At 71.6% G+C, this 56,988-nt stretch carries 53 protein-coding genes (1 of these 53 only partly in view); 41 read left to right on the top strand and 12 right to left on the bottom strand.

The features are described from left to right. The 16 genes from rsmH to AB0D99_RS20050 all read left to right on the top strand — a co-directional run. A protein-coding gene (gene rsmH, locus AB0D99_RS20125; protein WP_362363527.1) for a 16S rRNA (cytosine(1402)-N(4))-methyltransferase RsmH crosses the window boundary here: on the top strand, nucleotides 1–694 show its 3' portion. The gene continues 266 nt to the left of window position 1, outside the view; 694 of the gene's 960 nt are visible here — the last part of the coding sequence; its start codon lies beyond the left edge, outside the window; its stop codon occupies nucleotides 692–694. Between the two features lie 163 nt (nucleotides 695–857). Further along, complete coding sequence (locus AB0D99_RS20120) at nucleotides 858–1,403, top strand: hypothetical protein (RefSeq protein ID WP_362363524.1); 546 nt, start codon at nucleotides 858–860, stop codon at nucleotides 1,401–1,403. 5 nt (nucleotides 1,404–1,408) lie between these two features. Then, a complete protein-coding gene (locus tag AB0D99_RS20115; protein ID WP_362363734.1) occupies nucleotides 1,409–3,397 on the top strand; it encodes a penicillin-binding protein 2 in 1,989 nt (662 codons plus the stop codon). Nucleotides 3,398–3,413: 16 nt separating this feature from the next. Continuing rightward, complete coding sequence (locus AB0D99_RS20110; protein WP_362363521.1) at nucleotides 3,414–5,096, top strand: UDP-N-acetylmuramoyl-L-alanyl-D-glutamate--2,6-diaminopimelate ligase; 1,683 nt, start codon at nucleotides 3,414–3,416, stop codon at nucleotides 5,094–5,096. 4 nt (nucleotides 5,097–5,100) lie between these two features. Further along, complete coding sequence (murF, locus tag AB0D99_RS20105) at nucleotides 5,101–6,525, top strand: UDP-N-acetylmuramoyl-tripeptide--D-alanyl-D-alanine ligase (RefSeq protein WP_362363518.1); 1,425 nt, start codon at nucleotides 5,101–5,103, stop codon at nucleotides 6,523–6,525. Continuing rightward, complete coding sequence (gene mraY / locus AB0D99_RS20100; protein WP_189802264.1) at nucleotides 6,522–7,592, top strand: phospho-N-acetylmuramoyl-pentapeptide-transferase; 1,071 nt, start codon at nucleotides 6,522–6,524, stop codon at nucleotides 7,590–7,592. Before murF ends, mraY begins: the two co-directional genes overlap by 4 nt. Further along, on the top strand, nucleotides 7,574–9,001 hold the full coding sequence (gene murD / locus AB0D99_RS20095; RefSeq protein ID WP_362363514.1) for a UDP-N-acetylmuramoyl-L-alanine--D-glutamate ligase: 1,428 nt from the start codon (nucleotides 7,574–7,576) through the stop codon (nucleotides 8,999–9,001). Before mraY ends, murD begins: the two co-directional genes overlap by 19 nt. Nucleotides 9,002–9,056: 55 nt before the next feature. Next, nucleotides 9,057–10,394: a putative lipid II flippase FtsW gene (gene ftsW, locus AB0D99_RS20090; protein ID WP_362363511.1), complete on the top strand. Its 1,338-nt coding sequence runs from the start codon at nucleotides 9,057–9,059 to the stop codon at nucleotides 10,392–10,394. Between the two features lie 6 nt (nucleotides 10,395–10,400). Beyond that, complete coding sequence (gene murG / locus AB0D99_RS20085) at nucleotides 10,401–11,495, top strand: undecaprenyldiphospho-muramoylpentapeptide beta-N-acetylglucosaminyltransferase (RefSeq protein WP_362363508.1); 1,095 nt, start codon at nucleotides 10,401–10,403, stop codon at nucleotides 11,493–11,495. A 71-nt stretch (nucleotides 11,496–11,566) separates the two neighbouring features. After that, nucleotides 11,567–12,367 carry an FtsQ-type POTRA domain-containing protein gene (locus tag AB0D99_RS20080; RefSeq protein ID WP_362363505.1) on the top strand — a complete coding sequence of 267 codons (801 nt, stop codon included), beginning with the start codon at nucleotides 11,567–11,569 and terminating at the stop codon, nucleotides 12,365–12,367. A 280-nt stretch (nucleotides 12,368–12,647) separates the two neighbouring features. Continuing rightward, a complete protein-coding gene (gene ftsZ, locus AB0D99_RS20075; protein ID WP_362363502.1) occupies nucleotides 12,648–13,865 on the top strand; it encodes a cell division protein FtsZ in 1,218 nt (405 codons plus the stop codon). Then, entirely contained in the window at nucleotides 13,862–14,590 is a 729-nt protein-coding gene (pgeF, locus tag AB0D99_RS20070) for a peptidoglycan editing factor PgeF (RefSeq protein ID WP_362363499.1), read from the top strand. Before ftsZ ends, pgeF begins: the two co-directional genes overlap by 4 nt. A gap of 1 nt (nucleotide 14,591) precedes the next feature. Beyond that, a complete protein-coding gene (locus AB0D99_RS20065) occupies nucleotides 14,592–15,311 on the top strand; it encodes a YggS family pyridoxal phosphate-dependent enzyme (RefSeq protein WP_362363496.1) in 720 nt (239 codons plus the stop codon). Nucleotides 15,312–15,435: 124 nt separating this feature from the next. Continuing rightward, a complete protein-coding gene (gene sepF, locus AB0D99_RS20060) occupies nucleotides 15,436–16,056 on the top strand; it encodes a cell division protein SepF (RefSeq protein WP_362363494.1) in 621 nt (206 codons plus the stop codon). Between the two features lie 78 nt (nucleotides 16,057–16,134). Beyond that, nucleotides 16,135–16,425, top strand: coding sequence for a YggT family protein (locus tag AB0D99_RS20055; RefSeq protein ID WP_019885526.1), 291 nt, complete (start codon nucleotides 16,135–16,137; stop codon nucleotides 16,423–16,425). Nucleotides 16,426–16,480: 55 nt separating this feature from the next. Continuing rightward, nucleotides 16,481–17,575 (top strand): DivIVA domain-containing protein, encoded by a 1,095-nt coding sequence (locus tag AB0D99_RS20050; RefSeq protein WP_362363491.1) that lies wholly within the window; start codon nucleotides 16,481–16,483, stop codon nucleotides 17,573–17,575. A gap of 433 nt (nucleotides 17,576–18,008) precedes the next feature. On the opposite strand, the gene ileS is transcribed toward AB0D99_RS20050, so the two are convergent. Next, nucleotides 18,009–21,140, bottom strand: coding sequence for an isoleucine--tRNA ligase (gene ileS / locus AB0D99_RS20045; protein ID WP_362363488.1), 3,132 nt, complete (start codon nucleotides 21,138–21,140; stop codon nucleotides 18,009–18,011). A 554-nt stretch (nucleotides 21,141–21,694) separates the two neighbouring features. Between ileS and AB0D99_RS20040 the strand changes: the two genes are divergently transcribed. From AB0D99_RS20040 to AB0D99_RS20015, 6 genes are all read left to right on the top strand, one after another. Next, entirely contained in the window at nucleotides 21,695–22,576 is an 882-nt protein-coding gene (locus AB0D99_RS20040; RefSeq protein WP_362363485.1) for a TraR/DksA family transcriptional regulator, read from the top strand. Between the two features lie 84 nt (nucleotides 22,577–22,660). After that, complete coding sequence (gene lspA / locus AB0D99_RS20035; RefSeq protein ID WP_362363482.1) at nucleotides 22,661–23,239, top strand: signal peptidase II; 579 nt, start codon at nucleotides 22,661–22,663, stop codon at nucleotides 23,237–23,239. 17 nt (nucleotides 23,240–23,256) lie between these two features. After that, nucleotides 23,257–24,198, top strand: coding sequence for an RluA family pseudouridine synthase (locus AB0D99_RS20030; RefSeq protein ID WP_361433021.1), 942 nt, complete (start codon nucleotides 23,257–23,259; stop codon nucleotides 24,196–24,198). Next, on the top strand, nucleotides 24,195–24,662 hold the full coding sequence (locus AB0D99_RS20025) for a GNAT family N-acetyltransferase (protein ID WP_362363478.1): 468 nt from the start codon (nucleotides 24,195–24,197) through the stop codon (nucleotides 24,660–24,662). Before AB0D99_RS20030 ends, AB0D99_RS20025 begins: the two co-directional genes overlap by 4 nt. 187 nt (nucleotides 24,663–24,849) lie before the next feature. Further along, a complete protein-coding gene (locus tag AB0D99_RS20020) occupies nucleotides 24,850–26,436 on the top strand; it encodes a Na+/H+ antiporter (RefSeq protein WP_362363475.1) in 1,587 nt (528 codons plus the stop codon). Between the two features lie 17 nt (nucleotides 26,437–26,453). Beyond that, nucleotides 26,454–27,032 (top strand): dienelactone hydrolase family protein, encoded by a 579-nt coding sequence (locus tag AB0D99_RS20015; RefSeq protein ID WP_362363472.1) that lies wholly within the window; start codon nucleotides 26,454–26,456, stop codon nucleotides 27,030–27,032. Between the two features lie 58 nt (nucleotides 27,033–27,090). On the opposite strand, the gene AB0D99_RS20010 is transcribed toward AB0D99_RS20015, so the two are convergent. The 5 genes from AB0D99_RS20010 to AB0D99_RS19990 all read right to left on the bottom strand — a co-directional run bounded on the left by AB0D99_RS20010 (nucleotide 27,091) and on the right by AB0D99_RS19990 (nucleotide 33,143). Continuing rightward, entirely contained in the window at nucleotides 27,091–28,056 is a 966-nt protein-coding gene (locus AB0D99_RS20010) for a zinc metalloprotease (RefSeq protein WP_362363469.1), read from the bottom strand. Between the two features lie 348 nt (nucleotides 28,057–28,404). Then, nucleotides 28,405–30,054 carry an alkaline phosphatase D family protein gene (locus AB0D99_RS20005; protein ID WP_362363466.1) on the bottom strand — a complete coding sequence of 550 codons (1,650 nt, stop codon included), beginning with the start codon at nucleotides 30,052–30,054 and terminating at the stop codon, nucleotides 28,405–28,407. A 158-nt stretch (nucleotides 30,055–30,212) separates the two neighbouring features. After that, a complete protein-coding gene (locus AB0D99_RS20000; RefSeq protein ID WP_362363463.1) occupies nucleotides 30,213–31,025 on the bottom strand; it encodes a DsbA family protein in 813 nt (270 codons plus the stop codon). Nucleotides 31,026–31,068: 43 nt separating this feature from the next. After that, nucleotides 31,069–31,755 carry a hypothetical protein gene (locus tag AB0D99_RS19995; RefSeq protein ID WP_362363460.1) on the bottom strand — a complete coding sequence of 229 codons (687 nt, stop codon included), beginning with the start codon at nucleotides 31,753–31,755 and terminating at the stop codon, nucleotides 31,069–31,071. Nucleotides 31,756–31,817: 62 nt separating this feature from the next. Further along, nucleotides 31,818–33,143: a DUF2252 domain-containing protein gene (locus tag AB0D99_RS19990; protein ID WP_362363457.1), complete on the bottom strand. Its 1,326-nt coding sequence runs from the start codon at nucleotides 33,141–33,143 to the stop codon at nucleotides 31,818–31,820. Between the two features lie 179 nt (nucleotides 33,144–33,322). On the opposite strand from AB0D99_RS19990, the gene dnaE reads away from it, so the two are divergent. Next, nucleotides 33,323–36,862, top strand: a complete 3,540-nt coding sequence (gene dnaE, locus AB0D99_RS19985) for a DNA polymerase III subunit alpha (protein ID WP_362363454.1) — start codon at nucleotides 33,323–33,325, stop codon at nucleotides 36,860–36,862. A gap of 94 nt (nucleotides 36,863–36,956) precedes the next feature. On the opposite strand, the gene AB0D99_RS19980 is transcribed toward dnaE, so the two are convergent. Continuing rightward, nucleotides 36,957–37,127, bottom strand: a complete 171-nt coding sequence (locus AB0D99_RS19980) for a hypothetical protein (RefSeq protein WP_362363451.1) — start codon at nucleotides 37,125–37,127, stop codon at nucleotides 36,957–36,959. A 215-nt stretch (nucleotides 37,128–37,342) separates the two neighbouring features. On the opposite strand from AB0D99_RS19980, the gene AB0D99_RS19975 reads away from it, so the two are divergent. The 4 genes from AB0D99_RS19975 to AB0D99_RS19960 are packed head-to-tail and all read left to right on the top strand — an operon-like array spanning nucleotide 37,343 to nucleotide 41,143. Further along, nucleotides 37,343–38,617: an NYN domain-containing protein gene (locus AB0D99_RS19975; RefSeq protein ID WP_362363448.1), complete on the top strand. Its 1,275-nt coding sequence runs from the start codon at nucleotides 37,343–37,345 to the stop codon at nucleotides 38,615–38,617. 28 nt (nucleotides 38,618–38,645) lie between these two features. Then, complete coding sequence (locus tag AB0D99_RS19970; protein WP_362363445.1) at nucleotides 38,646–39,635, top strand: ABC transporter ATP-binding protein; 990 nt, start codon at nucleotides 38,646–38,648, stop codon at nucleotides 39,633–39,635. Nucleotides 39,636–39,654: 19 nt separating this feature from the next. Further along, nucleotides 39,655–40,467, top strand: a complete 813-nt coding sequence (locus AB0D99_RS19965; protein ID WP_362363731.1) for an ABC transporter permease — start codon at nucleotides 39,655–39,657, stop codon at nucleotides 40,465–40,467. Nucleotides 40,468–40,501: 34 nt separating this feature from the next. Beyond that, nucleotides 40,502–41,143: a DUF2567 domain-containing protein gene (locus tag AB0D99_RS19960; protein ID WP_362363442.1), complete on the top strand. Its 642-nt coding sequence runs from the start codon at nucleotides 40,502–40,504 to the stop codon at nucleotides 41,141–41,143. Nucleotides 41,144–41,195: 52 nt separating this feature from the next. On the opposite strand, the gene ybaK is transcribed toward AB0D99_RS19960, so the two are convergent. The 4 genes from ybaK to AB0D99_RS19940 all read right to left on the bottom strand — a co-directional run bounded on the left by ybaK (nucleotide 41,196) and on the right by AB0D99_RS19940 (nucleotide 45,227). After that, on the bottom strand, nucleotides 41,196–41,693 hold the full coding sequence (gene ybaK / locus AB0D99_RS19955; RefSeq protein WP_362363439.1) for a Cys-tRNA(Pro) deacylase: 498 nt from the start codon (nucleotides 41,691–41,693) through the stop codon (nucleotides 41,196–41,198). A gap of 13 nt (nucleotides 41,694–41,706) precedes the next feature. Continuing rightward, nucleotides 41,707–42,444, bottom strand: coding sequence for an LON peptidase substrate-binding domain-containing protein (locus tag AB0D99_RS19950; protein ID WP_362363436.1), 738 nt, complete (start codon nucleotides 42,442–42,444; stop codon nucleotides 41,707–41,709). A 5-nt stretch (nucleotides 42,445–42,449) separates the two neighbouring features. After that, nucleotides 42,450–43,487 (bottom strand): hypothetical protein, encoded by a 1,038-nt coding sequence (locus AB0D99_RS19945; protein ID WP_362363433.1) that lies wholly within the window; start codon nucleotides 43,485–43,487, stop codon nucleotides 42,450–42,452. A gap of 138 nt (nucleotides 43,488–43,625) precedes the next feature. Then, nucleotides 43,626–45,227 (bottom strand): oxidoreductase, encoded by a 1,602-nt coding sequence (locus tag AB0D99_RS19940; protein ID WP_362363430.1) that lies wholly within the window; start codon nucleotides 45,225–45,227, stop codon nucleotides 43,626–43,628. Between the two features lie 174 nt (nucleotides 45,228–45,401). Between AB0D99_RS19940 and hisD the strand changes: the two genes are divergently transcribed. The 10 genes from hisD (at nucleotide 45,402) to AB0D99_RS19890 (ending at nucleotide 53,105) form a co-directional block, all read left to right on the top strand. Then, the gene (gene hisD, locus AB0D99_RS19935; protein WP_362363427.1) at nucleotides 45,402–46,727 is read left to right on the top strand and encodes a histidinol dehydrogenase; all 1,326 of its coding nucleotides are present in this window, start codon (nucleotides 45,402–45,404) and stop codon (nucleotides 46,725–46,727) included. After that, complete coding sequence (locus AB0D99_RS19930) at nucleotides 46,724–47,854, top strand: histidinol-phosphate transaminase (RefSeq protein ID WP_362363424.1); 1,131 nt, start codon at nucleotides 46,724–46,726, stop codon at nucleotides 47,852–47,854. Before hisD ends, AB0D99_RS19930 begins: the two co-directional genes overlap by 4 nt. After that, nucleotides 47,851–48,444: an imidazoleglycerol-phosphate dehydratase HisB gene (hisB, locus tag AB0D99_RS19925; protein ID WP_158986436.1), complete on the top strand. Its 594-nt coding sequence runs from the start codon at nucleotides 47,851–47,853 to the stop codon at nucleotides 48,442–48,444. The genes AB0D99_RS19930 and hisB overlap by 4 nt, the downstream gene beginning before the upstream one ends. 4 nt (nucleotides 48,445–48,448) lie before the next feature. Further along, nucleotides 48,449–48,616, top strand: a complete 168-nt coding sequence (locus AB0D99_RS19920) for a hypothetical protein (protein ID WP_362363420.1) — start codon at nucleotides 48,449–48,451, stop codon at nucleotides 48,614–48,616. 5 nt (nucleotides 48,617–48,621) lie between these two features. Next, on the top strand, nucleotides 48,622–49,272 hold the full coding sequence (hisH, locus tag AB0D99_RS19915; protein ID WP_362363417.1) for an imidazole glycerol phosphate synthase subunit HisH: 651 nt from the start codon (nucleotides 48,622–48,624) through the stop codon (nucleotides 49,270–49,272). A gap of 2 nt (nucleotides 49,273–49,274) precedes the next feature. After that, nucleotides 49,275–50,006, top strand: coding sequence for a bifunctional 1-(5-phosphoribosyl)-5-((5-phosphoribosylamino)methylideneamino)imidazole-4-carboxamide isomerase/phosphoribosylanthranilate isomerase PriA (gene priA, locus AB0D99_RS19910; protein ID WP_362363414.1), 732 nt, complete (start codon nucleotides 49,275–49,277; stop codon nucleotides 50,004–50,006). Next, entirely contained in the window at nucleotides 50,003–50,401 is a 399-nt protein-coding gene (locus AB0D99_RS19905) for a RidA family protein (RefSeq protein ID WP_362363411.1), read from the top strand. Before priA ends, AB0D99_RS19905 begins: the two co-directional genes overlap by 4 nt. Then, on the top strand, nucleotides 50,398–51,153 hold the full coding sequence (hisF, locus tag AB0D99_RS19900) for an imidazole glycerol phosphate synthase subunit HisF (protein WP_362363408.1): 756 nt from the start codon (nucleotides 50,398–50,400) through the stop codon (nucleotides 51,151–51,153). Before AB0D99_RS19905 ends, hisF begins: the two co-directional genes overlap by 4 nt. A 111-nt stretch (nucleotides 51,154–51,264) precedes the next feature. Continuing rightward, nucleotides 51,265–51,852 (top strand): helix-turn-helix domain-containing protein, encoded by a 588-nt coding sequence (locus AB0D99_RS19895; protein ID WP_362363405.1) that lies wholly within the window; start codon nucleotides 51,265–51,267, stop codon nucleotides 51,850–51,852. Then, nucleotides 51,849–53,105, top strand: coding sequence for an MFS transporter (locus AB0D99_RS19890; RefSeq protein WP_362363402.1), 1,257 nt, complete (start codon nucleotides 51,849–51,851; stop codon nucleotides 53,103–53,105). Before AB0D99_RS19895 ends, AB0D99_RS19890 begins: the two co-directional genes overlap by 4 nt. A 61-nt stretch (nucleotides 53,106–53,166) precedes the next feature. Here the strand turns inward: AB0D99_RS19890 and AB0D99_RS19885 are convergent, their stop codons facing one another. Beyond that, on the bottom strand, nucleotides 53,167–53,802 hold the full coding sequence (locus AB0D99_RS19885; protein ID WP_362363399.1) for a TIGR03085 family metal-binding protein: 636 nt from the start codon (nucleotides 53,800–53,802) through the stop codon (nucleotides 53,167–53,169). Nucleotides 53,803–53,885: 83 nt separating this feature from the next. Here AB0D99_RS19885 and hisI point away from each other — a divergent pair, with 83 nt between their 5' ends. The 4 genes from hisI to AB0D99_RS19865 all read left to right on the top strand — a co-directional run bounded on the left by hisI (nucleotide 53,886) and on the right by AB0D99_RS19865 (nucleotide 56,853). Beyond that, nucleotides 53,886–54,236: a phosphoribosyl-AMP cyclohydrolase gene (gene hisI / locus AB0D99_RS19880; protein WP_329121673.1), complete on the top strand. Its 351-nt coding sequence runs from the start codon at nucleotides 53,886–53,888 to the stop codon at nucleotides 54,234–54,236. 11 nt (nucleotides 54,237–54,247) lie between these two features. Continuing rightward, nucleotides 54,248–55,738 (top strand): anthranilate synthase component I, encoded by a 1,491-nt coding sequence (locus AB0D99_RS19875; RefSeq protein WP_362363395.1) that lies wholly within the window; start codon nucleotides 54,248–54,250, stop codon nucleotides 55,736–55,738. Between the two features lie 14 nt (nucleotides 55,739–55,752). Then, entirely contained in the window at nucleotides 55,753–56,430 is a 678-nt protein-coding gene (locus AB0D99_RS19870) for a TIGR02234 family membrane protein (RefSeq protein ID WP_362363392.1), read from the top strand. Between the two features lie 174 nt (nucleotides 56,431–56,604). Continuing rightward, entirely contained in the window at nucleotides 56,605–56,853 is a 249-nt protein-coding gene (locus AB0D99_RS19865; RefSeq protein ID WP_362363389.1) for an HGxxPAAW family protein, read from the top strand. Nucleotides 56,854–56,988 lie beyond the last annotated feature (135 nt).

Genomic DNA, 56,988 nt, shown 5'->3' with positions numbered 1-56,988 from the left:
CCTCGACCGGCTCGGCACCCCGAAGGTGGACGGCGTCCTCTTCGACCTGGGCGTCTCGTCCATGCAGCTCGACGAGGCGGACCGGGGCTTCGCGTACGCGCAGGACGCCCCGCTCGACATGCGCATGGACCAGACGACCGGGATCAGCGCGGCGGAGGTCCTCAACACCTACCCGGCCGGCGAACTCGTCCGCATCCTCCGCGCGTACGGGGAGGAGAAGCAGGCCAAGCGGATCGTCTCCGCGATCGTGCGCGAGCGCGAGAAGGAGCCCTTCACCAACAGCGCCCGCCTCGTCGAGCTGATCCGCGACTCCCTGCCGCAGGCGGCCAAGCGCACCGGCGGCAACCCCGCCAAGCGCACCTTCCAGGCCCTGCGCATCGAGGTCAACGGCGAGCTCACCGTCCTGGAGCGGGCCATCCCGGCGGCGGTCAAGGCGATCGCGGTGGGCGGCCGGATCGCGGTCCTGTCGTACCACTCGCTGGAGGACCGGCTCGTGAAGCAGGTCTTCGCGGCCGGCGCGGCGAACACCGCCCCGCCCGGCCTGCCGGTCGTCCCCGAGCAGTACCAGCCCCGTCTGAAGCTGCTCACCCGTGGCGCCGAACTGCCCACGGAGGAGGAGATCGCCGAGAACCGCCGGGCGGCCCCCGCCCGCCTCCGCGGAGCGCAGCGCATCCGGGAGGACGAGAAGCCGTGAGCACACGCCCCACCGCCCGCCTGCGCGAAGCGCCGTGCGCCGTCCCTCCCCACCGCGCGGGCACCGGGCCGCGGACGGCGATGTCCGCACCTCCGTGGCGCACGGCCACGGACGGGGGCGCCGCCCGGGCGGAAGCCCCCGGGAAGAACGAGAGCGCAGGGGCATGACGACGAAGGAGCCGCTCAAAGGGCGGGCGGCGCGGCTGGGGAAGCTCATGCCCTCGGGGCCGAGCACCGCCGCCCGTACCCCGTTCGTCCTCCTCGTCGTGGTCCTCCTCGGCGGGGGGCTCATCACCCTGCTGCTGCTGAACTCCGCCCTCAACCAGGGCTCCTTCAAGCTGCGCGACCTCAAGAACCGGACCACGGAACTCACCGACGAGGAGCAGGCGCTCCAGCGGGACGTGGACGACCGCTCCGCGCCCGACGCGCTGGAGCGCCGGGCCCGGGAGCTCGGCATGGTCCCCGGCGGCAGCCCCGCCTTCCTCTCCCCGGACGGCAAGGTCCTCGGCGAGCCCTCCAAGGCGGCCGCGCCCGAGCCGACCCGCACCCCGGCCGCGCCGCGGACCGCGCCCCCGGCCGCCACGGGAGCCCCGGCCGGTCAGCCGCCCGCGACTCCCGGAAAGACCGCGACCCCGGGAACCACCGCGACCCCCGGAAAGACCGAGACGCCGCGGACGACCCCGCCCGCCCCGACGAACTCCGGCAGGTGACCTCAGTGCCCCCCAAGGAGCCCCCGCGCCGCCGGGTGCCCGGCCCCGCCCGGCCCGCACGCACCCGGCACCCCGAGGGCAGGCAGGCACGCCCCGCCCCGCGCCCGGCCGCCCGCTCGGGCCCGGCGCGCAGGCCCGCCCCGAGGCCACCGGCGAGACCGCGCACCATCCGGCTCGGCAGCCCCAAGCCCCGGCTGCGGCTGGTCTCCCTCGGGCTGACCCTCGTGATGCTGGCCTTCGTCGTCCGCCTGCTCCAGGTGCAGGCCGTCGACGCCGGCACGCTGGCAGCCAAGGCCGAGGCGCACCGCTACCAGGAGTACACGCTCTCCGCGGACCGCGGTGAGATCACCGACCGCTCCGGCATCGCCCTGGCCGCCAGCGTCGACGCGTACGACATCATCGCCGACCCGCTCCTCTTCACCCCCGAGGAGAGCAAGGTCCAGGACGCCCCCGAGCAGGCCGCCGCACTCCTCGCGCCGCTCCTGGGCAAGCAGCCCGCGGACCTCGCCAAGAAGCTCCGCACACCCAAGTCGCGCTACACCCTGCTCGCCCGCAAGCAGACCCCGCAGGTCTGGAACCAGATCAAGGACCTCAAGAAGGTCTACGCGAAGAAGTCCGCGCGCTCCGAGGGCGGCAACGGCGTCAATCTCCTCGCGGGCATCGTCAGCGAGCCCAGCACCAAGCGCGTGTACCCCAACGGGGAGCTCGCCGCCGGGATACTGGGGTACGTCAACGCCGAGGGCCGCGGCGCCGGCGGCCTGGAGTCGATGCTCGACAAGGAGCTCGCGGGCCAGGACGGCAAGATCAGGTTCGCCGAGTCCGGGGGACGCCAGGTGCCGACCGCCGGCTCCCGCGGCACCCCGGCCGTACCGGGCTCCGACATCGAGCTGACCATCGACCGGGACATCCAGTGGGCCGCCCAGCGGGCCATCACCGAGCAGGTGAAGAAGTCCAAGGCGGACCGCGGCTACGTCATAGTGCAGAACACGAGGACCGGTGAGGTGCTGGCCATGGCCAACGCTCCCGGCTTCGACCCCAACGACCTGTCCGCGGCCAACTCCGCCGCGATGGGCAACGCCGCCCTCCAGGACGCCTACGAGCCGGGCTCCACCAGCAAGGTCATGTCCATGGCCGCCGTCCTGGAAGAGGGCGTCGCCACCCCCGACACCCATGTCGTCGTGCCCAACCGGCTGCACCGCGGGGACCGGCTCTTCAAGGACGACATCGACCACCCCACCTGGTACCTGACGCTCAACGGCGTCCTCGCCAAGTCGAGCAACATCGGCACCATCCTCGCCACCGGCCAGCTCGGGAAGACCCAGGCCGAGTCCAACCGGGTCCTCCACGACTACCTGCGCAAGTTCGGCATCGGCCGCCCCACCGGGCTCGGCTACCCCGGCGAGACCCCCGGCATCCTCGCCAGGCCGGGGGACTGGTCGACCTCGCAGCAGTACACGATCCCGTTCGGCCAGGGCCTGTCGATCAACGCCATGCAGGCCGCCTCGGTCTACTCGACCATCGCCAACGGAGGCGTACGGATCGAGCCGACGCTCGTCCGCGGCACCAGGGGGCCCGACGGCCGGTTCACCCCGGGGCCCGCCCCGGAGCAGACCCGCGTCGTGAGCGAGAAGACCGCCAAGACCCTCGCCCGGATGATGGAGTCCGTGGTCGGTGACGAGGAGGGCACCGGCACCAAGGCCCGCATCCCCGGCTACCGCGTCGCCGGCAAGACCGGAACCGCCAACCGCGTCGACCCCGAACTCGGCCGCTACAAGGGGTACACCGCCTCCTTCGCCGGCTTCGCCCCCGCGGACGACCCGCAGATCACGGTCTACTGCGCCATCCAGAACCCCACCAAGGGCAACTACTTCGGCGGCCAGATCTGCGGCCCCATCTACAAGAAGGTCATGGAGTTCGCCCTCAAGACCCTCCACGTGGCTCCGACGGGCAGCGCGCCCGCCCGTCTGCCCGTGACGTTCAAGGACAGCGAGTGACACCCCGGGAGCACCAGTGACCACGATCACCCCCGATTCCGGGAACCGGAAATCGAACTCCGGCGAGGCCCGGGCCTCTTTTGGCCCCCCGGCGGGTGGGCCCGGTACGCTCACCGCCGTGCCACACGCTGATCAGTACCGAACCACCCCGCCCCGCCCGGAGCAGGCCCGCCCGACACCCCTGGGCGACCTTGCCGCCCGGCTCGGTGTCGAGACGCCCGCCGGAACGGACACCGCCGTCACGGGCATCACCCACGACTCACGGGCCGTACGCCCCGGGGACATCTACGCCGCCCTGCCGGGCGCCCGGCTGCACGGCGCCGACTTCGCCGACCAGGCCGCCGGGCTCGGAGCCGCGGCGATCCTCACGGACCCGTCCGGCGCCGACCGCGCCGCCGCGACCGGCCTGCCGGTCCTGGTCGTCGCGAACCCGCGCGGACGCATGGGCGAGCTCGCCGCCGAGATCTACGGCCGACCGGGCACGGACCTGCTCCAGATCGGCATCACCGGCACCTCCGGCAAGACCACCACGGCGTACCTGGTCGAGGGCGGGCTGCGCGCCGCCCGGCGACAGACCGGCCTCATCGGCACGGTCGAGATGCGGATCGGCGACGAGCGCATCAAGTCGGAACGGACGACCCCGGAAGCCACCGACCTCCAGGCGCTGTTCGCGGTCATGCGCGAGCGCGGTGTCGAGGCGGTCGCCATGGAGGTCTCCAGCCACGCCCTCGTGCTCGGCCGGGTCGACGGCTGCGTCTTCGACGTCGCCGTCTTCAACAACCTCAGCCCCGAGCACATGGAGTTCCACTCCGACATGGAGGACTACTTCGGGGCCAAGGCGCGGCTGTTCACGCCCGAACGCAGCAAACGCGGCGTCGTGAACCTCGACGACACCTACGGCCGCAGGCTCACCAAGGAGGCGTCCGTACCGGTCGTCACCTTCTCTGCCGAGGGCGACCCCGACGCCGACTGGCGCGCCGAGGACGTCACGCTGGGCGCGGTCGGCTCGACCTTCACCGTCATCGGCCCGCAGGGCGAGCGGATCGCCGCCACGGCGCCGCTGCCCGGCCCGTTCAACGTCGCCAACACGCTCGCCGCGATCGTCACCCTCGCCGTCGCGGGCATCGACCCGCAGACCGCCGCCGACGGCGTCGCCGCCGTGCCCGGTGTCCCCGGCCGCCTGGAGCGCGTCGACGCCGGCCAGCCGTACCTCGCGGTCGTCGACTACGCCCACAAGACGGACGCCGTCGAATCGGTCCTGCGCTCGCTGCGCAAGGTCACCGAGGGCAAGCTGCACATCGTTCTCGGGTGTGGCGGTGACCGGGACACCACCAAGCGCGGACCGATGGGCGCCGCCGCGGCGCGCCTCGCCGACACCGCCGTACTGACCTCCGACAACCCCCGGTCCGAGGACCCCCTCGCGATCCTCGCCACGATGCTCGCCGGTGCCGCCGAGGTGCCCGCCCACGAGCGCGGCGACGTCCTGGTCGACGCCGACCGGGCCGCCGCCATCGCCGCGGTCGTGGCCCGCGCCCGGCCCGGCGACACCGTGCTCGTCGCCGGCAAGGGCCACGAGCAGGGCCAGGACATCGCCGGAGTGGTCCGCCCCTTCGACGACCGTCTGGTCCTGCGCGAAGCGCTCCTGGCGCATCGTGCCGATCAGCCGGACGCAGCCAGCCACGAGAACAGTCAGGGATGAAGCAGTGATCGCCCTCTCCCTCGCCGAGATCGCCGCAATCGTCGGCGGGCAGTCGCACGACATACCGGATCCGGCCGTCCAGGTCACCGGGCCGGTCGTCATCGACTCCCGTGAGGTGAAGCCCGGCAGCCTGTTCGCCGCCTTCGCCGGCGAACAGGTCGACGGCCACGACTACGCGACGCGTGCCGTCGAGGCGGGCGCGGTGGCCGTGCTGGCCACCCGCCCCGTCGGCGTGCCCGCCGTCGTCGTGGACGACGTCCAGGCGGCGCTCGGCGCCCTCGCCCGGGCCGTCGTCGAACGCCTCGGCACCGATGTCGTCGCGCTCACCGGCTCCGCCGGCAAGACCTCCACCAAGGACCTGATCGCCCAGGTCCTGCAGCGCCACGCGCCCACCGTCTGGACGCCCGGCTCGCTCAACAACGAGATCGGGCTGCCGCTGACGGCACTGCGCGCGAGCGACGAGACCCAGCACCTGGTCCTGGAGATGGGTGCCCGCGGCATCGGTCACATCCGCTACCTCACCGGACTGACCCCGCCGCGCATCGGACTCGTCCTGAACGTCGGCACCGCCCACATCGGCGAGTTCGGCGGCCGCGAGCAGATCGCCCAGGCGAAGGGCGAACTCGTCGAGGCGCTCCCGCCGGCCGACAAGGGCGGCGTGGCGGTCCTCAACGCCGACGACCCGCTCGTCCGGGCCATGGCCGCCCGCACCCGGGCACGCGTGATCCTCTTCGGAGAAGCACGCGAATCCGACGTACGTGCCGAGAATGTCCGGCTCACAGAGAACGGACAGCCCTCTTTCAGTCTTCACACACCCACCGGGTGCAGTGACGTGACCTTGCGCCTGTACGGTGAGCACCACGTGTCGAACGCGCTCGCCGCGGCCGCCGTCGCCCATGAGCTGGGCATGGCCGCCGAGGAGATCGCCACCGCGCTCTCCGAGGCAGGCACCCTGTCGCGCTGGCGCATGGAGGTCACCGAGCGTCCGGACGGCGTGACGATCGTCAACGACGCCTACAACGCGAACCCCGAGTCCATGCGAGCCGCGCTGCGCGCGCTCGCGGCCATGGGCCGGGTCGCACAGGCCCAGGGGGGCCGCACGTGGGCGGTGCTCGGCAAGATGGCCGAGCTCGGAGACGCATCGCTCGCCGAGCACGACGCGGTCGGGCGGCTCGCCGTCCGACTCAACGTCAGCAAGCTCGTGGCGGTCGGGGACAGGGAAGCGTCCTGGTTGCAACTGGGCGCATATAACGAGGGTTCGTGGGGTGAGGAGTCGGTGCACGTGTCCGACGCGCAGGCGGCTGTCGACCTGTTGCGCAGAGAGCTGCGCCCGGGGGATGTCGTCCTTGTGAAGGCTTCCAGGTCTGTCGGTCTTGAGCAGGTCGCCCTGGCACTGCTCGACTCCGAGAGCGAGGTCACGGGCCGATGAGGCAGATCCTCTTCGCGGGCGCCATCGGGCTCTTCCTGACCCTGATCGGCACCCCGCTGCTCATCAAGCTCCTTGCCCGCAAGGGGTACGGACAGTTCATCCGCGACGACGGCCCGCGCGGCCACGCCGGCAAGAAGGGCACGCCCACCATGGGCGGCATCTCCTTCATCCTGGCCACGCTCATCGCGTACGCGCTCGCCAAGGTCATCACCGGTGAGGACCCCACGTACTCGGGTGTGCTGGTCCTCTTCCTGATGGCCGGCATGGGCCTCGTCGGCTTCCTCGACGACTACATCAAGATCGTCAAGCAGCGTTCGCTGGGTCTGCGCGCCAAGGCGAAGATGGCCGGCCAGCTGATCGTCGGCATCGCCTTCGCCGTGCTCTCCCTGCAGTTCGCGGACCTGCGCGGGCTCACCCCCGCCTCCACGAAGCTCTCCTTCATCACCGACTTCGGCTGGGCCATCGGGCCGGTGCTGTTCGTGGTCTGGGCGCTCTTCATGATCCTGGCCATGTCCAACGGCGTGAACCTGACGGACGGTCTGGACGGCCTCGCCACGGGCGCGTCGGTGATGGTCTTCGGCGCGTACACCTTCATCGGCCTGTGGCAGTTCCAGGAGTCCTGCGCCAACGCGGTCACGCTGACCAACCCCAACGCCTGCTTCGAGGTCCGCGACCCGCTCGACCTCGCGGTCGTCGCCTCCGCCCTCATGGGCGCCTGTTTCGGCTTCCTGTGGTGGAACACCTCGCCGGCCAAGATCTTCATGGGCGACACCGGCTCGCTGGCGCTCGGCGGCGCCCTCGCCGGCCTCGCCATCTGTTCCCGTACCGAGCTGCTGCTCGCGCTGCTCGGCGGACTCTTCGTGCTGATCACGATGTCCGTGGTCATCCAGGTCGGTTCGTTCAAGATGACGGGCAAGCGTGTCTTCCGGATGGCCCCGCTCCAGCACCACTTCGAGCTCAAGGGGTGGTCCGAGGTCCTCGTGGTGGTCCGGTTCTGGATCATCCAGGGCATGTGCGTGATCGTGGGTCTGGGCCTCTTCTACGCGGGATGGGCATCCGAAAAGTGAGCTGGAACGGCAAGAGGGTCACCGTCGCGGGCCTCGGGGTCTCCGGAATCCCGGCCGCCCGCGTCCTGCACGGCCTCGGCGCGGTCGTGACCGTCGTGAACGACGGCGACGACGAGCGCTCCCGGGCACAGGCCGCTGAGCTGGAGGCGGAGGGTATCACCGTCCGTCTCGGCGACGGCGCGACCCTGCCCGAGGGCACCGAGCTGGTCGTCACCACCCCGGGCTGGCGGCCCGACAAGCCGCTGTTCGCGGCCGCCGCGGAGGCGGGCGTGGAGGTCTGGGGCGACGTCGAGCTGGCCTGGCGGCTCCGTGGCCCGGACGCCGCCCCCTGGCTCGCCGTGACGGGCACCAACGGCAAGACCACGACCGTCCGGATGCTCGCCTCGATCCTGGAGGCCGCGGGCCTGCGGACCGCGGCCGTCGGGAACATCGGTGTCTCGCTCCTCGACGCCGTCCTCGGCGAGGAGACCTACGACGTGCTCGCCGTCGAACTCTCCAGCTACCAGCTGCACTGGGCGCCCTCGCTGCGCGCCCACTCGGCCGCGGTGCTCAACCTGGCGCCCGACCACCTCGACTGGCACGGCTCCATGGAGGCGTACGCCGCCGACAAGGGCCGCATCTACGAGGGCAACACCGTCGCCTGCGTCTACAACGTCGCCGACAAGGCCACCGAGGACCTGGTCCGGGAGGCCGACGTCGAGGAGGGCTGCCGCGCGATCGGCTTCACCCTCGGCACGCCCGGGCCGTCCCAGCTCGGAGTCGTCGAGGGCATCCTCGTCGACCGGGCCTTCGTGGAGAACCGGCAGAAGCAGGCCCAGGAACTGGCCGAGGTCGCGGACGTCAACCCGCCGGCCCCGCACAACGTCGCCAACGCGCTCGCCGCGGCGGCCCTGGCCCGCGCCTTCGGCGTCGAGCCGAGGGCCGTACGGGACGGACTGCGGGCCTTCCGGCCCGACCCGCACCGCATCGAGCTCGTCGAGGACGTCCAGGGCGTCGTCTACGTCGACGACTCCAAGGCGACCAACACCCACGCCGCAGAAGCCTCGTTGGCCGCCTACGACCCGATCGTCTGGATCGCCGGCGGCCTCGCCAAGGGGGCGACCTTCGACGAGCTGGTCGCGAAGTCCGCGGACCGGCTGCGCGGGGTCGTGCTGATCGGCGCCGACCGCGCCCTGATCCGCGAAGCCCTGGCGCGACACGCCCCCGAGGTACCGGTGGTCGACCTCGACCGGACCGACACTGGGGCGATGTCCGCGGCGGTCCAGGAGGCGGCCCGGCTCGCCCGGCCGGGCGACACGGTTCTGCTGGCCCCGGCCTGTGCCTCGATGGACATGTTCGCCAATTACAACAAGCGGGGCGAGGCGTTCGCGGACGCGGTCCGCACCCTTGCCGCCACCGGGCGCGTCTGACCTGACCAGCGAGAGGGTCCGGCAGCGCCGGGCACGACTGGAGGGGACAGCGACCATGCCGAGCAGAACCGCCGGGACTCGCCGGCCGTCCGCCGTACGCGGCGGGGGCCGGACCCCCACGCCGCCGCGCGCCTCGCGCGGCGGCGTACGGCGGATGCACGAGCGGGCCCGCCGCGCCTGGGACCGCCCGCTGACGGCGTACTACGTGATCCTCGGAGCCGCGCTGCTCATCACCACCCTCGGCCTGGTGATGGTCTACTCCGCCTCGATGATCACGGCGCTCCGGTACGACCTCGTGCCCTCGTACTTCTTCCGGAAGCAGTTCTTCGCCGCGGTCCTCGGCGCGGCACTGCTCCTGACGGCCTCCCGGATGCCCGTGAAGCTGCACCGGGCGCTGGCGTACCCGATCCTGGTCGGCGCCGTCTTCCTGATGGTGCTCGTCCAGATCCCGGGGATAGGGCGCGCGGTCGGGGGCAACCAGAACTGGATCTCCCTGGGCGGACCGTTCATGCTGCAGCCCAGCGAGTTCGGCAAGCTGGCCCTCATCCTGTGGGGCGCCGACCTGCTCGCCCGCAAACAGGACATGAAACTGCTGACGCAGTGGAAGCACATGCTCGTGCCCCTGGTCCCCGGCGCGTTCCTGCTGCTCGGGCTGATCATGCTCGGCGGCGACATGGGCACGGCCATCGTGCTCACCGCGATCCTCTTCGGACTGCTGTGGACGGCCGGCGCGCCCACCCGGCTCTTCGTCGGGGTGCTCACCGTGGCGGGGGCGATCGGCTTCCTCCTGATCAGGACCAGCGCCAACCGGATGAAGCGGTTCGCCTGCATCGGTGCCACCGATCCCGGGGGAGAGGGCGCCCCCTGCCTCCAGGCCGCGCACGGCATCTATGCTCTGGCCTCAGGCGGATGGTTCGGTTCCGGACTGGGCGCCAGTGTGGAAAAATGGGGCCAACTACCCGAAGCGCACACCGACTTCATCTTCGCCGTCACCGGGGAGGAACTGGGTCTGGCGGGGACGCTGTCGGTACTCGCCCTGTTCGCGGCTCTAGGCTATGCGGGTATCCGCGTGGCCGGACGCACGGAGGACCCCTTCGTGAGGTACGCCGCGGGAGGCGTGACCACCTGGATCACGGCGCAGGCCGTGATCAACATCGGTGCGGTGCTCGGTCTGCTGCCGATCGCCGGAGTCCCGCTCCCGCTGTTCTCCTACGGAGGGTCGGCCCTGCTGCCGACCATGTTCGCCGTCGGGCTCCTCATCGCCTTCGCGCGACAGGAACCCGCCGCGAAAGCGGCCCTGGCCATGCGGCGCCCCGGCTGGGGTAGGCGGGCCGGGGTGAGATGGAAGTCGATGCGACGGCGCGTCAAGAAGCGTCCGTCCGGAGAGCGGTGAATTTCGGTGCATGTCGTACTCGCCGGTGGGGGGACCGCCGGCCACATCGAGCCCGCGCTCGCCCTCGCGGACGCCCTGCGCAGGCAGGACCCGAGCGTGGGAATCACGGCGCTCGGCACGGAGAAGGGTCTGGAGACCCGGCTCGTGCCCGAGCGGGGCTACGAGCTGGCCCTGATCCCCGCGGTGCCGCTGCCGCGCAAGCCCACCCCTGAGCTGATCACGGTCCCCGGGCGGCTGCGCGGCACCATCAAGGCGGCCGAGCAGGTCCTGGAGCGTACCAAGGCCGACTGCGTCGTCGGCTTCGGCGGCTATGTGGCGCTGCCCGGCTATCTGGCGGCCAAGCGGCTCGGGGTGCCGATCGTGGTCCACGAGGCCAACGCCAGGCCCGGCCTGGCCAACAAGATCGGCTCGCGGTACGCGGCCGGGGTCGCCGTCGCCACCCCGGACTCCAAGCTCCGTAACGCCCGCTACATCGGCATCCCGCTGCGGCACACCATCGCCACCCTCGACCGGGCCCGGGTCCGCCCCGAGGCGCGCGCCGCCTTCGGTCTCGACCCCAACCTGCCGACGCTTCTGGTCTCCGGCGGCTCGCAGGGCGCACGCCGGCTCAACGAGGTCGTCCAGCAGATCGCGCCGGTGCTCCAGCGCTCCGGCATCCAGATCCTGCACGCGGTCGGTCCGAAGAACGAACTGCCGCGTGTCGACAACATGCCCGGGATGCCGCCGTACGTCCCGGTACCGTACGTGGACCGGATGGATCTCGCGTACGCCGCCGCCGACATGATGCTCTGCCGCGCGGGCGCGATGACCGTCGCCGAACTCTCCGCCGTCGGACTGCCCGCCGCCTACGTCCCGCTGCCGATCGGCAACGGCGAACAGCGGCTGAACGCCCAGCCGGTGGTCAAGGCGGGCGGCGGTCTGCTCGTCGACGACGCGGAGCTGTCGCCGCAGTGGGTGCAGGGCAACGTCCTGCCCGTACTCGCCGATCCGCACCGGTTGTACGAGATGTCCCGCGCCGCGGCCGAGTTCGGCCGCAGGGACGCCGACGACCTGCTCGTCGGCATGGTGTACGAGGCGATCGCCGCACGCCGCCAGGCGTAGCGGGCGGGGCGCAAGCGGAAGGGCGAGCGCCCCGACGGCGAGCCGAGCCGTAACGACGAAGGGGACGCCAGGTGGCTGGACCGACGACCGCCGAGAAGAACGGCACGAGCACGCCGAAGGGGTCGTCGGAACGGCCGTCCGGCACGGGCGCCCGGAGCAGTGGTTTCCGGGTGCCCGGCCCCCGCGTCCTGCTGATCGCCCTGGCCGCTCTCGTGATCGTGGCCGGCGGGATCTGGGCGCTCTACGGCTCCTCCTGGCTGCGCGTGGAGCGGGTGGACACCTCCGGCACCCGGGTTCTGACACCTCATGAAGTGGAATCGGCCGCCGCCGTACCGATCGGCTCCCCGCTGGTCTCCGTCGACATCGACGCGATCCAGGCACGGCTCATCCGGAAACTGCCCCGCATCGACACGGTCGAGGTCGTCCGGTCCTGGCCGCACGGAATCGGTCTGAAGGTGACGGAACGGCAGCCGGTTCTGCTGATGGAAAAGGACGGAAAGTTCACGGAAGTGGACTCCACCGGAACCCGTTTCGCGACCGTGGACAAAGCGCCCCCCGGCGTACCGAGACTCGTCCTCGACATCGCCTCCTCGGCGAGCCTGCGCCGCTTCGACGCGGACCGGCTCCTGCACGAGGCAGTGGGCGTGACGGGCGAACTCCCGGAAAAGATCGCCCGGGACACTCGTGTCGTCAAGGTCGTGTCGTACGACTCCATCACCCTGGAGCTCAGCGGCGGCCGCACGGTCCTCTGGGGCAGCGGCGAGGACGGCGCCGTGAAGGCACGCGTACTCATGGCGCTGATGAAAGCAACGCCCAAAGCGGGGCACTTCGATGTAAGCGCCCCGACGGCGCCCGCGGCGTCCGGGAGTTGACGTGCATCACCGCTGGCCAGCGCCCTGGTTGGCCAGCGCTATGGGTGATCACATAGGGTGAAAAGAAAAACGGGAGGTTCGGCGTGTTCGTTGAACGTGCGCCACTTGTCGACTTAGTGTCCTGTTCGGAAGAGTCCAGCGAACAGAGACACTGGTAACCCTAAACTTCAAGGTTAGGGTTCGGGTCGGCGTTTCGGACCGTCCCAATCGGCATCCGTCGTCGCGGCGCGACTACCACCGCGAAGCGGCGACACATAACTCGAGGCGAGAGGCCTTCGACGTGGCAGCACCGCAGAACTACCTCGCAGTCATCAAGGTCATCGGTGTCGGCGGCGGTGGTGTCAATGCCATCAACCGAATGATCGAGGTCGGTCTCAAGGGCGTCGAGTTCATCGCGATCAACACGGACGCGCAAGCGCTGTTGATGAGCGACGCCGACGTCAAGCTCGACGTCGGCCGTGAACTCACCCGCGGCCTCGGCGCCGGGGCCAACCCGGCCGTCGGTCGCAAGGCGGCAGAGGACCACCGTGAGGAGATCGAGGAGGTCCTCAAGGGGGCCGACATGGTCTTCGTCACCGCCGGCGAAGGTGGCGGCACCGGCACCGGCGGCGCACCCGTCGTGGCCAACATCGCGCGCTCGCTCGGCGCCCTGACGATCGGTGTGGTCACCCGGCCGTTCACCTTCGAGGGACGCCGTCGCGCCAACCAGGCGGAGGACGGCATCGCCGAGCTCCGCGAAGAGGTCGACACCCTCATCGTCATCCCGAACGACCGACTGCTCTCGATCTCGGACCGCCAGGTCTCCGTGCTCGACGCCTTCAAGTCGGCCGACCAGGTGCTGCTGAGCGGTGTGCAGGGCATCACCGACCTCATCACCACCCCCGGTCTGATCAACCTCGACTTCGCCGACGTCAAGTCGGTCATGTCCGAGGCCGGTTCCGCCCTGATGGGCATCGGCTCCGCCCGCGGCGACGACCGCGCGGTGGCGGCGGCCGAGATGGCGATCTCCTCGCCGCTCCTGGAGGCGTCCATCGACGGCGCCCGGGGCGTCCTGCTCTCCATCTCCGGCGGCTCCGACCTCGGCCTCTTCGAGATCAACGAGGCCGCACAGCTCGTGAGCGAGGCCGCGCACCCCGAGGCCAACATCATCTTCGGCGCCGTCATCGACGACGCGCTGGGCGACGAGGTCCGGGTCACGGTCATCGCGGCCGGCTTCGACGGCGGCCAGCCGCCGGCCCGCCGGGACAACATCCTCAGCTCCGCCTCGGCCAAGCGCGAGGAGCCGGCCCCGGCGCCGCGCGCCACCGAGCGCCCGCTCGGCGGCCTCGGCACCGTCGCCGCCCGGGAGGAGCCGGCCGCCCCGGCCGCTCCGGCCGAGCCCGCGCCGGCGGTCAGCGAGTCCACGCTGCCGCCGGTCACCCCGCCGGTGGTCCCGCCGGCCCGCCCGTACCCGGACACCCAGGCCGAAGAGCTGGACGTGCCGGACTTCCTGAAGTGATAGAGAAGCTCGAACCCGTGAGCGGCGCGCACTTCGCCTTCACCGACAGGTGGGGCGGGGTGAGCGCCGTTCCGTACGAGGAGCTCAACCTCGGCGGCGCGGTGGGGGACGACCCCGAAGCGGTACGCGCCAACCGGGAGCGGGTGGCGCGGGAGCTGGGGATCGACCCGTCGCAGGTGGTCTGGATGAACCAGGTCCACGGCGCGGACGTCGCGGTGGTCGACCGGCCGTGGGGGACGGACCCGATCCCGGCCGTCGACGCGATCGTCACCGCCCGGCGCGGACTCGCCCTCGCCGTCCTCACCGCCGACTGCACCCCGGTCCTCCTCGCCGACCCCGTCGCGGGGGTCGTGGCCGCGGCCCACGCGGGGCGGCCGGGGATGCTCGCCGGGGTCGTGCCGGCCGCCGTGCGGGCCATGATCGACTTGGGTGCCGACCCCGCCCGTATCGCCGCCCGTACCGGCCCCGCGGTCTGCGGGCGCTGCTACGAGGTGCCCGCCGCGATGCGGGAGGAGGTCGCGGCGGTCGAGCCGGCGGCCTTCGCGGAGACGAGCTGGGGCACCCCGGCCGTCGACGTCACCGCCGGAGTCCACGCCCAGCTGGAGCGGTCGGGGATCCGGGACCGGTGGGCCAGTGAGGTCTGCACCCGCGAGTCGGGCGACCACTTCTCGTACCGCCGCGATCGCACCACGGGGCGACTCGCGGGATATGTCTGGTTGGACTGATATGACGGACCGTAAGTCGGAACTCGCCGAAAATCTGGCACGGGTGGAGGAACGTATCTCTGCCGCCTGTGCGGCAGCCGGGCGGGAGCGCGCGGATGTGACCCTGATCGTGGTCACCAAGACCTACCCCGCGAGCGATGTGCGACTTCTGCACGAACTCGGTGTGCGGGACGTCGCGGAGAACCGGGACCAGGACGCCGCCCCCAAGGCCGCGGCCTGCGCGGATCTGGACCTGCGCTGGCATTTCGTCGGTCAGTTGCAGACCAACAAGGTCCGATCTGTGACGAGTTATGCGGATGTGGTGCAGTCCGTCGACCGTTTGAAGCTCGTCACCGCCCTGTCGGCGGCGGCGGAGAAGGGCGGGCGTGAACTCGGCTGCCTCGTCCAGGTCGCGCTCGACGCCGAGTCGGGCGCGCGGGGCGACCGGGGCGGCGTGTCGCCGGACGGCATCGAGGAGTTGGCCGCCGCGGTGGACGCCGCGCCGGGGCTGAGGCTCGACGGGCTGATGACCGTCGCGCCGCTCGCCGGCCCCTTCGCGGGGCGCCAACGTGCGGCGTTCGACCGCCTCATGGATTTGTCGACTGTCCTGCGCGCGAACCGTCCGGCTGCGAACATGGTGTCGGCGGGGATGAGTGCGGACCTCGAGGAGGCCGTGGCGGCCGGAGCGACACATGTGCGCATCGGTACGGCGGTACTGGGTGTCCGCCCCAGGCTCGGGTAACGTCGCGAAGCAAGTCGGACCACAGCAGAAAATATGGTCATTCCCGCTGATCGGCGGGCAGACCCCGTGGATCGCGGGCACTTGGTGACGATGCCGATCCACCACAGAGCGGAGGACTCAGAGAATGGCCGGCGCGATGCGCAAGATGGCGGTCTACCTCGGCCTCGTGGAGGACGATGGGTACGACGGCCGGGGCTTCGACCCCGACGACGACTTCGAACCCGAGCTGGAGCCCGAGCCCGAGCGCGAACGGCGTCACCAGCCCCCGCGGCAGATCGAGCGGGAGGAACCGGTGCGAGTGGTGCAGCCCCCCGCGCAGCGTGAACCGGTGTCCCATTCTGTCCCGGTACCCGCCGAGAGCGGACGTCCGGCCCGAATTGCCCCCGTGGCATCCATCACACCCGAACGTCCGAGCATGGAGAAGAACGCACCGGTGATCATGCCCAAGGTTGTGTCCGAGCGGGAGCCCTACCGCATCACGACGCTGCACCCCAGGACGTACAACGAGGCCCGTACCATCGGGGAACACTTCCGTGAGGGCACCCCTGTGATCATGAACCTCACGGAGATGGACGACACCGATGCGAAGCGACTTGTCGACTTTGCCGCCGGACTCGTCTTCGGGCTCCATGGCAGCATTGAGCGCGTGACGCAGAAGGTGTTCCTGTTGTCGCCTGCTAACGTCGATGTCACGGCGGAGGACAAGGCCCGGATCGCAGAGGGCGGATTCTTCAACCAGAGCTGAGAACTACGAGACCGGAACGGCCCGGCCGCGAGGCCGGACAAGCGAGAGCACGAGAGCCAGGGGAGAGGGAAGCGCGGGATGGGCGTCGCACTACAAGTGGTCTACATCGCTCTGATGTGCTTCCTCATCGTGCTGATCTTCCGATTGGTCATGGACTACGTCTTCCAGTTCGCCCGTTCATGGCAACCCGGTAAGGCGATGGTGGTCGTTCTCGAGGCCACCTACACTGTCACCGATCCACCGCTCAAGCTTCTGCGGCGGTTCATTCCGCCGCTGCGTCTCGGGGGCGTGGCACTCGACCTGTCCTTCTTCGTTCTGATGATCATCGTCTACATCCTGATCTCCATCGTGAGCAGCTTCGCGAGGTGAATGTGGACGATACGGTCTTGCCGACTGCCGACGACTACGTAGAGGTGAAGAAGAGATGCCGCTGACCCCCGAGGACGTGCGGAACAAGCAGTTCACGACCGTCCGCCTTCGAGAAGGCTATGACGAGGACGAGGTCGATGCCTTCCTCGACGAGGTCGAAGCCGAGCTGACCCGCCTGCTCCGCGAGAACGAGGACCTGCGCGCCAAGCTGGCCGCCGCGACGCGTGCCGCCGCGCAGAACCAGCAGCAGCAGGGCATGCGCAAGCCGCCGGAGCCGCAGGATCGTCCCGTCGGTCCCGGCGCCCCCGTGCCCGCCGCCATATCCGGACCGCCGGTCCAGCAGCAGCCCCCGCAGATGGGCCCGCCGCAGCTGCCGTCCGGTGCGCCGCAGCTCCCCGCCGGTCCCGGTGGCCACGGCCCCGGCCCGATGCAGGGCGGCCCGATGGGTCCCGGCCCCGGCCAGATGCAGGGCGGCCCCATGGGTCAGCCGATGGGCGGCCCCATGGGTCACCCGCAGCAGCAGATGCAGCAGCCGATGCAGCAGCAGGGCCCTGGTGGCGACAGCGCCGCGCGTGTCCTCTCGCTGGCCCAGCAGACGGCCGACCAGGCGATCGCGGAGGCCCGTTCCGAGGCCAACAAGATCGTCGGCGAGGCGCGCTCGCGCGCCGAGGGCCTGGAGCGGGACGCCCGCGCCAAGGCGGACGCGCTGGAGCGGGACGCGCAGGAGAAGCACCGCGTCGCGATGGGCTCGCTGGAGTCCGCCCGCGCCACGCTGGAGCGCAAGGTCGAGGACCTGCGCGGCTTCGAGCGCGAGTACCGCACGCGTCTGAAGTCCTACCTCGAGTCGCAGCTGCGTCAGCTGGACTCCCAGGCGGACGACTCGCTGGCCCCGCCGCGGACGCCGGCCACGGCTTCGCTGCCGCCGGCCCCGTCGATGGCCTCGGCGGGCGCGAGCGCCCCGTCGTACGGCGGCAACGGCACGATGGGCGGCGCGCCGTCCATGGGTGGCGCCCCGTCCTACGGCGGTCAGCAGCAGATGTCGCCCGCGATGACGCAGCCGATGGCTCCGGTCCGCCCGCAGGCGCCGCAGCCGATGCAGCAGGCGCCGGCGCCGATGCGCGGCTTCCTGATCGACGAGGACGACAACTGACGGCCGGCACTCGCGCGATGAGCGCGTAGCCGTCGGCAGGCTGAAGGCCGGGCCCCTGGGAAACCAGGGGCCCGGCCTTTTGCCGTGGACAGGTGCCGTGGACAGGTGCCGTGGGCGGGGGCCGGGGGCGTACGGCGTGGGCGGGCGCCCGGGGGTGCGGGTCGGGGCTGGGGAGCCCGCGGGCCGCCCCGGGGCTCTGCCCCGAGCCCCGGGGCGTGCCGCCGGGGGCTCCGCCTCGCGTCCCGGGGCGTGCCGCCGAGGGGCTCCGCCCCGCGTCTCGGCGCCGGGCTCCGCCCCGCGTCCCGGTGCCGGGCTCCGCCCCGCGTCTCGGCGCCGGGCTCCGCCCCGCGTCCCGGCGCCCGGGCGGCTCCGCTCGTGGGGAACGAAAAGGCCCGGCGCCCCGTGGGGGAGCCGGGCCTCTTTCGCGCCGGGGTCAGACCTTGCGGAGCCGGAACGTCAGGGACAGGCCCTCGTCCGTGAACGGGCTGCCGAAGGTGTCGTCCGCCTCGCCCGTCGCGTAGTCCGTCGCGAGGACCTCGTCCGCGATCAGGGTCGCATGCGCCGACAGGGCGTCCGTCGTCTCCGGGTCCGTCGACGTCCAGCGCAGGGCGATCCGGTCCGCCACGTCCAGGCCGCTGTTCTTGCGGGCCTCCTGGATCAGGCGGATCGCGTCACGCGCCAGGCCCGCCTTGCGGAGCTCCGGAGTGATCTCCAGGTCCAGCGCCACCGTCGCGCCCGCGTCCGAGGCGACCGACCAGCCCTCGCGCGGGGTCTCCGTGATGATGATCTCGTCCGGTCCGACCGTGATCGTCTCGCCGTTGACCTCCAGCGTCGCCTCGCCGCTCCGCAGCGCCAGCGACAGCGCCGCCGCGTCCGTCGCCGCGACCGCCTTCGCCACGTCCTGGACGCCCTTCCCGAAACGCTTGCCCAGCGCCCGGAAGTTCGCCTTCGCCGTCGTGTCGACCAGCGAACCGCCGACCTCGGAGAGGGACGCCACGGAGGTGACGTTCAGCTCCTCCGTGATCTGGGCCTGGAGCTCGGGGGAGAGCTCCGAGAAGCCCGTCGCGGCCACCAGCGCCCGCGACAGCGGCTGGCGGGTCTTCACGCCCGACTCCGCCCGCGTCGCCCGTCCCAGCTCCACCAGGCGGCGCACGAGCGTCATCTGCGCGGGGAGCGTCGGGTCGACCAGCGAGAGGTCCGGCTCCGGCCAGGTCGACAGGTGGACCGACTCGGGGGCGTCCGGCGTCACCGGCACCACCAGGTCCTGCCAGACCCGCTCCGTGATGAACGGGGTGAGCGGGGCCATGAGCCGGGTGACCGTCTCGATCACGTCGTGGAGGGTGCGCAGCGCCGCCGCGTCACCCTGCCAGAACCGCCGGCGCGAACGCCGCACGTACCAGTTCGACAGGTCGTCGACGAACGACGAGATCAGCTTGCCCGCCCGCTGGGTGTCGTACGACTCCAGCGCCTGGGTCACCTCGGACACCATCGTGTTCAGCTCGGACAGGAGCCACCGGTCCAGGACCGAGCGCTCCGCCGGCGCCGGGTCCGACGCGCTCGGCGCCCAGCCCGACGTGCGCGCGTACAGCGCCTGGAAGGCGACCGTGTTCCAGTAGGTGAGGAGGGTCTTCCGCACCACCTCCTGGATCGTGCCGTGGCCCACCCGGCGGGCCGCCCACGGCGAGCCGCCGGCCGCCATGAACCAGCGCACCGCGTCCGCGCCGTGCTGGTCCATCAGCGGGATCGGCTCCAGGGTGTTGCCCAGGTGCTTGGACATCTTGCGGCCGTCCTCGGCGAGGATGTGGCCGAGGCAGACCACGTTCTCGTACGAGGACTTGTCGAAGACGAGCGTGCCGACGGCCATCAGCGTGTAGAACCACCCGCGCGTCTGGTCGATGGCCTCCGAGATGAACTGCGCCGGGTAGCGCGACTCGAAGAGCTCCTTGTTCTTGTGCGGATAGCCCCACTGCGCGAACGGCATCGAGCCCGAGTCGTACCAGGCGTCGATGACCTCCGGCACGCGCGTCGCCGTCTTCGAGCAGCTCGGGCAGGGGAAGGTCACCGCGTCGATGTACGGGCGGTGCGGGTCGAGCTCCGACTGGTCCGTGCCCGTCAGCTCGGTCAGCTCGGCGCGCGAGCCCACGCACGTCAGGTGGTCGTCCTCGCAGCGCCACAGCGGCAGCGGCGTGCCCCAGTAGCGGCTGCGGGAGAGGGCCCAGTCGATGTTGTTGTTCAGCCAGTCGCCGAAGCGGCCGTGCTTGACCGAGTCCGGGAACCAGTTCGTCTTCTCGTTCTCCTGGAGAAGGCGGTCCTTCACGGCGGTCGTGCGGATGTACCAGGACGGCTGTGCGTAGTAGAGCAGCGCCGTGTGGCAGCGCCAGCAGTGCGGGTAGCTGTGCTCGTACGGGATGTGCTTGAAGAGCAGGCCGCGCGCGTCCAGGTCGGCGGTCAGCTGCTCGTCGGCCTTCTTGAAGAAGACGCCGCCGACCAGCGGCACGTCCTCCTCGAAGGTGCCGTCGGGGCGGACCGGGTTCACGACCGGCAGGCCGTAGGAGCGGCAGACCTTGAGGTCGTCCTCACCGAAGGCGGGGGACTGGTGGACCAGACCCGTACCGTCCTCGGTCGTCACGTACTCGGCGTTGACGACGTAGTGCGCCTCGCTCGGGAACTCCACCAGCTCGAAGGGGCGTTGGTACGTCCAGCGCTCCATCTCCGCGCCCGTGAAGGACTCGCCCGTGGTCACCCAGCCCTCGCCGAGCGCCTTCTCGACCAGCGGCGCGGCGACGACCAGCTTCTCCTCGCCGTCGGTCGCGACGACGTAGGTGACCTCGGGGTGGGCCGCGACGGCGGTGTTGGAGACCAGGGTCCAGGGGGTCGTCGTCCACACCAGGAGCGACGCCTGGCCCGCGAGCGGACCGGAGGTCAGCGGGAAGCGGACGAAGACGGAGGGGTCGACGACCGTCTCGTACCCCTGCGCCAGCTCGTGGTCCGAGAGGCCGGTGCCGCAGCGCGGGCACCAGGGGGCGACGCGGTGGTCCTGGACCAGCAGGCCCTTGTCGAAGATCTGCTTGAGCGACCACCAGACCGACTCGATGTACTCGGGGTCCATGGTCCGGTACGCGTCGTCGAGGTCGACCCAGTAGCCCATGCGCGTCGTCAGGTCGGCGAACGCGTCGGTGTGGCGGGTCACGGACTCGCGGCACTTGTCGTTGAACGCGGCGATGCCGTATTCCTCGATGTCCTTCTTGCCGGAGAAGCCGAGCTCCTTCTCGACGGCGAGCTCGACGGGGAGGCCGTGGCAGTCCCAGCCGGCCTTGCGGGCCACGTGGTAGCCGCGCATGGTCCGGAAGCGGGGGAAGACGTCCTTGAAGACGCGGGCCTCGATGTGGTGGGCGCCCGGCATGCCGTTGGCGGTGGGCGGACCCTCGTAGAACACCCACTCGGGGCGGCCCTCGGACTGCTCCAGGGTCTTGGCGAAGACCTTGCTCTCGCGCCAGAAATCGAGCACGGCGTGCTCGAGCGCGGGCAGGTCGACCTGGGCGGGCACCTGGCGGTACTGCGTCATCGATCTTCCTCCGGCGGACTGCTTCGTTTCCGTCCGGAGGGACGAGAGCGCCGTGCTGCGCGGCTCCCGCGGTACCACCCTCCTTGGCCCCGGGCACACGCCCGCGGCCCCCTCATTGGGGTCGCGATGCCGGGTCTAGTCGCCTGACGGCTTTCTTCCGGCGGCTCCGGGGTGATCCTTCACATCGGGCTGGCCCCCGGGCTCTCACCGTCCCCGGGTCGCTCATGGCTGCGTACGACGCTACTCGTCCCCATCCAAGCCTTTCGCTGTGCCCAGTGTACGGGGAGGGGAGCGGGTCGGCGGACCGCTTTTCCGGCGGCTCGCCGGGGCGTCCGGCGTGACCCGAATGGCCATACGGGTGCCGGCGGACTTCGGCCGGACCGGCGGAGCGGGTTCACCGGGCGGGGAGCTGGGCACAACGGAGGCAGGCAGGTCATGCCGGGGGCATGGGCGGGTGCGAAACGGCGGCGTGCCCCGTTGCCGCGGGCCCTGGGCCGATTTATCGTCCCAGCACGATTCGCGAGCAAGATCACAAAATGTGAAGGGGCCGCGACATGGTGGCGAAGAAGACCGCCGCGAAGAAGACCTCGACCGCCGGTGCGGGTGGGGCGGCCAAGGACGTCACCGGGAAGAAGACCGCGGTCACGAAGAAGGCGAACGCGGTGGCCCCGGCACGCAGGAGCACGGCGAAGAAGACGGCCGCGGCCGACGAGAAGGCCCCGGCGGGCGAGGCGGACGCGAAGAAGGCTCCGGCGGCCAAGAAGACCAGGGCCGCCGCGGCGGAGACGGCCACGAAGAAGGCCGCCGCGGCCAAGAGGTCCGCGACGGCCGAGACGGACACGTCCACGGCCGCCGGGAAGGCCGCGGCGAAGAAGGCCCCGGCGGCGAAGAAGGCCGCGGCCAAGAAGGCCGCGGTCACGAAGAAGGCCGCGTCCGCGGCGCAGGCGAAGCAGACAGGAGCCAGGACGGTGGCAGCGAAGAAGACCGCGGGTGGCGTCACGACGGCCGAGGACGAGGCCGCGGTCCCCCCGGCCCGTACCGGCGAGCTCGCGGTGCGCCCCGGGGAGGATCCCTGGACGCCCGAGGAGGTCGCGGAGGCCCGCGCCGAGCTGGAGAGCGAGGTGCTCAGGCTCCGGGCCGAGCTGCTCCACTCCAAGGAGGAGCTGACCGGACTGATGCGGGACTCCGGTGACGGCGCGGGCGACGACCAGGCCGACACCGGGACCAAGAACATCACCCGCGAGCACGAGCTCGCCCTGGCCGCCAACGCCCGCGAGATGCTCGAACAGTCCGAGCACGCCCTGGAGCGGCTGGACGCGGGCACCTACGGGCTCTGCGAGGTCTGCGGCAAGCCGATCGGCAAGGCGCGGATGCAGGCGTTCCCGCGGGCCACCCTCTGTGTCGAGGACAAGCAGAAGCAGGAACGTCGCGGCTGATTCGGTGCCCGGCTGCCCTGACGGTGCCGTGGGGGCGTGACGTACCCTCGTGCACAGTCAGGGCACCTAGGTTGAGGGACTCACGTGGCAGAGGCGGAGCGCATCATCGGTACGCCGGATTCAGACGCGGACGGCGCGGCGGACGGCGAGGCCGCGGCCCCCGCCGAGCGGCCCAGGGGCAAGCGCAAGATCGCCGCGCTCTTCGTGGTCGCCCTGCTCGCGTACCTGCTCGACCTCGGAAGCAAGCTGCTCGTGGTCGCCGAGCTGGAGGGCCGCGAGCCGATCCGGGTCGTCGGGGACCTGCTGACGTTCCACGTGATCCGGAACCCGGGCGCGGCCTTCGGCATGGGCGAGGCCTTCACGATCATCTTCACGTTCATCGCGGCGACGGTGATCGTCGTGATCGCCCGGCTCGCGCGCAAGCTCTACAGCACCTGGTGGGCCATCGCCCTCGGTCTGCTGCTCGGCGGTGCGCTGGGCAATCTGACCGACCGCATCTTCCGCTCGCCCGGAGTCTTCGAGGGCGCGGTCGTCGACTTCATCGCCCCGGCGCACTTCGCCGTCTTCAACCTCGCGGACTCGGCGATCGTCTGCGGCGGCTTCCTGATCGTGATCCTGTCCTTCCGGGGCCTGGACCCCGACGGCACCGTCCACAAGGACTGACAAGGCATACTCGACGGGTGAGTACGAGTCCCGAGATCCGCACCCTGCCCGTTCCCGATGGTCTGGAGGGCGAGCGCGTCGACGCCGCCATCGCCCGGATGTTCGGGTTCTCCCGCACGAAGGCGGCCGAGCTGGCCGCCTCCGGGAAGGTACAGGTCGACGGCGCCGTCGTCGGCAAGTCCGAGCGGGTCAGCGGCGGTGCCTGGCTGGAGGTCGAGATGCCCGGCGCCCCGGCGCCCGTGCAGATCGTGGCCGAGCCCGTCGAGGGCATGGAGATCATCCACGACGACGACGACATCGTCGTGATCATGAAGCCGATCGGTGTGGCCGCCCACCCGAGCCCGGGCTGGACCGGCACGACCGTCATCGGCGGCCTCGCCGCGGCCGGCTACCGCATCTCCACCTCCGGTGCCGCCGAGCGCCAGGGCATCGTGCACCGGCTCGACGTCGGCACCTCGGGCCTCATGGTCGTCGCCAAGTCGGAGCGGGCGTACACGCTGCTCAAGGCGCAGTTCAAGGAGCGGGTCGTCGACAAGCGCTACCACGCGCTGGTCCAGGGCCACCCGGACCCGATGAGCGGCACCATCGACGCGCCGATCGGCCGCCACCCCCAGCACGACTACAAGTGGGCCGTGACCGCCGAGGGCAAGCCGTCGGTGACGCACTACGACCTGATCGAGGCGTACCGCGCGGCCTCGCTGCTCGACATCAAGCTGGAGACCGGCCGCACCCACCAGATCCGGGTGCACATGTCGGCCCACCGCCACCCCTGCGTCGGCGACCTCACCTACGGCGCCGACCCGACGATGGCGAAGCGGCTCGGTCTGACGAGGCAGTGGCTCCACGCCGTACGGCTGGGCTTCGAGCACCCGTCGGACGGGCGCTGGGTCGAGTTCGCGAGCACCTACCCGGCGGACCTCCAGAACGCGCTGGACCGGATCGCGGCGGAGAGCGCGTGACCGCGGGGTTCTCGGTCCGGGAGGTGCGCGGCCCCGAGGACCGCGAGGCGTGCTTCGTGGTGCGGCGGGAGGTCTTCGTGGTCGAGCAGCGGGTGCCGCAGGAGATCGAGTACGACCGGTACGACGAGACCGCCGTGCACGTCCTCGCCGTCCGCGAGGACGGGCTGCCGCTGGGCACCGGACGGCTGATCCACGGTGAGGACGCGGTCGGCAAGACCGGCGCCGACACGTCCGTCGGCTCGCTGGGGCGGCTCGCGGTCACCAAGGCCGCGCGCGGTCTCGGGGTCGGCGTGGCGCTCGTCCACGCGATCGAGGACGCCGCCCGTGCCCGCGGGCTGTCCGCCGTGGACCTCCACGCCCAGACCCAGGCGCTGGGCTTCTACGAGCGGCTCGGCTACGAGGCGTACGGCCCCGAGTTCCAGGACGCGGGCATCCCGCACCGCTCGATGCGGCGGGCGCTCTAGGCCGATCCCGTCGGGGGGCCGCGCACGCGCGCACCCCCGAGGCGCGTTCCCGTACCGGTGCACGGAGGCGTGGACCGGCCCGCGCCCCTGAGCGGCGTCGTGCGGCGGGTTTGGGGGGATTCGTTCCTGCGCGTGGCAGGGTTGAGGCCCGATCATCGACCGTGCCGTCCGGCCGGGAGGGCTCACCGTGGACCAATTGGCCCTGTTGTTCCTGCTGTTGCTCGGCGCGCTGCTCACCGTGCCGCTCGGGGACCGGCTCGGGCTGCCGGCTCCCGTGCTGATGACCCTCGTCGGGATCGTGCTGGCCTTCCTGCCCTTCGTGCCCAACGTCGAGATCCCGCCCGAGTACATCCTGCCGCTCGTCCTGCCGCCGCTCCTCTACGCCTCCGTGCAGCGCACCTCCTGGCGGCAGTTCGCGGCCAACCGCCGGCCCATCTTCCTGCTCGCCGTCGCCCTGGTCTTCGTCACCACGGCCGCCGTCGCCGCCACGGCGAACGCGCTCGTCCCCGGGCTTCCCCTCGCCGCCGCCGTCGCGCTCGGGGCCCTCGTCGCCCCGCCCGACCCGGTCGCGGCGACCGCCGTCGCCGGTTCGCTCGGGCTGCCGCGCCGGCTGGTGTCGATCCTGGAGGGCGAGGGGCTCTTCAACGACGTCACCGCGATCGTGCTCTACCACGTGGCCATCGGCGCGGCCGTCGGCGGCTCCTTCTCCTGGCAGGGCGCGGGCGCCGAACTCGTCCTGTCGGCCGTCGTGGCCATCGCCGTCGGACTCGTCCTCGGCTGGCTCAGCAACCAGCTGATGGGCCTGCTCGGCGAGCCCACCCTGCAGACCGGGCTCACCCTCCTCGTCCCGTTCGTCGCCTACGTCCTCGCCGAGGAGCTGCACGGCTCCGGTGTGCTGGCCGTCCTCGTCGTCGCCCTCTACCTGGCCGAGCACGCGCTCGACGCCGACGACGTCATGGGCCGGCTCGCCGGACAGACCTTCTGGCAGATCGTCGACACCCTGGTCACGGGCATCGCCTTCGGCCTCATCGGGCTCGAACTGCAGCACGTCTTCGGCACCAGCGACGGCCGTCTGGCGGAGATGCTCGGCTGGGGCGCGGCGGTGACCGGTGTCGTCATCGGCGTACGGCTGCTGTGGCTGATGCCCGCCACCTGGCTGGCCAAGCGGCTGCACACGCGCCGCGACTACGACGAGGAGATCCCCATGAGCTGGCGGGAGACCGTCGTCATGTGGTGGTCCGGGATGCGGGGGGTGGCCTCGGTGGCGCTGGCGCTCGCCATCCCGCTGCGTACGGACGACGGCGCGCCGTTTCCCGGCCGGGACGAGATCGTGTTCATCGCCTTCTGCGTGATCATGACCACGCTGGTCCTCCAGGGACTCACCCTGCCCTGGCTGGTCAAGCGGCTCGGGGTGGAGGCCGACACGGACGCCGAGCGGGCCCTGGAGCGCGAGCTCGCGCTCCGTGCGGCGAAGGCGGCCAAGCGCCGGCTGAAGGAGATCGAGGACGTGGAGGAGCTGCCCGAGGAGGTCCAGGAGCGGCTGCTGCGCGGGGCGTTCGACATCGGGGCGCGGATCAGTCCGGACATGCTGGACGAGGAGCGGCGGGCGGCGTTCGCCGAGCGGGCCGGGCGCCTCAAGGCCGTGCAGCGCATCCAGCGGGAGATGATGTCGGCCGCCCGCCACGAGGTGCTCTCGGCGCGGAACGAGCCGGGCACCGATCCCGAGGTGGTCGACCGGGTGCTGCGCCAGCTGGACGTGCGCAGCATGAGGTGACGCGGCCGGCTGGCAGGATGGACGGCATGGACATCATGCTTTTCCACTCGACCTACGGTCTGCGTCCGGCGGTGGAGGCCGCGGCCGAACGGCTGCGGGCCGCCGGGCACCTGGTGCACGTGCCCGACCTCTTCGAGGGCCGGACCGCCGAGACCGTGGAAGAGGGGATGGCGATCAAGGAGGAGATCGGCAAGGACGAGCTGCTGCGGCGGGCGATCCTCGCCGCGGCTCCGTACTCCGAGCGCGGACTCCTCTACGCGGGCTTCTCGTTCGGCGCCTCGGTCGCGCAGACCCTCGCGCTGGGCGACGACAAGGCGCGCGGGCTGCTGCTGCTCCACGGCACCTCGGACATCGCCGAGAGCGCGACCGCCGACGACCTGCCCGTACAGCTGCACATCGCCGACCCGGACCCCTTCGAGTCGCACGACTGGCTGACGTCCTGGTATCTGCGGATGGGCAAGGCGGGGGCGGACGTGGAGGTCTACCGCTACCCCGGGGCCGGTCACCTGTACACCGACCCCGAACTGCCCGACTGGGACGAGCCCGCCGCCGAGCGGACCTGGGCGGTCGCGCTGGCGTTCCTGGAGAGTCTGTAGGACATGCGGAAGGGCACGGCGGGGGCTCTCCCGCCGTGCCCTTCCGTCCCGCTGTGTGTCAGCCGGCGCGGTACGCGGACCACATGTCGTTCATCCGCGTGACCTGGCCGGAGGTGAACTGGTACATGCAGGCGTCGTACGTGTAGTCCATGAAGTTGTGGATCGGGTCCACACCCGTCTTGGACGCGCAGCTGTCACGGCCGGTCGGGCACTCGTAGGCCGGGCTCTTCTCGGCCGGGGTGTCGCTGACGTAGTCGCCGTTTCCGTTGCAGCCGCCCTGGAAGGTGTGGTAAAGCCCCAGCCAGTGGCCGACCTCGTGGGTCGCGGTGTCACCCTCGTTGTAGTTGGCGGCGGAGCCGCCCGGCAGCGAGGAGTCGAGGACGACGACACCGTCCATCGACGGGCTGGAGTTGTACGAGGACGGGAAGGTCGCCCAGCCGAGCAGGCCGCCGCTGAGCTTGGCCGTGTAGAAGTTCAGCGCGCCGGCGCCGCCCTTGCGCAGCGTCTGCTTCATCTGCTTCTCGGCCGTGGAGCCGGACGCCAGGTTGTACCAGGTGGCGTTGTCCGTGTAGTCGGTCGAGGCGAGCGTGAACTGGAAGTTGGTGTTCACGTTGCCGGTGCCCTGGCCGCCGTAGGCCGCGTTGAGGACGGCCATCTGGTTGTTGATGGCGGTGGCGCTCAGCTTGCCCGTGGTGCCGCTGTGGATGACGTGGAAGTAGACGGGGATGTTCACCACGGCGGCGGTGGAGTTCATGCCGCTCGCGCGGACCGATTCCAGTCTCTTCTTCAGGTCCGCGTCCATGGCCTTGGCCTGGGCGGCGGAGATCTCGTTGGGCTCGTGGCCGTGGTCGTCGGCGCCGCGGGCCTTGCGGGCGCCGGAGAGGGCCTCGGTGCCCTCCGCGCACTCCTCGGCGGAGGGAGCGGCGGCCGTCGTGGTGGCGGCCGGGGCGGCCGACGGAGCGGAGAGGGGGGCCAGGGCCAGGGTTCCGGCCATGACCGCAGTGCCGAGTACACGACGTGACATACGCGGCGATATACGAACAAGAGCACGCACTGGTGACTCCTCGCGGGGGGTTCGTGGAGAGGTAGTTCCTCGCCACCGCGGGGAGATTACGGGTCCATGTCAGAAGCTGTTGAGCATTGATCAAGCCCATTCATTCGTGGGGCAATTCGGGGCATCGGGAAGAAAAACTTTCGTCCGTTCCGGAGTTTGAGACATCGACGTAACGAACGAGGGGCCAGAGGCGGGTGGTGTGTCCGGATTCGGTCGTCCGAAATCACCACCCGCCGTAGCGGTGTGATCTTCCGTTAACAGACGGGATCATGGCTGAAAATCGACCATGCCGTCAGGCCCGTGAGAGGCCGGGCGGGCTCAGCGCACCGGCTGGTACACCCGCTCGACGCGTTGTGTCCCGTTCTGCGTCCGGTACGAGCGCGACCAGGCGGCCGTCGCGTCCGCCTTCGCCTTGTCGGAGACCGTGTAGTAGTCCATCTGCGACCGCTCGGCGGTCACGTCGAGCACGCCGTAGCCGTGGTGGTCCATGTCCACCCACTTCACATGGCGGTTGGCGGCCTTGACCGCCCCGGCCGCCACGACCGAGAGCGTGCCCGGCGCCACATGGAGGATGTCGTCCAGGTTGTCCGAGCTCACCGAGGTGACCACGAACTCGGTGGCCGCCGACTGCGACAGCGGGTACGTCGCGGCCTTCACGGGCACGTCGTTGGCCCAGGCCATGTGGATGTCGCCGGTCAGGAAGACGGTGTTGCGGATGGACCGCTGGGTCAGATGGGACAGCAGCTCCCTGCGGTCGTCCGTGTAGCCGTCCCACTGGTCGACGTTGACCGCGAGCCCCTCCTTCGGCAGTCCGAGCAACTCCGCCAGCGGGGAGAGCAGATGGGCCGGCAGAGCGCCGAAGGCGACCGGCGAGATCATCACCGAGGTGCCGACCAGCTTCCAGGTCGCGTCGGAGCCGGCGAGGCCGGACTTCAGCCAGTCCAGCTGGGCCCGGCCGGTGAGCGTGCGCTCCGGGTCGTCGACGGCCCCCTTGCCCACGCCCGCCTGCTGCGAGCGGAAGGAGCGCAGGTCGAGCAGGTGCAGATCGGCCAGCTTGCCGAAGCGCAACCGCCGGTAGACCGTGCCCTCGGTCGAGGCGCGGACCGGCATCCACTCGAAGTACGCCTGCTTGGCCGCGGCGATCCGGGCCGCCCAGTCGCCCTCCGCGCCGGGCGTGTGGTTCTCCGCCCCGCCCGACCAGGCGTCGTTGGCGACCTCGTGGTCGTCCCAGATCGCGATCATCGGATGCGCGGCATGCAGCGCCTGCAGATCGGAGTCCGTCTTGTACGTGCCGTGCCGGGTGCGGTAGTCGGACAGCGAGACGATCTCGTGCTTGGGCTCGTGCTGCCGGACGACGTACTTCGCGTCGGGGTAGTCGCCGGTGCCGTACTCGTAGATGTAGTCGCCGAGATGGAGGATCGCGTCCAGGTCCGCGCGGCCCGCGAGGTGGCGGTACGCGGAGAAGTAGCCGGACTCCCAGTTGGAGCAGGAGACGACTCCGAAGCGGACGCCGGGCGTGGCGGCGTCGGTGGCGGGGGTGGTGCGGGTGCGGCCGACGGGGGAGACGGTGTCGCCCGCCGTGAAGCGGTACCAATGAGCGGTCGCCGGGCGAAGGCCCCGGACGTCCACTTTGACCGTGTGGTCGGAGGCGGCGGTGGCATCGGCGGTGCCACGGGCCACGATCCGGGTGAAGGCCCGGTCCTCGGCCACCTCCCAGCCGACCGCGACGGCGGGGCCTCTGCCGGAGCCGGGGACGGCGTCGGGGGTGGGTGTCACACGGGTCCAGAGCAGGACGCCGTCGGGAAGCGGGTCGCCGGAGGCGACTCCGTGCAGGAACGCGGGTGCCTCGGAGTCCGCGAACGCGGGGGAGGCGGCGCCCACCAGCGCCGGCGCGGCGACCGCCGTGACGGCGGCGGCCTTCACGACCGCACGGCGGGTGGGGGCAGGGGGTATGTGTCGACTGGTCACGGGCAGTCAGATTACTGAGCGGTACGGCGAACAGGCGGGCGAATCGCGGAAAGTTCGCCCACGTGTCGCCCGGCGGTCGTGATCGCCCGCCGTCGCCCGTGCGGGGCGGGTCCGCGGGGGTCCCGCGGGGGTCGTTCTCCCGCGGACCCGAGTGCCGGTCAGCCCTTGAGCGCCGGGGTCAGTGCGGCGTTGAACTGCTCCACCGTCATCGGCGGGTTCTCGCTGCCCTCGGCGGTCAGCGTCTTGCCGTCCATCTTCAGCGTCGGCGTGCCCTTCACGCCGCTGGCGTCGAACGCCGCCGACATCTTCATCGCCCAGGCGTCGAAGGTGCCGTCCTCCACGTTCTTCTTGAACTCCGCGTTGCCCTTCAGCGCCGGGACCGAGTCCGCGACCTCCAGGAGGTAGGAGTCCTTCGCGAACTTGTCCTGGCTCTCCTCCGGGTGGAACTGGGCGGAGTAGAGGGCGGACTTGTACGACATGAACGCCTCGGGGCCGACGTTCAGCGCCGCGCCCAGGGCCGAGAGGGCGTTCTTCGAGCCCTCGCCCTGGTCGACGTTGTCGATGAAGGTGGCGCCGACGTACTTGACCTTGTACTTCCCGGCCTCGACGTCCTTCTCGACCGTCGGGCCGACCTGCTGCTCGAAGGTCGCGCAGACCGGGCAGCGCGAGTCCTCGTAGAGCTCCAGGGTCTTCTTCGCGGATGCCTTGCCGACGACGACCGTCGTGCCGTCGGTGCCCTCGGTGTTCTTGGGCGCGGTGACGGCCGCCTCCTTCGCCGCCTCCCAGTGGGACGGCTTGTTGGCCTGGACGACGGCGTAGCCGATGCCGCCGGCGACCGCCAGGGCGGCGACCGCCGACACGGCGACGATCACCTGGCGGCGGGCCTTGTCCTTCTTGGCCTGGCGCTCGCGCTCGACGCGCATCCGCTCGCGGGCGGCGGCCTTGTTGCTCTGGCTGTTGCGTGCACTCATGGTCGTGATCTTTCGTGAAACGTGGAAGGGGGGATTGCGGTGCTCAGGCGAGGGCGAAACCCGAGCACGGCGGTCCCCGCCGTCCGACGGAGTGCACGAGGAGGCGGGTACGGGACCGGCGCGGCAGGTCCGGGCGGCGCCCGCCGGGCCCGTCGGCGGCGCGCGGGACGCCGAGGAGGGCGGCGACCAGCCGCAGCGGGCGGAACGCGAAGGCCGCCACGGCGCCGACCAGCCGGGTCAGGGCCCGCTCGCCGTGCCGCAGCCAGGCGGCCGCGAACAGCCCGACCGACACATGGGTGGCGAGCAGCAGCCACGGCAGGGCCGGGTCGGGAGAGTTCAGGAGGGCGGCCGCGGTCCCGCTCTCGGGGGCGGCGACCCCCGGCAGCGGGGCGCCCACGGCGCCGCCGCAGAGGACGTCCACGCCCACCGCGCGCAGCGAACCGGCGACGGGTCCGCCCGCCTGGCCGTAACAGACCGTCTGGCCCGCGGTGAAGACCGTGTCGGCCGCCAGCTCCAGCGGCACCAGCAACCCGGCGATCGGGCCGAAGCCGCGCTCGCGGCCGGCCAGCGCGTACGCCACGGCGAACACGCCGGCCGAGAGCAGGCCCACGGTCAGCAGCGGCAGGGGCACCTGGGACAGCAGCACGTGGGAGCCGGCGGACAGCGTCACGACCAGTGCCGTGAAGAGCGCCGCCCGCAGCCCCCTGAGCCGCGTCCCTGATATGTCCATAGCGCTGGAGAGTGTGCCATGCCTTCCGGTAAGAGCCCCTTAAGGGCGAGCTCTGCGACGGCCTACAGGCCGGGGATCCGGCCGTTGCGGAACAGGTCCACGAAGATCTGGTGGTCCGCACGCGCGCGTGCCCCGTAGCGGTGCGCGAAGTCCACCAGCAGCTCGGCGAAGCCCTCCTCGTCGGCGGCGATCGCCGCGTCGATGGCCCGCTCGGTCGAGAACGGCACCAGCGAGTGGCCGCTGGAGTCGTCCGCCGCCGCGTGCATCGTCGCCGTCGCCCGGCCGAGGTCGGCCACCGTCGCCGCGATCTCCTCCGGGTCGTCGATGTCCGACCAGTCCAGGTCCACCGCGTACGGCGAGACCTCCGCGACCAGCTGCCCGGAGCCGTCCAGCTCCGTCCAGCCCAGCCACGGGTCCGCGTGCGCCTGGAGGGCCCGCTGCGAGATGACCGTGCGGTGCCCCTCGTGCTGGAAGTACCCGCGCACCGCCGCGTCCGTCACATGGCGCGACACGGCCGGGGTCTGCGCCTGCTTCATGTAGATCACGACGTCGTTCTCCAGGGCGTCGCTGTTGCCCTCCAGGAGGATGTTGTGCGAGGGCAGGCCGGCCGAACCGATGCCGATCCCGCGCCGGCCCACGACGTCCTTGACCCGGTACGAATCGGGGCGCGCGAGCGAGGACTCCGGCAGCGTCTCCAGATAGCCGTCGAAGGCAGCCAGGACCTTGTAGCGCGTCGCCGCGTCCAGCTCGACGGAGCCGCCGCCGGGGGAGAACCTGCGCTCGAAGTCACGGATCTCGGTCATCGAGTCGAGCAGCCCGAAGCGGGTCAGCGAGCGGGCCACGCGCAGGGCGTCCAGGAGCGGGCCCTCGGCCGTGTCCAGGGTGAAGGGCGGCAGCTCGTCGTCCTTGGCGCCGGTGGCCAGGGCGTGGATGCGCTCCCGGTAGGCCGCGGCGTAGATCCGGACCAGCTCCGTGATCTGCTCGTCACTCAGCGCCTTCGTGTAGCCGATCAGCGCGAGGGAGGCGGCGAGCCGCTTCAGGTCCCAGGTGAAGGGGCCGACGTACGCCTCGTCGAAGTCGTTGACGTTGAAGATCAGCCGGCCGTTGGCATCCATGTACGTGCCGAAGTTCTCGGCGTGCAGGTCGCCGTGGATCCAGACCCGTCCGGTCCGCTCGTCCAGGTACGGCCCCGTCCGCCCCTCCTGCTCCAGGTCGGCGTAGAAGAGACAGGCCGTGCCCCGATAGAAGGCGAAGGCGGAGCCGGCCATCTTCCGGAACTTGACGCGGAAGGCGGCGGGGTCGGCGGCGAGGAGCTCTCCGAAGGCGGTGTCGAAGACGGTGAGGATCTGCTCACCGCGCTCGGCGGCGGTGGGCTGGGGGACCGACATCGAGGGTGCCTCCTGGTGCAAGACTGTTCATGACAATTAGGACAGGTGTTCCGTGTTCTCCAACGCGCGACGGTACTCCCGAGTGCCCCGCGACTGTCAGTCCGCCGACGTAGACTTCCACGCTGTCCCCCCAGACTGCCCGCAGCCTGTCGACTCCCGTTTTCCGGAGGCCTCCCGCCGTGACCAAGCCGCCCTTCACGCACCTCCACGTCCACACCCAGTACTCGCTGCTGGACGGTGCCGCGCGGCTGAAGGACATGTTCAACGCGTGCAACGAGATGGGCATGACCCATATCGCCATGTCCGACCACGGCAACCTGCACGGGGCGTACGACTTCTTCCACTCGGCGAAGAAGGCCGGGGTGACGCCCATCATCGGCATCGAGGCGTACGTCGCCCCCGAGTCCCGGCGGAACAAGCGGAAGATCCAGTGGGGGCAGCCGCACCAGAAGCGGGACGACGTCTCCGGTTCCGGCGGTTACACCCACAAGACGATCTGGGCGGCGAACGCCACCGGACTCCACAACCTCTTCAAGCTCTCCTCCGACGCCTACGCCGAGGGCTGGCTGCAGAAGTGGCCCCGGATGGACAAGGAGACGATCTCCCAGTGGTCGGAGGGGCTCATCGCCTCCACCGGCTGCCCCTCCGGAGAGCTCCAGACCAGGCTCCGCCTCGGCCAGTTCGACGAGGCCCTGAAGTCCGCCTCCGAGTACCAGGACATCTTCGGCAAGGACCGGTACTTCCTGGAGCTCATGGACCACGGCATCGAGATCGAGCGCCGGGTCCGCGACGGACTCCTGGAGATCGGCAAGAAGCTCGGCATCCCGCCGCTGGTCACCAACGACTCGCACTACACCTACGCGCACGAGTCGACCGCGCACGACGCCCTGCTCTGCATCCAGACCGGCAAGAACCTCTCCGACCCGGACCGCTTCCGCTTCGACGGCACCGGCTACTACCTCAAGACCACGGACGAGATGTACGCCATCGACTCCTCGGACGCCTGGCAGGAGGGCTGCCGCAACACCCTCCTGGTCGCGGAGCAGATCAACACCGACGGCATGTTCGTCGAGAAGAACCTCATGCCGAAGTTCGAGATCCCGGAGGGGTTCACCGAGGTCACCTGGTTCCGCGAGGAGACCATGCGGGGCATGCACCGCCGGTTCCCCGGCGGCATCCCCGAGGACCGCCTGAAGCAGGTCGAGTACGAGATGGACACGATCATCTCGATGGGCTTCCCCGGCTACTTCCTCGTGGTCGCCGACTTCATCATGTGGGCGAAGGCGCAGGGCATCGCGGTGGGTCCCGGCCGAGGCTCCGCCGCCGGTTCGATCGTCGCGTACGCCATGGGCATCACCGACCTCGACCCGATCCCGCACGGACTGATCTTCGAGCGCTTCCTCAACCCCGAGCGCATCTCGATGCCCGACGTCGACATCGACTTCGACGAGCGTCGGCGCGTCGAGGTGATCCGGTACGTGACCGAGAAGTACGGCTCCGACAAGGTCGCCATGATCGGCACCTACGGCAAGATCAAGGCGAAGAACGCCATCAAGGACTCCGCGCGCGTCCTCGGCTACCCCTACGCCATGGGCGACCGGCTCACCAAGGCCATGCCCGCCGACGTCCTCGGCAAGGGCATCGACCTCAACGGCATCACCGACCCCTCGCACCCGCGCTACAGCGAGGCCGGCGAGATCCGCGCGATGTACGAGAACGAGCCCGACGTCAAGAAGGTCATCGACACCGCCCGGGGCGTCGAGGGCCTGGTCCGGCAGATGGGCGTGCACGCGGCCGGCGTGATCATGTCCAGCGAGCCCATCGTCGAGCACGCCCCGATCTGGGTGCGGCACACCGACGGCGTGACGATCACGCAGTGGGACTACCCGCAGTGCGAGTCGCTCGGCCTGATCAAGATGGACTTCCTGGGCCTCAGGAACCTCACGATCATGGACGACGCCGTCAAGATGGTGAAGACCAACAAGGGTATCGACCTCGACCTGCTGGCCCTGCCGCTGGACGACCCCAAGACGTACGAACTGCTCTGCCGGGGTGACACGCTCGGCGTCTTCCAGTTCGACGGCGGCCCCATGCGTTCGCTGCTGCGGCTGATGAAGCCCGACAACTTCGAGGACATCTCCGCCGTCTCGGCCCTGTACCGGCCGGGCCCGATGGGCATGAACTCGCACACGAACTACGCCCTGCGCAAGAACAAGCAGCAGGAGATCACGCCGATCCACCCGGAGCTGGAGGAGCCGCTCCGGGAGGTCCTGGACGTCACCTACGGTCTGATCGTCTACCAGGAGCAGGTGCAGAAGGCCGCCCAGATCATCGCCGGGTACTCCCTCGGCGAGGCCGACATCCTCCGCCGCGTGATGGGCAAGAAGAAGCCCGAGGAGCTCGCGAAGAACTTCACGATCTTCCAGGAGGGTGCGCGCAAGCGCGACTACAGCGACGAGGCCATCCAGGCCCTCTGGGACGTCCTGGTGCCGTTCGCCGGCTACGCCTTCAACAAGGCGCACTCCGCCGCGTACGGCCTGGTCTCGTACTGGACCGCCTACCTCAAGGCGAACTACCCGGCCGAGTACATGGCCGGTCTGCTGACCTCGGTCAAGGATGACAAGGACAAGTCCGCGGTCTATCTGAACGAGTGCCGCCGCATGGGCATCAAGGTCCTCCCGCCGAACGTCAACGAGTCCGAGTCGAACTTCGCCGCCCAGGGCGACGACGTGATCCTCTTCGGTCTCTCCGCCGTCCGCAACGTCGGCACCAACGTCGTCGAGTCGATCATCAAGTCGCGCAAGGCGAAGGGGAAGTACTCGACCTTCCCCGACTTCCTCGACAAGGTCGAGGCCGTCGTCTGCAACAAGCGGACCATCGAGTCGCTGATCAAGGCCGGCGCCTTCGACGAGATGGGCCACACCCGCAAGAGCCTGGTCGCCCACCACGAGCCGATGATCGACAACGTGGTGGCGGTCAAGCGCAAGGAGGCCGAGGGACAGTTCGACCTCTTCGGCGGCATGGGCGACGAGGCGAGCGACGAGCCCGGCTTCGGCCTGGACGTGGAGTTCTCCGACGTCGAGTGGGAGAAGTCCTACCTGCTCGCCCAGGAGCGCGAGATGCTCGGCCTCTACGTCTCCGACCACCCGCTCTTCGGCATCGAGCACGTCCTGACCGACAAGACGGACGCGGCGATCTCCCAGCTCACCGGCGGCGAGCACGCGGACGGCGCGGTCGTCACCATCGGCGGCATCATCTCCGGCCTCCAGCGCAAGATGACCAAGCAGGGCAACGCCTGGGCCATCGCCACCGTCGAGGACCTCGCCGGCTCCATCGAGTGCATGTTCTTCCCGGCCACCTACCAGCTGGTCTCCACCCAGCTCGTCGAGGACACGGTCGTCTTCGTCAAGGGCCGGCTCGACAAGCGCGAGGACGTGCCCCGGCTGGTCGCCATGGAGCTGATGGTCCCGGACCTGTCGAACGCCGGCACCAACGCGCCCGTCATCCTGACCATCCCCACCGTCAAGGTCACCCCGCCGATGATCAGCCGCCTCGGCGAGATCCTGGGGCACCACAAGGGCAACACCGAGGTGCGGATCAAGCTCCAGGGCCCCCGCAAGACGACCGTCCTGCGGCTCGACCGGCACCGGGTCCACCCCGACCCCGCCCTCTTCGGCGATCTGAAGGTGCTGCTCGGCCCGTCCTGCCTGGCCGGATAGCGGCAGGCAGACCCCCGCGCGGAAGCCGGGGCCCACACGCGCGGAAGGGGCGCGCCCGTCGTCACGGGTGCGCCCCTTCCGGGGTTACGCGCGATCAGTTGTGACCGAAGCGCTTCTGCCGGCCCTTGCGGGCCATGTCGCCGGGAGTCACCTGCGAGGCGCGCTGCTCGGCCTGCGACTCCATCGCCGACTGCTGCGCCTGCTGGGCGCCGCGCTCCGCCTGCGAGGACTGCTGACTACGGTTCTGCTTCCGATTCTTGGCCATGGTGATGCCTCCTCAAAGGGATCTCGGGGCCAGGGCCGCTGTCAGCCTCACATATGGGGTGAACCGCCGCATTTTGGATCATTACCGTCGGTGAGCGGGCCGCGGAGTGACATTCGCCACGCCGATGATCCAGTTCCGGCCGTCAACCTCCTCACGGTCGGGCAGACTCTGGGGAAATCCGAAGCAACTTCCGATCCCGAGGTTCCCGAAAGAAGGTGGAACACGTGGACCGCTGCGTCGTTCTCGTGGACGCCGGCTATCTGCTGGGCGCCGCCGCGAGTCTCCTCGCCGGGGAACCGGCCCGCTCCCGGATCACCGTCGACCACGCCGCGCTCATCCAGGGGCTGCGCGAACGGGCCGAGGCCGACACCGAACAGCCGCTGCTGCGCATCTACTGGTTCGACGGAGCCCCGGACCGGGTGCCCCAGCCGGAACACCGCAGGCTGCGCGTGATGCCCCGGGTCACCGTCCGGCTCGGCGCCCTGACCCGCAGCGACGGCCGCTGGGCCCAGAAGGGCGTCGACGCCGCCATGCACGCCGAGCTCACCGAACTGGCCAGGAACCGCGCCTGCTCCGACGTGGTCCTCGTGACCGGGGACGGCGATCTGCTGCCCGGCCTGATGTCCGCCAAGGAACACGGCGTCGCCGTCCACCTCTGGGCGGTGCAGGCCGCCGACGGCGACTACAACCAGTCGGAGGACCTCGTCGCCGAGGCCGACGAACGCCGGGTCCTCGACCGTGCCTGGATCACCCGGGCCGTCCGCGCCAAGGACCTCACCGGCATCTGCGCGCCCCCGCCGGCCCCGCGCCCCGAGATCGCCGCGATCCTCTCCGCCCCGCTGCCCGAATCGGCGCTGGCCGCCTCCGCCGAGCGGGCCGCCGAGGCGGCGGCCGCGGCAGCCGCCTCCGTACACAACGGCGCGGCGGACCCGGAGGCACCCGCGTCCGCCGAGAACGGAACGGCGACGGGAGTGTCCGCACCGTCCCCCGGCAAGGTCGTCCCCACCCCCAAGGACCTCGCGGGACTGCGCGGCCCCGGTGCGCAGGCCGCCCCTCCGGCCGCCAACGCCACCCTGCGCTGGTCCTCCGACAGGGGCTGGATCGAACGCCCCGGCAGCGCGCTCGGCGAGCCGCCCGAGACCGCGTCCCTGCCCACCCTCGCCCAGCTCACCAGCGCCGAGCAGCGCTGGGCCGACCGCGAGGAGGACATCACCACCGTCGGCGGCGACCCCTTCGAGGTCGGCCAGGTCTTCGCCCGGCGCTGGATGGAGCGTCTCCCCGAGCAGAGCCACGTCCAGAAGCTGTCCGTGATGTACCCCCGCATCCCGCACCGCATCGACGGCGAACTGCTCAGGTACGCGGCGAGGTTCGGCCTGCTCGCCCACAAGGACGACCAGATCGACGAGCACGACCGTTACGCGATCCGGGCCGGCTTCTGGCGCGAGATCGACGTCCGGGCCGCCTCGGAACGCGCCCCCGCGGGGGAGTAGGCCGAAGGACCCCGTAGGCTCTTCCTCCGTGAGTACGGTGTGCGTGGTGCGGGATCTGGTCAAGACGTACCCCGCCGCGCGCGCCCGGCGGGGCACTCCCGCGACCCCGGAGATCCGCGCGACGGACGGGATCAGCCTCGATGTGCGCGGCGGCGAGATCTTCGGCCTGCTCGGCCCGAACGGAGCCGGCAAGTCCACCCTCGTGCGCCAGCTGACCGGACTGATGCGCCCCGACTCCGGCACGGTCGAACTGCTCGGCCACGACCTCGTACGCCACCCGGAGCGCGCGGCGCGCCTGCTCGCCTACCTCGGGCAGGAGTCCACCGCGCTCGACGAGCTGACGGTCGCGCTCGCCGCGGAGACCACCGGGCGGCTGCGCGGGCTGACCGCACGGGACGCGCGGGCCGCGACGGACGCCGTCCTGGAGGAGCTCGGCCTCACCGAGCTCGCCGGACGGCCGCTGAAGAAGCTCTCCGGCGGACAGCGGCGGCTCGCCTGCGTCGCCGCCGCCCTGGTCGGCGAGCGGCCGGTGCTCGTCCTCGACGAACCCACCACCGGGATGGACCCGGTCGCCCGGCGCGCCGTCTGGTCCGCCGTCGACCGGCGGCGCGCCGAGCACGGCACCACCGTGCTGCTCGTCACCCACAACGTGATCGAGGCCGAGACCGTCCTGGACCGGGTCGCCGTCCTGGAGCGGGGCCGGGTCATCGCCTGCGACACCCCCGGCGGGCTCAAGGAGCGCGTCGCGGGCGAGGTCCGGGTCGACCTGGTGTGGCGGGAGCGGGCTCCGCTGGAGGTCCCCGAGGTCGCCGCGCTGCGCGAGTTCGCACAGGAGTCGGGACGGCGCTGGACCCTCCGGCTGGCCCCCGACGAGGCGCGGACGGCGGTCGCCGCGGTGACGGGCGGAGCGGCGTTCGCCGCCCTGGACGACTTCACGCTGGCCACGCCGAGCCTGGAGGACGTGTATCTGGCGCTGGGCGGCGAGAGCCGAGGAGCCACAGGACTGGTGAAGGCATGAGGAGCTGTACGGAGTGAGCATCGTGCCCGCCGAGGTCGCCCCGGCCCTGGTCCCCGACGCACCGGCCACCGGGACGGCCGCGCCGCTGGCGCCGAGCGCCCGGCTGCTGCCGGCCCTCGCCGCCGTGTACCGCGCGCAGCTCTCGCGCGCCCGGGTCTCCCGCATCCCGCTGCTCTTCGTGGCGACGTTCCAGTCCGTCGGGATCATGGTCCTGATGCGGGGGGTCGTCGACGGCGGCGCGGAGGCGCGGGCCGTGGTGGCCGGCTCCTCGGTCCTCGTGGTCGCCTTCGTCGCGCTCAATCTGCTCGCCCAGTACTTCGGACAGCTGAGGGCCACCGGGGGACTCGACCACTACGCGACGCTGCCGGTGCCGCCCGCGGCGGTGGTGCTGGGGGCGGCCGGGGCGTACGCGTCCTTCACCGTGCCGGGCACCGTCGTCACCGCGGTCATCGGCTCACTGCTCTTCGGGCTGCCGCTCGGGCACCTGTGGATCCTCGCGGCGGTCGTGCCGCTGGCCGGGGCGGCGCTCGCCGGGCTCGGCGCGGCGCTCGGGCTGCTCGCGCCGCGGCAGGAACTCGCCACGCTGCTCGGGCAGCTCGGCATGTCGGCGGCCCTGCTGCTCGGCGTGCTTCCGGCCGAGCGGCTCCCGGAGCCGATCGGCTGGGCGCGGGACCTGCTGCCGTCGACGTACGGGGTGGAGGCGCTGGCCCGCACCTTCGATCCGCGCCCGGACTGGGCGGCGGTGGGGCTCGACCTCGCGGTGTGCGGGGCCGTGGGGGTCGTGTCGCTGGCCGTGGCGACGTGGGCGTACCGGCGGGCGGCGGTCCGCTGAGGCGGGTCCTTCCCGTACCTGGCACGATGGCGGGGTGACCGCACCACTGACACCGCCTCACCAGCCTCCGAACGACGCCGTGCCGCCGGACGGGTGGCCCGCGCCCTATCCCCCGCTGCCGGGCGACGACGGCGCGCCGAGCGCGGTGACGGAGCTGAGGCAGGCGGCCGTGGTCGCCGCGGTCTCCGCGGTCGCCGGGGCGGCGCTGGGGCTGCTGTGGCTGTGGCTGGCGCCGCGGGTCTCGCTGATCTCGGACGGCAAGGCGGTCTTCCTCCGGCACAGCGAGGGGGAGTCGGCGATCGGTGCGGACGGAACGTTCGTGCTGCTCGCGCTCGCGTTCGGGGCGGTGGCCGCGGGCCTGGTCTTCCTGATCCACCGGCACGGTGGCGTGGCCCTGGTCATGGGCCTCGCGGTGGGCGGTGTGCTGGGATCGCTCCTCGGCTGGGGCGTCGGCACGCTGCTGGGCCCGACGCACGACGTGGTGGCCCACGCGAAGGAGGTGGGGCCGAACGTGGTGTTCGACGCGCCGCTGAAGCTGGAGATGTGGGCCGGGGCGATGCTGGCGTGGCCGATCGCCGCGATGATCGTGCACCTGGCCCTGACGGCCCTGTTCGGCCCGAGGGACCCGGAGTGGCCGCAGGAGGACGACGCACCGGACGGTGCCGCGCGGTCCTGACCGCCGTCGGGAGCCACGGCGGCGCCTTCGTGCCGCCGTGGGCCGCTCGGGGTCAGCCGCGGCCGATGGGCGCCAGGACGGCCGCGGTCAGGGTGGCCAGGGAGGCGGGCGCCAGTTCGACTTCCAGGCCCCGGCGGCCCGCCGAGATGCAGATCGTCTCGTGGGTCGTGGCCGACGCGTCGAGGACCGTGCGGAGGCGCTTGCGCTGCCCCAGGGGGCTGATCCCACCGCGGACGTAGCCCGTCGTCCGCTCGGCGGCCGCCGGGTCCGCCATCGTCGCGCGCTTGCCGCCGACCGCCGAGGCCAGGGCCTTCAGGTCCAGCTGGCCGGCGACCGGGACGACCGCCACCGTCAGTTCGCCGTCGACGTCCGCGACGAGCGTCTTGAAGACCCGGTCGGGGGAGACGCCCAACGCCTCCGCCGCCTCCTCGCCGTACGACGGGGACGCCGGGTCGTGGTCGTAGGAGTGGAGCGTGAACGGGGTCCCGGACGCTGTCAGGGCCACCGTCGCAGGCGTGCCGCCGGCCTGCTTCTTCTGCTTCTTCGCCACGTCGAATTCCTCGTCAGTTCGGGCTCGTCGGCGCCCGCGTCAGGTCCACCGCCGGCAGCGACGGCAGATGCCGCAGCACCGCCGTCTCACTGCGCAGCAGGGTCAGTTCCTCCCGCAGTCGGGTCGCCGTGTCCGGCGCCTGCAGCAGTCGCTGCTTCGCCGGCGTGTCGAGCACCGCCGCCGCCGCGACCAGGTACGACACCACCGAGGGATCGTCCGGCAGGTCGCCGGTCGTCAGTGACCGCTCCCGCGCCCCCGCGAGCCGCTTCTGGTACGTGCGGAACGCCCGCAGCACGCCCTCCGCCAGCGTGCCGGCCTCGTCGCCCTGCTCCTCCGGGATCTCCTCGATCTCGGCCATGAGGAACGGGCCGCTCGCGTCCACCGACAACAGCTTCACCCGGGTGGTGCCCGTGGCCATCACCTCGAAGCTGCCGTCCGAGCGCTCGCGGATCGTCGCCGCGTCGGCGATGCAGCCGACCCGGTGGAACGCCTGGATGGGGTCCGGGCCGAAGCCCGCGGCGGGTCCCTTCTCCCGCTGCCCCGTCGGGTCCGGCATCCCCGGCTCCGTCGGAGCGACCTCGCGGCCGTCGCGGATGGCGACCACGGCGAAGCGGCGGGGCTCCGACTCGTCGGTCTTGAGCAGATCGCGCATCATGGCGCGATAACGCTCCTCGAACACGTTCAGGGGCAGCACGAGGCCCGGGAACAGCACCGCGTTGAGCGGGAAGAGTGGCAGGCTGGCGGTGGTCACAGCGGTCAAGCGTAATGGCCGTCGGGCGCGCCTCGACCGGCCCGTCCACGTCCGGTTCCGCGCAGCGGGATCGTACCGGCCACCGAGACCCGCACGGCGTCCCGTGCCTCCAGGAAACCACCGAGCGGATCGTCCCCGACGAGCGCCCACGGAAACGACGTGGCGTACGGCCCGATCCGGCGGAACTCCTCCAGCGCCTCGGCCTGGCGCCCCCGCCTGAGCAGCACGTACACCAGCAGGTTCCGGATCTCCGCGAGCCAGGGATCGCCCACCGTGTACTCCGCCGACAGCGCGACGCCCCGGTCCGCCGCCGCGTCGATCCGGTCCCGCTGCACGGGGCCGGCGCCGGCCAGCAGCTGGGCGAAGGCGGCGTTGACCGGGAGGGCCCGGGCCAGCGAGCCGGGCGGCGCGTCCTCGGCGGCCTGCTCGGCGAAGTCGAAGCACTCGCGGTGCGAGCCGTACCACTCGGCCGACAGATACCGCAGCGCGGCGACATGGCAGCCGTAGTGGTGCGCGGAGCGGCGCACGGCCTGTTCCCACAGCGACTCGAACACCGCGTTGCCCGCGTGCGTGCCCCGCGCGTGGTCCAGGGCCAGCCGCCACGGCACCGGGTCGCCGGGCGAGGCCGCCGCGGCCGCGTCGATCAGCGGCCCGAGCTCGCGCAGCCGCTCGGAGCGGGCCGGCGAGCCCCAGGCCCTGCGGACCGCGAGCTCCGCCTTGACGAGCAGCGCGTCCGGGTCGCGGGGCGACACGCCCAGCCAGTGGACCAGCCACTCGTCGCGGCTGTACGCGAAGGTCGCGAGCCGCGCCACGTACCGGTCCCGCTTCTCCCACTCGGCGGCGTCCCGGGTGGTCGCGAGCAGCTTGGCGGCGGGCTCGGGGTCGGCGAGTGCCGCCGCCACCAGCGCCGGCGCGAGCCGGTCGTCCGGCGCGTCGAGCAGCACGGCGTCGTCCGGCGGCAGCGCGGCGGTGAGCCGTGGGCTGTGCCGGAGCGTCCGGGCGGTGCCGATCAGGGCGCGGAGCAATGACATGGTGCGGACCATTGAAAACCGCAGGTGAGGACGGCGCCAGTGGGGGACTGTGAAGCTTTGGTAGCGGCGGGAAAGTTGTCCTGCACGAGGTCAAGACAGGGTAAAGAAAGGGGTGAGGGGCGACAGAATCCGCCCCTCACGTCACAACCGTCACCCTCGCCGCAGCAACCTCGATGCCCCCGCCGCCACCGTCGTCGCCAGCACCCAGCCCAGGAGGATGAGGACCGTCGCGGCCCACTGCCAGAAGCCCTCCAGCCGCCAGTAGCCGTCCTGTCCCAGGTTGATCACCGGCAGCAGCAGGTCCAGCGCGTAGAGCGTGGCGCTCCAGTTGGGCGACTCCTCCGGCTTCAGCGGCATCGGGTCGTAGCGGGAGAAGGCGAACGCCCCCGCCGCCCACAGCACCGCCATCCACAGGGCGGCCCGACCCGGCCGGTAGCCGTACGCCACGGTCCAGTCCTGGAGGTACCCCCAGAGCTTCCCGGCCACCGGCAGCGTCTCCCGGCGCCGTCGCTGCTTGGCCAGCAGCACCTCCCGCGCGTCCGCGTCCTCCCCGCTGTTGCGGAGCACCGTCGCCAGGCGCTCGTACGGCTCGGGGGCGTACTCCGGGGTGGCCGCCGCCACCCATTCGAGCCGCCGCGCCAGTGGGAAGTGCCCGTACGGCACGAGGTTCTCGTAGACGAAGCCGTTCATCGACAGGCCGCCGGGCCCCGGCCAGCTCGTGGAGAGGTCGATCAGCGTCACGACCTTCGCGCCGTTCAGCACCACCCGCCCCTCCTCCGGCGGCTCCCCGTTGAACCGCAGCTCGGGGGTGACGATCCGGCGCAACGACACCTCCTCGCGCCGTGCCCCGTCCAGCGCGAACCGCGCGTAGTGCAGGTCCACCGCGTCGCCGAAGCGGCCGTCGTCCAGCCGCACCCCGCCGTGGCACTCGACCGGCTTGCGCCGCGCCCCCTGCATCGGCGTGTAGCCGACGCCGTACGGGGGAGTGGCCGTGGCGTTCCCCGAGCCCTCGTACACCCAGGCGGCGTTCAGATAGAGCGAGCGCTCCACGGTCAGCTGGGGCGCGTTCAGCGCGCGGCGCTGTTGCGCCCCGCGCAGCACGCTGCCGCGCAGGCTCAGCGACACGCCGATCTTCGCCCCGCGCAGGCTCAGCTCGCCGTACGTCTCGATCAGCTCGGCCTGGAGGTCCTGCGCCACCGCCAGGCCGTCCGCCGTGATCGCCCGGCCGCGCCGGTCCGGCCACACCCGGATCTGGTTGATCAGCAGATCCGTGCCGATCTGCGCGTCCGTGAGGCGGATGCCGCGCTCCACCCGACAGCGCGGCAGATGCAGGTCGCCCTGGGTGTGCAGCCGCGCCGCCTCCAGCCGGGGTATCGCGCACTCCACCATCCGCACCGTCCCGAAGTGGGCCTCCGGCAGCACGATCTCCTGCTCGAACCGGCAGCGGTTCAGCTCCACGTACGGGCGTATCTCCCCGCCGGCGAGATTGAGCACGCCCGTGATTCGCACACCGCGCAGCTTGAGAGCCGCGACACGCCCGGACCGCGGCGGCGGCCCGTCGAGCAGCAGCAGAGCCACCACATCGGCGCGCACACTGCGCGTGTCGCCCCACACGTGCGGGCCGAAGGGATCGTCCCGTGCCGCGTCCCCCTCGCTCAGATCACAGCTCCTGCCGATCCGGAAAGCCCGCCACATGACCCGCTCCGGGCCTGTCAGACCGTCCGGCATTCCGTCCTCGTGCGGCTCGGTCACTGCCGCCCCCTCGCTTTCCACGAACCCGCTTCCCTGGATTCGTACAGCCGTTCTTCCCGCTGAGTGACGGACTGAACGCTAACGGTCAGCTGTGGCGACAAGACGCCAATGTGGCTCGTATCAGCCAGTGATACGGACGTCCGGCGCTTGTGGGGCGTCTGCGAGAATTGACCCGTGATCTCTCGTATCGACCTGCGCGGCGACGCCCTCCCCGAGGGTGGCGCACTGCGCGACCTGCTGCCCCGTGCCGAGTTCGACGTGGAAGCCGCCCTGGAGAAGGTGCGGCCCATCTGCGAGGACGTCCATCATCGTGGCGACGCGGCGCTGGTCGAGTACGCGGAGAAGTTCGACGGTGTGAGGCTGGAGCACGTCCGCGTGCCGGCCGAGGCGCTCGCCGAGGCACTGGAGCAGCTCGATCCGGCCGTCCGCGCGGCCCTCGAGGAGTCCATCCGGCGCACCAGGATCGTCCACCGCGCCCAGCGCCGTACGACGCACACCACCCAGGTCGTGCCCGGCGGTACCGTCACCGAGAAGTGGATCCCGGTCCAGCGTGTCGGCCTCTACGCGCCCGGCGGACGCTCGGTCTACCCCTCCTCCGTGATCATGAACATCGTCCCGGCGCAGGAGGCGGGCGTCGAGTCCGTCGCGCTCGCGTCCCCGCCGCAGAAGGAGTTCGGGGGGCTGCCGCACCCGACGATCCTCGCCGCCTGCGCCCTGCTCGGCGTCGACGAGGTGTACGCCGCCGGCGGCGCCCAGGCCGTCGCGATGTTCGCCTACGGCACCGAGTCCTGCGCCCCCGCCAACATGGTCACCGGCCCCGGCAACATCTGGGTCGCCGCGGCCAAGCGGTACTTCACCGGCCGCATCGGCATCGACGCCGAGGCCGGCCCGACGGAGATCGCGATCCTCGCGGACTCCACCGCCGACCCGGTGCACGTCGCCGCCGACCTGATCAGCCAGGCCGAGCACGACCCGATGGCCGCCGCCGTCCTCGTCACCGACTCCGAGGAGCTGGCCGAGGCCACCGAGGCCGAGCTGAAGACCCAGGTCGCCGCCACCAAGCACGTCGACGACCGGATCGTCCCGGCCCTGGCCGGAAAGCAGTCCGCGATCGTCCTCGTCAGTGACCTGGAGGACGGCCTCAAGGTCGTCGACGCGTACGGGGCCGAGCACCTGGAGATCCAGACCGCCGACGCCGCCGCCCGCGCCGACCGTGTCCGCAACGCGGGCGCGATCTTCGTCGGCCCGTGGGCACCGGTCTCCCTGGGCGACTACTGCGCCGGCTCCAACCACGTGCTGCCCACCGGCGGGTGCGCCTGCCACTCCTCGGGCCTGTCCGTGCAGTCCTTCCTGCGCGGCGTCCACATCGTGGACTACACCCGGGACGCTCTCGCCGAGGTCACCCACCACGTGGTCACCCTGGCCGAGGCCGAGGACCTGCCCGCGCACGGTGCCGCGCTCAAGGCCCGGTTCGGTGGGAAGGTGCCTGAGAGCAAGTGACCGCGAACGACACCATCCGGATCGACGACCTCCCGATCCGCGACGAGCTGAAGGGCAAGACGCCCTACGGCGCGCCCCAGCTCGACGTGCCCGTCCAGCTGAACACCAACGAGAACCCGTACCCGCTGCCCGAGCCCCTGGTGGCCCGGATCGCGGAGCGGGTCGCCGAGGCCGCCCGCGGCCTCAACCGCTACCCGGACCGGGACGCGATCGAGCTGCGCACCGAGCTCGCCCGCTACCTCACCCGTACCGGCAAGCACCCGATCGCCGTCGAGAACGTGTGGGCCGCCAACGGCTCCAACGAGGTCCTCCAGCAGCTGCTGCAGACCTTCGGCGGCCCGGGTCGCACGGCCATCGGTTTCGAGCCCTCGTACTCGATGCACGCGCTGATCGCGCGCGGCACCGGCACCGGCTGGATCTCCGGCCCGCGCGACGAGGACTTCACCATCGACGTCGCCGCGGCCGAGAAGGCGATCGCCGAGAACCGCCCGGACGTCGTCTTCATCACCTCGCCCAACAACCCCACGGGCACCGCGGTCGAGGCCGAGACCGTCCTCGCGCTGTACGAGGCGGCCCAGGCCGCCAAGCCGTCCCTCGTCGTCGTCGACGAGGCGTACGTCGAGTTCAGCCACCGGGACTCCCTCCTGCCGCTGATCGAGGGCCGGCCCCACCTGGTCGTCTCCCGCACCATGTCCAAGGCGTTCGGCGCGGCCGGTCTGCGCCTGGGCTACCTCGCCGCGCACCCCGCCGTGGTCGACGCCGTCCAGCTCGTACGGCTGCCGTACCACCTCTCGGCCGTCACCCAGGCCACCGCGCTCGCGGCCCTGGAGCACACCGATACGCTGCTCGGGTACGTCGAGCAGCTCAAGACCGAGCGGGACCGCCTGGTCACCGAGTTGCGGGCGATCGGGTACGAGGTCACCGAGTCCGACGCCAACTTCGTCCAGTTCGGCCGCTTCGAGGGAGCCGAGGGCTCCCACACGGCCTGGCGGAAGATCCTCGACCGGGGCGTCCTGGTCCGGGACAACGGCGTACCGGGCCGGCTGCGGGTCACCGCCGGCACCCCCGAAGAGAATGACGCGTTCCTCGATGCGGTTCGCGCACTGAAGAAGGAGCAGAGCTCATGAGCCGCGTGGGCAGAGTCGAACGCACCACCAAGGAGACCTCCGTCGTCGTCGAGATAGACCTCGACGGCACCGGAAAGGTCGACGTCGCCACCGGCGTCGGCTTCTACGACCACATGCTCGACCAGCTCGGCCGCCACGGTCTGTTCGACCTCACCGTCAAGACCGACGGCGACCTGCACATCGACTCGCACCACACCATCGAGGACACCGCCCTCGCCCTCGGCGCCGCCTTCAAGCAGGCGCTCGGCGACAAGGTCGGCATCTACCGCTTCGGCAACTGCACCGTCCCGCTGGACGAGTCGCTCGCCCAGGTGACCGTCGATCTGTCCGGCCGCCCCTACCTGGTGCACACCGAGCCCGAGAACATGGCGCCGATGATCGGCTCCTACGACACGACGATGACCCGTCACATCTTCGAGTCCTTCGTCGCGCAGGCCCAGATCGCGCTGCACATCCACGTGCCGTACGGGCGCAACGCCCACCACATCGTGGAGTGCCAGTTCAAGGCACTGGCCAGGGCCCTGCGCTACGCCTCCGAGCGCGATCCGCGCGCGGCCGGCATCCTGCCTTCCACGAAGGGCGCGCTCTAACCCCATGACCGGCCTCTCCACCGTCCTCATCGTCGTCGGGCTCTTCCTCGCCGGCGGTGTGTACTCCTTCTCCAAGCAGAAGCTGCCGAAGGGCGTGATCGTCGTCCTCGCCATCGCCTCCGCGATGTGCCTGGCCGCCGGCGTCCTTCGGATTCAGGGAATCTGGGAATGAGCGGCATGAGCACTGCGCGTACCCCCAAGAAGGTCGTCGTCTTCGACTACGGCTTCGGCAACGTCCGCTCCGCCGAGCGGGCGCTCGCCCGAGTCGGCGCCGAGGTCGAGATCACCCGCGACTACGACACGGCCATGAACGCCGACGGACTCCTCGTCCCGGGCGTCGGAGCCTTCTCCGCCTGCATGAAGGGCCTCAAGGCCGCGCGCGGCGAGTGGATCATCGACCGCCGGCTCTCCGGCGGCCGACCCGTGATGGGCATCTGCGTCGGCATGCAGATCCTCTTCGCCCGTGGCATCGAGCACGGCGTGGAGACCGACGGTCTCGACGAGTGGCCCGGTACGGTCGAGCCGCTGAAGGCCCCGGTCGTGCCCCACATGGGCTGGAACACCGTCGACGCGCCCGAGGACAGCGAGCTGTTCGCCGGCCTCGACGCCGACGCCCGGTTCTACTTCGTGCACTCCTACGCGGTGCGCGAGTGGAGCCTGGAGGTCGGCAACCCCAACATGCGTGCCCCCAAGGTCACCTGGGCGACCCACGGCGAGCCGTTCGTCGCGGCCGTCGAGAACGGCGCCCTCTGGGCCACCCAGTTCCACCCCGAGAAGTCCGGCGACGCCGGAGCACAGCTGCTCACCAACTGGATCGAGACCCTCTGATCATGGCTCAGAAGCTTGAACTCCTCCCCGCCGTCGACGTCCGCGACGGCCAGGCCGTCCGCCTCGTGCACGGCGAGTCCGGTACGGAGACCTCTTACGGCTCCCCGCTCGAGGCCGCCCTCGCCTGGCAGCGCTCCGGCGCCGAGTGGCTGCACCTGGTCGACCTCGACGCCGCCTTCGGCACCGGCGACAACCGTGAGCTGATCGCCGAGGTCGCCAAGGCCATGGACATCAAGGTCGAGCTCTCCGGGGGCATCCGCGACGACGCCTCGCTCGCCGCCGCCCTCGCCACCGGCTGCACCCGCGTCAACCTGGGCACCGCCGCCCTGGAGACCCCCGAGTGGGTCGCCAAGGTCATCGCGGAGCACGGCGACAAGATCGCCGTCGGCCTCGACGTCCGCGGCACCACGCTCCGCGGCCGCGGCTGGACGCGTGACGGCGGCGACCTGTACGAGACGCTCGCGCGCCTCGACTCCGAGGGCTGCGCCCGCTACGTCGTCACCGACATCGCCAAGGACGGCACGCTCCAGGGCCCGAACCTGGAGCTCCTGAAGAACGTCTGCGCCGCGACGGACAAGCCCGTCGTCGCCTCGGGCGGAGTGTCGTCGCTGGACGACCTGCGCGCGCTGTCCGGGCTCGTCCCGCTGGGCGTCGAGGGCGCGATCGTCGGCAAGGCGCTGTACGCCGAGGCGTTCACCCTGGAAGAGGCCCTGGAGGCGGTGGCTTCCGTATGACCGACGCCGTCCGCAAGGTGGTGACCGGCGCTCCCTGGGAGGAGCAGTTCGGCTACTCCCGCGCGGTGGAGCTGCCGAACGGCCTGGTCCTCGTCTCCGGCTGTACGTCGGTCATCGGCGGCCAGATCGCCGGCGGCGGCCCGTACGAGCAGACGATCAACTCCTTCAACGTGGCCTTCGACGCGCTCAAGAAGCTCGGCCTTGGCCCGGAGGACGTCGTACGGACCCGGATGTACATCACGCACGCCCGGGACGTGGACGAGGTCGGCCGTGCCCACAAGGAGCTGTTCGACGCGGTCCGCCCCGCGGCTTCGATGATCATCGTCTCCGGCTTCGTCGACCCGAGCCTGGTCGTCGAGGTCGAGGTCGAGGCGTACAGGAGTGGTGCGGAATGAGCCTCGCCGTACGAGTGATCCCCTGCCTGGACGTGGACAACGGCCGGGTCGTCAAGGGCGTCAACTTCCAGAACCTGCGCGACGCGGGCGACCCCGTCGAGATGGCGAAGCTGTACGACGCCGAGGGCGCCGACGAGCTGACCTTCCTCGACATCACCGCCTCCTCCGGCAACCGCGAGACGACCTACGACGTGGTGCGCCGCACCGCCGAGCAGGTCTTCATCCCGCTGACCGTCGGCGGCGGGGTGCGCACGGCGGAGGACGTCGACAGGCTGCTGCGCGCCGGAGCCGACAAGGTGGGCGTGAACACCGCCGCCATCGCCCGGCCCGAGCTGATCCGCGAGATCGCGGAGCGCTTCGGCCGCCAGGTGCTCGTGCTCTCGGTCGACGCCCGGCGCACGGACTCCGGTTCCTTCGAGGTGACGACGCACGGCGGCCGCAAGGGCACCGGCATCGACGCCGTCGAGTGGGCGCACCGGGCCGCCGAGCTGGGCGCGGGCGAGATCCTGCTCAACTCGATGGACGCGGACGGCACGAAGGACGGCTACGACACCGAGATGATCGCGGCGGTGCGCACGCACGTGACCGTGCCGGTGATCGCCTCCGGCGGAGCGGGCAAGCTGTCCGACTTCCCGCCGGCGATCGAGGCGGGCGCGGACGCGGTGCTCGCGGCCTCGGTCTTCCACTTCGGCGACCTGCGGATCTCCGAGGTCAAGGGCGCCCTGCGGGAGGCCGGCCACCAGGTCCGCTGAACCCCGCGCCAGGAAGGCCCCCGGAAGGGGGCCTTTCTCTTCGCCAGATAGGCAGGATTATTTGTGCAATTTCCATTGCGCAAGAATTCTTTCGCATCTAGGGTCCTGGGCATGACCTCGCAGGAGAACCGCCGGATCACCGATCTCGGCACCCTCAAGGCCATCTCGCACCCGCTGCGGATGCGCCTCTACCGCGCCCTCTTCGTGGCCCGCACCGCGACGGCGTCCCAGCTCGCCGACCAGGTCGACGAGGCGGTCTCCCTCGTCAGCTACCACCTGCGCAAGCTGGCCGAGCACGGCCTCATCGAGGAGGCCGAGGGCCACTCCGCCGACGCCCGCGAACGCTGGTGGCAGCCCAGCTCCTACGGCGTCAGCATCCGCGACGAGGACGTCCGGGGCACCCCCGAGCTGGTCGCCGCGAGCGACGCCCTCGGCCGCACGATCAACGAACAGCGGACCGAGCTCCACCGCCGCTTCCTCGACGAGCGGCTGACCTGGTCCGACGAGTGGCGCTCCGCCTCCATCAGCTCCGAGTGGCTGCCCCGCCTGACCGCCGCCGAGCTCGCCGGGCTCGCCGAGGAGCTCGACGCGGTCCTGCGGAAGTACGACGCCCGGGCCCGCGCCGCCGAGGAGGCCGGCGACACCGAGGGCCGCGAGAACGTCGCCGTCCACCTCCACGGCTTCCCCTACCGCTCATGACCGCCCTCACCGAGGCCGCGGCCCGCCCCTCCCGCCCCGCGCACCGTGACCCGAACGTCCTGGGCTGGCTCGGCGCCTACACCGCCTCCACCCTCGGCGACAGCGTCTACCACCTCGCCCTGTCCTGGGCCGCCGTGCGCGGCGGCACCCCCGCGGAGGCCGGGCTCGTCATGGCCGTCAGCGCCGTACCGCGCGCCCTCCTCATGCTCGGCGGGGGAGTGATCGCCGACCGCTTCGGACCACGCCGGGTCGTCGTCCTCTCCGACACCGTCCGCTGCCTCGTCGTCTTCGGCGTGGCCGCGCTCCTCCTCCTGACCAGCCCGGCCCTCTGGGTGCTGGCCGCCGTCGCCCTCGTCTTCGGCGCCGTCGACGCCCTCTTCCTGCCCGCCGTCGGCGCCCTGCCGCCCCGCATAGCCCCGCGCGACCAGCTCGCCCGCGTCCAGGGGATGCGGGGACTCGCCTACCGTGCCGGGCTCGTCCTCGGCGCCCCGCTCGGCGGCCTCGCCGTGGCGCTCGGCGGGCCGGCCGCCGCGTTCGGAGCGGCCGGACTCCTCTTCGCGTTCTCCCTGCCGCTGCTGCTGAGGCTCCGGATCACCCCGCTGCCCGGCGACGAGTCCTCCCGCGACGGCACCGCGCTCCGCGACCTCGCCGACGGACTGCGCTACATCCGCCGCCACCGGGTCCTCGGCCCGCTGATGATCGTCGTCGCGCTCAGCGACCTCGGCTTCGTCGGCCCCCTCAACGTCGGCCTCGCGCTCCTCGCCGACGAGCGCGGCTGGGGCGCCGCCGGCATCGGCTGGGTCCTCGCCGGATTCGGCACGGGAGCGGGCGCCGCCTCCCTCGTACTGACCGTACGGGGCCGGATACCGCGCGCCGGGGCCGTCATGGCCTGGACGATCACCCTCGGAGCGGGCTCGATCGGCGCGCTCGCGTACGTGCCGCAGCTGCCCGTCGCCGTGGCCGTGTCCGTCTCGGTCGGCCTGCTCGCCGGACTCAGCGGCGCGCTGTGCGGCGCACTCGTCCAGACGGAGTGCGACCCCGCCTACCTCGGGCGCGTCACGGCCGTGTCCAGCTTCTTCAGCCTCGGCGTCGCCCCGCTCAGCTTCCCGCTCACCGGCGCGGCGGTGGGCCTGTGGGGACTCCTCCCGGTGTACACCGCCAGCGCCGCGATCTGCGCGGTCGGCGGCGTCTACGGCCTCTCGGTACGGGCCCTGCGCCGCGCCGAACTGCCGAGAGCGACGGGCCGGGACTGAGGCGACCGACCGGGGACCGCGCGTGTCAGGCGTCGCGGGGCGGGCGGGACGTTCGACGCACCTAGATCCCCAGCTGCTTCGCCTCGTGCAGCCGGTCGATCGCGTCCTGCTCCCCGTCCAGCTCCACCTTCGCCACGTCCTGGCGTCCGAAGACGAACATCGTCAGTTCGCCCGGCTCGCCGGAGACCGTCACCACCGGCGTGCCGCGGTGCGCCACCGCCGTCTGTCCGTTCGGCCGGCGCAGCACCAGCCCCACCGGGGCCTTCCGGCCCAGCAGCCGGGCGCCCTTCTCCAGCCGGGTCCAGAGCGCGTCCGAGAAGACCGGGTCGAGCTCGCGCGGCGACCAGTCCGGCTGGGCGCGCCGGACGTCCTCCGCGTGGACGTAGAACTCGACGACGTTCGCCCCCTCGTCCACCTGCTTGATGGTGAACGGCGACATCCGCGGGGGACCCGTACGGATGAGCTGGATCAGCTCCTCGTACGGCTTCTCCGCGAACTCCGCCTGCACCCGGTCCAGCCGATCCTTCAGCACCGGTACGAGCGTCCCCGCGGCCGCGTCCGGGCGACGCTCCCGCACCACCACGTGGGCCGCCAGGTCCCGGGTCCGCCAGCCCTCGCAGAGCGTCGCGGCGTCGGGCCCGGCCGCCTCCAACAGATCGGCGAGCAGAAGGCGTTCACGCTTGGCATGGGTCGACATGCTCGCCAGCGTACGACCGGGGCCGCCGGTCCGCCCAGTGGACGTACGCCGGACCCACCCGCCGGCCACGGCACAATGGCCGCATGAGCAGCAATCTCGACCCGGCCATCGCCGCCCGCCTCAAGCGCAGCCCGGACGGACTCGTCCCGGCCATCGCCCAGCAGTACGACACCGGCGAGGTGCTCATGCTCGGCTGGATGGACGACGAGGCACTCCACCGCACCCTCACCACCGGCCGCTGCACCTACTGGTCGCGCAGCCGCCAGGAGTACTGGGTCAAGGGCGACACCTCCGGCCACGTCCAGCACGTCAAGTCCGTCGCCCTCGACTGCGACGCCGACACCGTGCTCGTCAAGGTCGACCAGGTCGGCGCCGCCTGCCACACCGGCGCGCGCACCTGCTTCGACGCCGACGTGCTCCCGCTCTCCCAGTAAGGTCAGCCGCCATGGACCTCGAGACCTTCCGCAAGCTGGCGGCCGACCGCCGCGTGATCCCTGTCAGCCGCCGGCTCCTCGCGGACGGGGACACCCCGGTCGGGCTCTACCGCAAGCTCGCCGCCGAACGCCCCGGCACCTTCCTCCTCGAGTCCGCGGAGAACGGCCGATCCTGGTCGCGCTACTCCTTCATCGGCGTCCGCAGCGACGCCACCCTCACCGTCCTGGACGGCCAGGCGCACTGGCTCGGCACCCCGCCCGTCGGCGTCCCCACCGACGGCGACCCGCTCCAGGCGCTGCGCGCCACCGTCGAGGCGCTGCACACCCCGCGCGACCTCGCGTCCGGGATGCCGCCCTTCACCGGCGGCATGGTCGGCTACCTCGGGTACGACATCGTCCGCCGCCTGGAGCGCATCGGCGACGCCACCCGGGACGACCTGCGGCTCCCCGAGCTGACGATGCTGCTCACCAGCGACCTCGCCGTCCTCGACCACTGGGACGGCACGGTCCTGCTGATCGCCAACGCGATCAACCACAACGACCTGGAGACCGGCGTCGACGAGGCGTACGCCGACGCCGTCGCCCGGCTCGACACGATGGAGGCCGACCTGGCCCGCCCGGTGGCCAATCCGCCCGCCGCGCTGCCCGCCTCCGAGCTGCCGGAGTTCTCCGCCCTCTGGGGCGGCCAGGCGTACCAGGAGGCCGTCGAGGACATCAAGGAGCGGATCCGGGCGGGCGAGGCGTTCCAGGTGGTCCCCTCGCAGCGCTTCGAGACCCCGTGCCGGGCGTCCGCGCTCGATGTCTACCGAGTGCTGCGGGCCACCAACCCGTCGCCGTACATGTACCTCTTCCGCTTCGAGAACGGCTTCGACGTCGTCGGCTCGTCCCCCGAGGCGCTGGTCAAGGTCGAGGACGGGCACGCGATGCTCCACCCCATCGCCGGCACCCGGCACCGCGGCGCCACCCCGCAGGAGGACCACGACCTCGCCGAGGAACTGCTCGCCGACCCCAAGGAGCGGGCCGAGCACCTGATGCTCGTCGACCTCGGCCGCAACGACCTCGGCCGGGTCTGCGAGCCGGGCTCGGTCGAGGTCGTCGACTTCATGTCGATCGAGCGGTACTCGCACGTCATGCACATCGTGTCGACGGTGACCGGGCGTGTCGCGGAGGGGAAGACCGCGTTCGACGTCCTCACCGCCTGCTTCCCGGCCGGCACGCTCTCGGGCGCGCCGAAGCCGCGCGCCATGCAGATCATCGAGCAGCTGGAACCCTCCCGGCGCGGGCTCTACGGCGGGTGTGTCGGCTACCTCGACTTCGCGGGCGACTCCGACACGGCCATCGCCATCCGTACCGCCCTGCTGCGTGACGGCACGGCGTACGTGCAGGCCGGAGCGGGTGTCGTCGCCGACTCCGATCCCGTCGGCGAGGACAACGAGTGCCGGAACAAGGCGGCCGCGGTCCTCCGCGCCGTCCACACGGCCAACCGGATGAACGGCGCGTGACGGCGTAAGGGATAGTGGGGTACGTGAGTGCTGTTCCCGTACCCCAGCCCCGAGCCGCACGCGTGGGCGGCTCGGCCGCCTCGTCCGGCGGCCGCCGCAGCCTGGCCGCGGCCCTTCTGCTCGGCGCCCTCGGTGCCACCGTCGTGCTGCTGTCCACGGGCCAGATCTGGGCCGAGGGCACGGCGTCGGTGGGCGGCGGCACCGTGCCCGTGGAGGCCGACGGCGGCACCGTCACCGGTGTGCCGACGGCCCTCGCCATAGTCGGTCTGGCCGCGCTCGTCGCCGTCTTCGCCGTCCGCCGCGCCGGGCGCACCCTGGTCGCCGGCCTGCTCGCGCTCAGCGGCGCGGGCGCGGCGCTCGCCGCGTTCCTCGGCGCGTCCGACGCCGACGCCCTCGACACGGAGGCCGCGCGCGTCACCGGCGACACGGCCGCCTCGGTGGCCGGCCTGACGCACACCGCCTGGCCGTACGTCACCGCCGCCGGAGCGCTGCTCATCCTCGCCGCGGGGCTGCTCGCCCTGCGGTACGGCAAGAGCTGGCCCGCGATGGGCGGACGCTACGAGCGCTCCGGCGCGCCGCGTACCGCGCGCAGGGCGCCCGGGACCGGGGCCGCGGCGGAAGCGGCGTCCGACCGGCCCGAGGACCTGTGGAAGGCCCTCGACCGCGGCGAGGACCCGACGCGCGAGGACTGAGTCCGGGGAAGCGGCGCGACGCGTGATCGTCGGGCCACCCCCGATTCATCCCCGAGCCCCGGTGTGCGGGACAATGTGGCGGGGGCGCCCCCGGACGACGTCCGGGGGAGAGCGTCCTCGCACCCGAGACCTCACCCCGAGCCACCACCGAGCAACAGCAACGAGGAGCAACTCATGGCGGGCAGCGCCCACGGACACACCCCGGCCGCCTGGACCGGTGTCATCATCTCCTTCATCGGCTTCTGCATCGCCGGAGTCTTCATGGTGGCGGCCAACCAGGCCGGCTTCTGGGCCGGCATGGGGGTCGTCCTCCTCGGCGGTGTCGTCGGCCTCGGCATGAGGGCCGCGGGCCTCGGCATGCCGAAGGAGTCGGAGGCCGTGGCCGCCGCCCGAGCCGCGGCGACCGCGAAGCTGCGCGCCTGAGACGCGCGACGCCCGACGGACGCGAAGGCGCAGCACGGCGATGCCCGGGGGGGGCGGGGGGCGGGGGGGGGGGCCAAAACCCCCGGGCCCCCCAGCCCCCGCCGCCCCGCGGGCCCCCCAGAACCCCCCCGGGCC

The organism is Streptomyces sp. NPDC047971, assembly GCF_040653355.1.
In the GTDB taxonomy this organism is placed as follows: Bacteria; Actinomycetota; Actinomycetes; order Streptomycetales; family Streptomycetaceae; genus Streptomyces.
The sequence above is the reverse complement of the archived record's forward strand: the minus strand, read 5'-3'. Positions and strand labels throughout refer to the sequence as shown.

Bases quoted from the DNA above. Each gene is read 5' to 3' on its own strand.
- AB0D99_RS19905 (WP_362363411.1), top strand. From the start codon at position 50,003: ATGACCGACGCCGTCCGCAAGGTGGTGACCGGCGCTCCCTGGGAGGAG.
- AB0D99_RS19980 (WP_362363451.1), bottom strand. From the start codon at position 37,127: ATGGCCAAGAATCGGAAGCAGAACCGTAGTCAGCAGTCCTCGCAGGCG.
- ftsW (WP_362363511.1), top strand. From the start codon at position 9,057: ATGCCGAGCAGAACCGCCGGGACTCGCCGGCCGTCCGCCGTACGCGGC.
- AB0D99_RS19875 (WP_362363395.1), top strand. From the start codon at position 54,248: ATGGACCTCGAGACCTTCCGCAAGCTGGCGGCCGACCGCCGCGTGATC.
- murD (WP_362363514.1), top strand. From the start codon at position 7,574: ATGGGCATCCGAAAAGTGAGCTGGAACGGCAAGAGGGTCACCGTCGCG.
- mraY (WP_189802264.1), top strand. From the start codon at position 6,522: ATGAGGCAGATCCTCTTCGCGGGCGCCATCGGGCTCTTCCTGACCCTG.
- AB0D99_RS19865 (WP_362363389.1), top strand. From the start codon at position 56,605: ATGGCGGGCAGCGCCCACGGACACACCCCGGCCGCCTGGACCGGTGTC.
- AB0D99_RS20120 (WP_362363524.1), top strand. From the start codon at position 858: ATGACGACGAAGGAGCCGCTCAAAGGGCGGGCGGCGCGGCTGGGGAAG.
- AB0D99_RS20050 (WP_362363491.1), top strand. From the start codon at position 16,481: ATGCCGCTGACCCCCGAGGACGTGCGGAACAAGCAGTTCACGACCGTC.
- AB0D99_RS20065 (WP_362363496.1), top strand. From the start codon at position 14,592: ATGACGGACCGTAAGTCGGAACTCGCCGAAAATCTGGCACGGGTGGAG.
- ileS (WP_362363488.1), bottom strand. From the start codon at position 21,140: ATGACGCAGTACCGCCAGGTGCCCGCCCAGGTCGACCTGCCCGCGCTC.
- AB0D99_RS19895 (WP_362363405.1), top strand. From the start codon at position 51,265: ATGACCTCGCAGGAGAACCGCCGGATCACCGATCTCGGCACCCTCAAG.
- AB0D99_RS20015 (WP_362363472.1), top strand. From the start codon at position 26,454: ATGGACGGCATGGACATCATGCTTTTCCACTCGACCTACGGTCTGCGT.
- AB0D99_RS19885 (WP_362363399.1), bottom strand. From the start codon at position 53,802: ATGTCGACCCATGCCAAGCGTGAACGCCTTCTGCTCGCCGATCTGTTG.
- priA (WP_362363414.1), top strand. From the start codon at position 49,275: ATGGCTCAGAAGCTTGAACTCCTCCCCGCCGTCGACGTCCGCGACGGC.
- AB0D99_RS19995 (WP_362363460.1), bottom strand. From the start codon at position 31,755: ATGGACATATCAGGGACGCGGCTCAGGGGGCTGCGGGCGGCGCTCTTC.
- AB0D99_RS20040 (WP_362363485.1), top strand. From the start codon at position 21,695: ATGGTGGCGAAGAAGACCGCCGCGAAGAAGACCTCGACCGCCGGTGCG.
- AB0D99_RS19990 (WP_362363457.1), bottom strand. From the start codon at position 33,143: ATGTCGGTCCCCCAGCCCACCGCCGCCGAGCGCGGTGAGCAGATCCTC.
- hisH (WP_362363417.1), top strand. From the start codon at position 48,622: ATGAGCACTGCGCGTACCCCCAAGAAGGTCGTCGTCTTCGACTACGGC.
- AB0D99_RS20055 (WP_019885526.1), top strand. From the start codon at position 16,135: ATGGGCGTCGCACTACAAGTGGTCTACATCGCTCTGATGTGCTTCCTC.
- hisI (WP_329121673.1), top strand. From the start codon at position 53,886: ATGAGCAGCAATCTCGACCCGGCCATCGCCGCCCGCCTCAAGCGCAGC.
- sepF (WP_362363494.1), top strand. From the start codon at position 15,436: ATGGCCGGCGCGATGCGCAAGATGGCGGTCTACCTCGGCCTCGTGGAG.
- AB0D99_RS19890 (WP_362363402.1), top strand. From the start codon at position 51,849: ATGACCGCCCTCACCGAGGCCGCGGCCCGCCCCTCCCGCCCCGCGCAC.
- AB0D99_RS19920 (WP_362363420.1), top strand. From the start codon at position 48,449: ATGACCGGCCTCTCCACCGTCCTCATCGTCGTCGGGCTCTTCCTCGCC.
- hisF (WP_362363408.1), top strand. From the start codon at position 50,398: ATGAGCCTCGCCGTACGAGTGATCCCCTGCCTGGACGTGGACAACGGC.
- AB0D99_RS20010 (WP_362363469.1), bottom strand. From the start codon at position 28,056: ATGTCACGTCGTGTACTCGGCACTGCGGTCATGGCCGGAACCCTGGCC.
- AB0D99_RS19945 (WP_362363433.1), bottom strand. From the start codon at position 43,487: ATGGTCCGCACCATGTCATTGCTCCGCGCCCTGATCGGCACCGCCCGG.
- hisB (WP_158986436.1), top strand. From the start codon at position 47,851: ATGAGCCGCGTGGGCAGAGTCGAACGCACCACCAAGGAGACCTCCGTC.
- AB0D99_RS20000 (WP_362363463.1), bottom strand. From the start codon at position 31,025: ATGAGTGCACGCAACAGCCAGAGCAACAAGGCCGCCGCCCGCGAGCGG.